Annotated in this window: 48 protein-coding genes and 1 pseudogene (1 of these 49 running past the window's edge); 18 read left to right on the top strand and 31 right to left on the bottom strand. The window is 73.0% G+C overall.

Annotated elements, in window-relative coordinates; translation table 11 throughout:
- The 3 genes in view from IF55_RS12645 to IF55_RS12635 are tightly spaced (at most 29 nt apart) and all read right to left on the bottom strand, a layout consistent with a single transcriptional unit that may run on beyond the window.
- Positions 1–68 carry the start of a CoA-transferase subunit beta gene (locus tag IF55_RS12645; RefSeq protein WP_030879897.1) on the bottom strand. It extends 709 nt beyond the left edge of the window, so the window shows 68 of its 777 coding nt (coding positions 1–68); the start codon lies at positions 66–68; its stop codon lies beyond the left edge, outside the window.
- A complete protein-coding gene (locus tag IF55_RS12640) occupies positions 65–913 on the bottom strand; it encodes a CoA transferase subunit A (RefSeq protein WP_030879895.1) in 849 nt (282 codons plus the stop codon). Before IF55_RS12640 ends, IF55_RS12645 begins: the two co-directional genes overlap by 4 nt.
- 29 nt (positions 914–942) lie before the next feature.
- Positions 943–1,686 (bottom strand): enoyl-CoA hydratase family protein, encoded by a 744-nt coding sequence (locus IF55_RS12635; RefSeq protein ID WP_030879894.1) that lies wholly within the window; start codon positions 1,684–1,686, stop codon positions 943–945.
- A gap of 79 nt (positions 1,687–1,765) precedes the next feature.
- Here IF55_RS12635 and IF55_RS12630 point away from each other — a divergent pair.
- The 3 genes and pseudogenes from IF55_RS12630 to IF55_RS12620 all read left to right on the top strand — a co-directional run.
- Positions 1,766–2,530: pseudogene (locus tag IF55_RS12630) on the top strand (SDR family oxidoreductase); the annotation flags it as partial.
- Between the two features lie 215 nt (positions 2,531–2,745).
- Positions 2,746–3,684 carry an SDR family oxidoreductase gene (locus tag IF55_RS12625; RefSeq protein WP_030879890.1) on the top strand — a complete coding sequence of 313 codons (939 nt, stop codon included), beginning with the start codon at positions 2,746–2,748 and terminating at the stop codon, positions 3,682–3,684.
- A gap of 97 nt (positions 3,685–3,781) precedes the next feature.
- Complete coding sequence (locus IF55_RS12620; protein ID WP_030879888.1) at positions 3,782–4,186, top strand: pyridoxamine 5'-phosphate oxidase family protein; 405 nt, start codon at positions 3,782–3,784, stop codon at positions 4,184–4,186.
- A gap of 799 nt (positions 4,187–4,985) precedes the next feature.
- On the opposite strand, the gene IF55_RS12615 is transcribed toward IF55_RS12620, so the two are convergent.
- From IF55_RS12615 to IF55_RS39320, 6 genes are all read right to left on the bottom strand, one after another.
- Complete coding sequence (locus IF55_RS12615) at positions 4,986–5,879, bottom strand: ABC transporter permease (RefSeq protein WP_030879884.1); 894 nt, start codon at positions 5,877–5,879, stop codon at positions 4,986–4,988.
- Complete coding sequence (locus IF55_RS12610) at positions 5,876–8,575, bottom strand: CocE/NonD family hydrolase (RefSeq protein ID WP_030879882.1); 2,700 nt, start codon at positions 8,573–8,575, stop codon at positions 5,876–5,878. Before IF55_RS12610 ends, IF55_RS12615 begins: the two co-directional genes overlap by 4 nt.
- Positions 8,576–9,472: 897 nt before the next feature.
- Positions 9,473–10,339, bottom strand: a complete 867-nt coding sequence (locus tag IF55_RS12605; RefSeq protein WP_030879879.1) for a 3-hydroxyacyl-CoA dehydrogenase family protein — start codon at positions 10,337–10,339, stop codon at positions 9,473–9,475.
- A gap of 101 nt (positions 10,340–10,440) precedes the next feature.
- A complete protein-coding gene (locus IF55_RS12600) occupies positions 10,441–11,397 on the bottom strand; it encodes an SMP-30/gluconolactonase/LRE family protein (RefSeq protein WP_048831909.1) in 957 nt (318 codons plus the stop codon).
- Positions 11,394–12,332, bottom strand: coding sequence for a 3-hydroxyacyl-CoA dehydrogenase NAD-binding domain-containing protein (locus IF55_RS12595; protein WP_078644284.1), 939 nt, complete (start codon positions 12,330–12,332; stop codon positions 11,394–11,396). The genes IF55_RS12600 and IF55_RS12595 overlap by 4 nt, the downstream gene beginning before the upstream one ends.
- Positions 12,333–12,351: 19 nt before the next feature.
- Positions 12,352–12,492, bottom strand: coding sequence for a hypothetical protein (locus IF55_RS39320; RefSeq protein ID WP_157854312.1), 141 nt, complete (start codon positions 12,490–12,492; stop codon positions 12,352–12,354).
- Positions 12,493–12,542: 50 nt separating this feature from the next.
- Between IF55_RS39320 and IF55_RS12590 the strand changes: the two genes are divergently transcribed.
- On the top strand, positions 12,543–13,466 hold the full coding sequence (locus IF55_RS12590) for a LysR family transcriptional regulator (protein WP_245661176.1): 924 nt from the start codon (positions 12,543–12,545) through the stop codon (positions 13,464–13,466).
- Positions 13,467–13,636: 170 nt separating this feature from the next.
- On the opposite strand, the gene IF55_RS12585 is transcribed toward IF55_RS12590, so the two are convergent.
- Together IF55_RS12585 and IF55_RS12580 are read right to left on the bottom strand one after the other, a co-directional pair.
- Positions 13,637–14,746 carry an MBL fold metallo-hydrolase gene (locus IF55_RS12585; protein ID WP_048831908.1) on the bottom strand — a complete coding sequence of 370 codons (1,110 nt, stop codon included), beginning with the start codon at positions 14,744–14,746 and terminating at the stop codon, positions 13,637–13,639.
- A gap of 106 nt (positions 14,747–14,852) precedes the next feature.
- Positions 14,853–15,434, bottom strand: a complete 582-nt coding sequence (locus tag IF55_RS12580; RefSeq protein ID WP_030879867.1) for a TetR/AcrR family transcriptional regulator — start codon at positions 15,432–15,434, stop codon at positions 14,853–14,855.
- A 173-nt stretch (positions 15,435–15,607) separates the two neighbouring features.
- On the opposite strand from IF55_RS12580, the gene IF55_RS12575 reads away from it, so the two are divergent.
- Entirely contained in the window at positions 15,608–16,054 is a 447-nt protein-coding gene (locus IF55_RS12575) for a nuclear transport factor 2 family protein (protein WP_030879864.1), read from the top strand.
- Between the two features lie 32 nt (positions 16,055–16,086).
- Positions 16,087–16,974 (top strand): SDR family oxidoreductase, encoded by an 888-nt coding sequence (locus tag IF55_RS12570; protein ID WP_030879860.1) that lies wholly within the window; start codon positions 16,087–16,089, stop codon positions 16,972–16,974.
- Between the two features lie 40 nt (positions 16,975–17,014).
- Here the strand turns inward: IF55_RS12570 and IF55_RS12565 are convergent, their stop codons facing one another.
- From IF55_RS12565 to IF55_RS12530, 8 genes are all read right to left on the bottom strand, one after another.
- Complete coding sequence (locus IF55_RS12565) at positions 17,015–17,566, bottom strand: DUF1697 domain-containing protein (protein ID WP_030879857.1); 552 nt, start codon at positions 17,564–17,566, stop codon at positions 17,015–17,017.
- 9 nt (positions 17,567–17,575) lie between these two features.
- Positions 17,576–19,696 (bottom strand): endo-beta-N-acetylglucosaminidase, encoded by a 2,121-nt coding sequence (locus tag IF55_RS12560; RefSeq protein WP_048831907.1) that lies wholly within the window; start codon positions 19,694–19,696, stop codon positions 17,576–17,578.
- Positions 19,697–19,704: 8 nt separating this feature from the next.
- Positions 19,705–22,722, bottom strand: coding sequence for an alpha-mannosidase (locus IF55_RS12555; protein ID WP_030879851.1), 3,018 nt, complete (start codon positions 22,720–22,722; stop codon positions 19,705–19,707).
- Positions 22,723–22,744: 22 nt separating this feature from the next.
- Positions 22,745–24,838 (bottom strand): endo-beta-N-acetylglucosaminidase, encoded by a 2,094-nt coding sequence (locus IF55_RS12550; protein ID WP_030879846.1) that lies wholly within the window; start codon positions 24,836–24,838, stop codon positions 22,745–22,747.
- A gap of 75 nt (positions 24,839–24,913) precedes the next feature.
- Positions 24,914–26,170, bottom strand: coding sequence for a glycoside hydrolase 5 family protein (locus IF55_RS12545; RefSeq protein WP_030879843.1), 1,257 nt, complete (start codon positions 26,168–26,170; stop codon positions 24,914–24,916).
- Between the two features lie 125 nt (positions 26,171–26,295).
- A complete protein-coding gene (locus IF55_RS12540) occupies positions 26,296–27,126 on the bottom strand; it encodes a carbohydrate ABC transporter permease (protein ID WP_030879840.1) in 831 nt (276 codons plus the stop codon).
- On the bottom strand, positions 27,123–28,016 hold the full coding sequence (locus tag IF55_RS38470) for a carbohydrate ABC transporter permease (protein WP_030879839.1): 894 nt from the start codon (positions 28,014–28,016) through the stop codon (positions 27,123–27,125). The genes IF55_RS12540 and IF55_RS38470 overlap by 4 nt, the downstream gene beginning before the upstream one ends.
- Positions 28,017–28,027: 11 nt before the next feature.
- Positions 28,028–29,326, bottom strand: a complete 1,299-nt coding sequence (locus tag IF55_RS12530) for an ABC transporter substrate-binding protein (RefSeq protein ID WP_030879836.1) — start codon at positions 29,324–29,326, stop codon at positions 28,028–28,030.
- Positions 29,327–29,504: 178 nt separating this feature from the next.
- On the opposite strand from IF55_RS12530, the gene IF55_RS12525 reads away from it, so the two are divergent.
- The 5 genes from IF55_RS12525 to IF55_RS12505 all read left to right on the top strand — a co-directional run bounded on the left by IF55_RS12525 (position 29,505) and on the right by IF55_RS12505 (position 35,691).
- Positions 29,505–30,545, top strand: a complete 1,041-nt coding sequence (locus tag IF55_RS12525) for a LacI family DNA-binding transcriptional regulator (RefSeq protein WP_030879835.1) — start codon at positions 29,505–29,507, stop codon at positions 30,543–30,545.
- Between the two features lie 377 nt (positions 30,546–30,922).
- The gene (locus tag IF55_RS12520; RefSeq protein ID WP_030879833.1) at positions 30,923–31,924 is read left to right on the top strand and encodes an NADPH:quinone oxidoreductase family protein; all 1,002 of its coding nucleotides are present in this window, start codon (positions 30,923–30,925) and stop codon (positions 31,922–31,924) included.
- Positions 31,921–33,108 (top strand): acyl-CoA dehydrogenase family protein, encoded by a 1,188-nt coding sequence (locus IF55_RS12515; protein WP_030879831.1) that lies wholly within the window; start codon positions 31,921–31,923, stop codon positions 33,106–33,108. Before IF55_RS12520 ends, IF55_RS12515 begins: the two co-directional genes overlap by 4 nt.
- A complete protein-coding gene (locus IF55_RS12510) occupies positions 33,105–34,229 on the top strand; it encodes an acyl-CoA dehydrogenase family protein (RefSeq protein WP_030879828.1) in 1,125 nt (374 codons plus the stop codon). The genes IF55_RS12515 and IF55_RS12510 overlap by 4 nt, the downstream gene beginning before the upstream one ends.
- A gap of 793 nt (positions 34,230–35,022) precedes the next feature.
- On the top strand, positions 35,023–35,691 hold the full coding sequence (locus tag IF55_RS12505; protein WP_169767206.1) for a LuxR C-terminal-related transcriptional regulator: 669 nt from the start codon (positions 35,023–35,025) through the stop codon (positions 35,689–35,691).
- Positions 35,692–35,772: 81 nt separating this feature from the next.
- Here IF55_RS12505 and otr(A) read toward each other — a convergent pair whose 3' ends face one another.
- From otr(A) to IF55_RS12490, 3 genes are all read right to left on the bottom strand, one after another.
- Complete coding sequence (gene otr(A), locus IF55_RS12500) at positions 35,773–37,752, bottom strand: tetracycline resistance ribosomal protection protein Otr(A) (protein WP_030879823.1); 1,980 nt, start codon at positions 37,750–37,752, stop codon at positions 35,773–35,775.
- 166 nt (positions 37,753–37,918) lie between these two features.
- Entirely contained in the window at positions 37,919–38,953 is a 1,035-nt protein-coding gene (locus tag IF55_RS12495; protein ID WP_030879820.1) for a methyltransferase, read from the bottom strand.
- Between the two features lie 104 nt (positions 38,954–39,057).
- Positions 39,058–40,575: an FAD-dependent monooxygenase gene (locus IF55_RS12490; RefSeq protein WP_030879818.1), complete on the bottom strand. Its 1,518-nt coding sequence runs from the start codon at positions 40,573–40,575 to the stop codon at positions 39,058–39,060.
- Between the two features lie 173 nt (positions 40,576–40,748).
- Here IF55_RS12490 and IF55_RS12485 point away from each other — a divergent pair, with 173 nt between their 5' ends.
- Genes IF55_RS12485 through IF55_RS12475 form a run of 3 tightly spaced genes read left to right on the top strand, consistent with a single transcriptional unit; the run spans position 40,749 to position 43,230 of the window.
- Positions 40,749–41,126 carry a PPOX class F420-dependent oxidoreductase gene (locus IF55_RS12485; RefSeq protein WP_030879815.1) on the top strand — a complete coding sequence of 126 codons (378 nt, stop codon included), beginning with the start codon at positions 40,749–40,751 and terminating at the stop codon, positions 41,124–41,126.
- Positions 41,123–42,202 carry a succinyldiaminopimelate transaminase gene (dapC, locus tag IF55_RS12480; RefSeq protein WP_030879812.1) on the top strand — a complete coding sequence of 360 codons (1,080 nt, stop codon included), beginning with the start codon at positions 41,123–41,125 and terminating at the stop codon, positions 42,200–42,202. The genes IF55_RS12485 and dapC overlap by 4 nt, the downstream gene beginning before the upstream one ends.
- Positions 42,199–43,230 carry an acyltransferase domain-containing protein gene (locus tag IF55_RS12475; RefSeq protein ID WP_030879807.1) on the top strand — a complete coding sequence of 344 codons (1,032 nt, stop codon included), beginning with the start codon at positions 42,199–42,201 and terminating at the stop codon, positions 43,228–43,230. Before dapC ends, IF55_RS12475 begins: the two co-directional genes overlap by 4 nt.
- 46 nt (positions 43,231–43,276) lie before the next feature.
- On the opposite strand, the gene IF55_RS12470 is transcribed toward IF55_RS12475, so the two are convergent.
- The 6 genes from IF55_RS12470 to IF55_RS12445 form a co-directional block, all read right to left on the bottom strand.
- The gene (locus IF55_RS12470) at positions 43,277–44,065 is read right to left on the bottom strand and encodes an HD domain-containing protein (protein ID WP_245661175.1); all 789 of its coding nucleotides are present in this window, start codon (positions 44,063–44,065) and stop codon (positions 43,277–43,279) included.
- 182 nt (positions 44,066–44,247) lie between these two features.
- Complete coding sequence (locus IF55_RS12465; protein ID WP_245661174.1) at positions 44,248–45,096, bottom strand: cyclase family protein; 849 nt, start codon at positions 45,094–45,096, stop codon at positions 44,248–44,250.
- Positions 45,093–45,866 (bottom strand): SDR family oxidoreductase, encoded by a 774-nt coding sequence (locus IF55_RS12460; protein ID WP_048831905.1) that lies wholly within the window; start codon positions 45,864–45,866, stop codon positions 45,093–45,095. The genes IF55_RS12465 and IF55_RS12460 overlap by 4 nt, the downstream gene beginning before the upstream one ends.
- A gap of 104 nt (positions 45,867–45,970) precedes the next feature.
- Entirely contained in the window at positions 45,971–47,677 is a 1,707-nt protein-coding gene (locus IF55_RS12455; RefSeq protein ID WP_078644243.1) for an FAD-dependent oxidoreductase, read from the bottom strand.
- Positions 47,667–48,617 (bottom strand): aromatase/cyclase, encoded by a 951-nt coding sequence (locus IF55_RS12450; protein WP_030879793.1) that lies wholly within the window; start codon positions 48,615–48,617, stop codon positions 47,667–47,669. Before IF55_RS12450 ends, IF55_RS12455 begins: the two co-directional genes overlap by 11 nt.
- A 49-nt stretch (positions 48,618–48,666) precedes the next feature.
- Positions 48,667–49,455, bottom strand: coding sequence for an SDR family NAD(P)-dependent oxidoreductase (locus tag IF55_RS12445; protein WP_030879790.1), 789 nt, complete (start codon positions 49,453–49,455; stop codon positions 48,667–48,669).
- 288 nt (positions 49,456–49,743) lie between these two features.
- Between IF55_RS12445 and IF55_RS12440 the strand changes: the two genes are divergently transcribed.
- The 4 genes from IF55_RS12440 to IF55_RS12425 all read left to right on the top strand — a co-directional run bounded on the left by IF55_RS12440 (position 49,744) and on the right by IF55_RS12425 (position 53,477).
- Positions 49,744–50,202 carry a nuclear transport factor 2 family protein gene (locus tag IF55_RS12440; RefSeq protein ID WP_030879787.1) on the top strand — a complete coding sequence of 153 codons (459 nt, stop codon included), beginning with the start codon at positions 49,744–49,746 and terminating at the stop codon, positions 50,200–50,202.
- A complete protein-coding gene (locus tag IF55_RS12435) occupies positions 50,199–51,968 on the top strand; it encodes a class I adenylate-forming enzyme family protein (protein WP_245661173.1) in 1,770 nt (589 codons plus the stop codon). The genes IF55_RS12440 and IF55_RS12435 overlap by 4 nt, the downstream gene beginning before the upstream one ends.
- Positions 51,969–52,053: 85 nt before the next feature.
- The gene (locus tag IF55_RS12430; RefSeq protein ID WP_030879783.1) at positions 52,054–52,353 is read left to right on the top strand and encodes an antibiotic biosynthesis monooxygenase family protein; all 300 of its coding nucleotides are present in this window, start codon (positions 52,054–52,056) and stop codon (positions 52,351–52,353) included.
- Between the two features lie 89 nt (positions 52,354–52,442).
- Positions 52,443–53,477 carry a methyltransferase gene (locus IF55_RS12425; RefSeq protein WP_030879781.1) on the top strand — a complete coding sequence of 345 codons (1,035 nt, stop codon included), beginning with the start codon at positions 52,443–52,445 and terminating at the stop codon, positions 53,475–53,477.
- Between the two features lie 89 nt (positions 53,478–53,566).
- On the opposite strand, the gene IF55_RS12420 is transcribed toward IF55_RS12425, so the two are convergent.
- From IF55_RS12420 to IF55_RS12410, 3 genes are read right to left on the bottom strand one after another with little or no spacing between them, the layout of a single operon-like run.
- Positions 53,567–54,838 (bottom strand): FAD-dependent monooxygenase, encoded by a 1,272-nt coding sequence (locus IF55_RS12420; protein WP_048831904.1) that lies wholly within the window; start codon positions 54,836–54,838, stop codon positions 53,567–53,569.
- A complete protein-coding gene (gene asnB / locus IF55_RS12415) occupies positions 54,835–56,685 on the bottom strand; it encodes an asparagine synthase (glutamine-hydrolyzing) (protein WP_030879773.1) in 1,851 nt (616 codons plus the stop codon). The genes IF55_RS12420 and asnB overlap by 4 nt, the downstream gene beginning before the upstream one ends.
- Before the next feature lie 10 nt (positions 56,686–56,695).
- Positions 56,696–56,974, bottom strand: a complete 279-nt coding sequence (locus IF55_RS12410; protein WP_030879769.1) for an acyl carrier protein — start codon at positions 56,972–56,974, stop codon at positions 56,696–56,698.
- Positions 56,975–57,077 lie beyond the last annotated feature (103 nt).

Below are 57,077 nucleotides of genomic sequence, written 5' to 3'. Positions count from 1 at the left end.
TCCGCGCAGGCGATCACGCAGTACTCGGCGCGCGTCGCCGCCGCCCCCGGTGCGGTCCCCTCGCTCATGCGCCCTCCTTCGCGAAGGCCGCGACCGCGGCCTGATAGGCGTCCTCGTCCCCGTCGAGGAAGCGCTCGGTGAACTCCCGCCAGGCGGCGGGATCGGCGGCGGCCTTGGCGTACGCGGCCTGGAACGGCTCGTCGCGGCCGTAGTCCGGGACGCAGGACGTGAAGTGCGCCCCGTTCGGCGCCTCGACGACGCCCGTCACCTCCTGACGCCCCACCAGCAGCGTCTGCGGGCCGCCCGCTTCGGCGAACTCGGCGGTCTCGACGACGCGCTCGCACGAGACGTACGCGTCCGTCGCCGCCTCGCAGAACAAGTCGTCGAAGTACGGGTCCGGGCCCAGGTACTGGGCGTTGCCGTACGCGTCCGCCCGGTTGAGGTGGACGAGCGCCGCGTCGAGCCGCAGCGCGGGCGCGGCGACGAACTCCTCGCCGTCCTCGTAGGGCGAAGTGACCGTGCGCAGCGACGGGTTGACCGTCATCACGTCGGAGCCGAGCCCGGATCGTACGGGCAGGAACGGCAGCCGGTGCGCGGCGGCCGTCAGCCCCCACATGAACATCGCCTCGTCCAGCTCCATCAGCTCGAAGCCGCCGCTCTGGCGCGCGGCGCGGAAGTGCGGTTCGAGGGGGATGGAGTCGAGCGTCACGAACGCCGCGACCAGCTTGCGGACGCGCCCGGCCGCCGCCAGCAGTCCCACGTCCGGGCCGCCGTACGAGACCACGGTCAGATCGGTCACGTCCGAGCGCAGCAGCGCCCGCACGAGGGCCATCGGCTTGCGCCGCGACCCCCAGCCGCCGATGCCGATCGTCATGCCGCTCTCGATGCGGCCGGCGACCTGATCGGCCGTCATGAGCTTCTGGTTCCTGGCACGGGCCACGGCTACTCCTCGCTGCCGAAGGTGGAACGGACGCGGTCGGCCGTGCCGTTGAGGTTGGCCTCGAAGGTGAAGCCCTGCTCGAAGCGGTAGCTGCGCCGTACGTCCACGGGGTCGATGCCGTTGATGGCGGCCTTGGCGAGCCGGATCAGCGTGCCGTCCTTGGCGGCGATCTCGCGGGCCAACGCCAGGGCCGCGTCCGGGAGTTCCGCTCTGCTGACGACCTGCCAGACGGAGCCGTGGCGGTGCAGCTCCTGGGCGGTGGCGGTCCGCGAGGTGTAGTACAGGGCGCGCATCAGGTGCTGCGGGACCAGCCGGGCGAGGTGGGTGGCCGCGCCGAGCGCCCCCCGGTCCAGCTCCGGGAGGCCGAAGACCGCGTCTTCGCTCGCCACGATGGCGTCGGCGTTGCCGACGAGCCCGATGCCGCCGCCGAGGCAGTGCCCGTGCACGGCCGCGACCACCGGCACCTCGCAGTCGTAGACCGCGGCGAACGCCTCGTAGCAGCCCCGGTTGGCGCCGATGAGCGCGTCGTGGCCGGCCGAGCGCTGGATCTCCTTGATGTCGACGCCCGCGTTGAAGCCGCGCCCGGCGGCGGTCAGCACGACGCAGCGGGCGCCGGGGTCGGCGCCCGCCGCCCGTACGGCCTCGGCCAGTTCATGCCAGCCGCGTACGGGGAGGGCGTTGACCGGTGGGAAGTCCACCGTGACGACGCGGACGCCGTCGTGCGGTGCGGAGGTGGAGACACCCATGACAGGATCAGCTACCTTTCCACCAAACGTTTGTTAGGTGTGAAGGTAGCAGCGGATCGCCCGTTGCGGGAGGTGCCACGTGACGGTCACCATCGATCTGTCCGGCCGCGTCGCCGTCGTCACCGGCGGCACCCGCGGCGTCGGCGCCGGCATCAGCCGCGCCCTGCTGGCCGCCGGCGCCGAGGTCGTCGCCTGCGCCCGCCGCCCGCCCGACCGGCCCGTCGAGGCCGCCGGCCGGACCGCCCGCTTCCACGCCGTGGACCTGCGCGACCCGGAGGCCGTCGGCCGGCTCTTCGAACGGGTCGAGGGCGCGTACGGGCGACTCGACGCCCTCGTCAACAACGCCGGCGGCAGCCCCTACCGGCTGCTCGCCGACAGCGACCCGCGGCGCGCCGCGCGCACCGTCGAACTCAACCTCATCGCCCCGATGACGGCCTCGCTCGCCGCGCACCGGGCACTGGCCGCCGCCGGCGGCTCCATCACCATGATCGGCAGCGTCAGCGGCACCAGGCCCTCGCCGGGCACGGCCGCGTACGGCGCCGCCAAGGCGGGCCTGGAGAACCTGGCCCGCACCATGGCCGTCGAATGGGCCCCGCGCGTCCGCGTCAACACCCTGATCCTCGGCATGGTCCGCACCGAACTCTCGCACCTCCACTACGGCGACGAGCGGGGCATCGCGGCCGTCGGCCGCACCGTGCCGCTCGGCAGACTCGCCGAACCCGCCGAGATCGGCGACGCCTGCGTCTTCCTCGCCTCCGACCTCGCCGCGTACGTCACCGGCGCGAGCCTGCTGGTGCACGGGGGAGGGGAGCGCCCGGCGTTCCTGGACGCCGCCACGGCCAACCGCGCCGCGGACGGCCACGGCGCGGTCGACCCTGCCGAGGACGGCTCGGACGCCCGTACCGCTGAGGGGCTGGACGCCCGTACCGCTGACGGCACTGACGCGCGTACCGCCGACGGCCCGTCCGTACGCGCCGGGGGCCGGGCAGCCGGACGTACCGCCGGACACGACGCCGGCGACCGCACCTCTGGAACCACCGACGAGCAAGGAGAGATGACATGAGCGGAATCTGTGCCGGACGCGTCGCCGTCGTCACCGGCGCGGGCCGCGGGCTCGGCCGCGCCCACGCGCTCGCCCTCGCCGCCGAAGGAGCCAAGGTGGTGGTCAACGACCTCGGCGTGGGCCTCGACGGCGGCGGCGACCCGGGGGACGGCACCGCCGACAGCACCACCGACGGGCCCGCCCAGCGCGTCGTGGACGAGATCCGCGCGGCGGGCGGCGAGGCCGTCGCGCACGGCGGCGACATCGCCACCGCCGAGGGCGCCCAGTCCCTGATCGCCACCGCGCTCGACGCGTACGGGCGGCTCGACGCCCTGGTCAACAACGCGGGCTTCCTGCGCGACCGGATGCTCGTCAACCTCGGCGAGGACGACTGGGACGCCGTCGTACGAGTCCATCTGCGGGGCCACTTCCTGCCCCTCAAGCACGCGGCGGCGCACTGGCGCGCCGAGTCGAGGGCGGGTCGCGCCCCCGAGGCGCGCGTCGTCAACACCAGTTCCGGGGCGGGGCTGCTGGGCAGCGTGGGGCAGGGCAACTACTCGGCCGCCAAGGCCGGAATCCTGGGGCTGACGCTTGTCGCCGCCGCCGAGATGGCCCGCTACGGGGTGCTCGTCAACGCCATCGCCCCTGCCGCCCGTACCCGGATGACGGAGCGGACCTTCGCCGAGACGATGGCCGCGCCCGGCGGCGACGCGTTCGACGCCATGGCCCCGGACAATGTCTCCCCGCTCGTCGTCTGGCTCGCCTCCGCCGCCAGCGCCGGGGTGACCGGCCGCGTCTTCGAGGCCGAGGCCGGGCGCATCACCGTGATGGAGGGCTGGCGCCCCGGCCCCACCGTCGACAAGGGCGCCCGCTGGACCCCGGCCGAGGCGGGGGAGGCGGCCCGGGAACTCCTGGCCCGCGCGGAGCCCCCGCAGGCCGTGTACGGGGCGGGGTGAGCGGGTGAACCGGCCCGGGCTGGGCACGGGGGAGTAGGACCATCGTCCGAGACGGCCGTCCGATGCGTCGGGCGCGCGGGCCGGGTGCAATGGGCGGATGAGTGATCTTGTGACCCCGCTCGGGCCCGCCGTCCGCGCCCGCCTGGCGCGGGAGAAGAACGTCTGGCTGTGCACGGTACGGCCCGACGGCTCCGCCCACGTCACCCCGGTCTGGTTCGTCTTCGAACGCGCCAGGTGGTGGATCGGCACGGACACCGGCTCGGTGAAGATCGCCAACATCGAGGCCGACCCCCGCGTCTCCCTCGCACTGGAGGACGGCCGCTCCCCAGTCGTCGCCGAAGGCGACGCCACGCTCCACCGCGCCGAGTTCCCCGCCGACATCGTGTCCGCCTTCGCGGCCAAATACGCCTGGGACGTCACCACCCCCGAAAAGCCCACCACCGGCCGCGTCCTCCTGGAGATCCCAGTACGCCGATGGCTGCTGACCGGCACAGCCCAATAACGCGGGGCGCCTGACGCTCCGCGGTGGGTTGGGCCCCGGATCGGGCTGCGCCGCGCGTTGGGTTGCGTCCTGCGTTGGGCTGGGCCCTGTGCCGGGCTGTGCCGCGGGTTGGGGCGGGCTCCGCCTTGGATTACGCCCCGTGTCGGGTCGAGCCCTGTGTCAGGTCGGGCCCGTGTCGGGCTGCGCCCCGCGTCGGGGCGGGCTCCGCGTTGGGCTGCGCCCCGCGTCGGGCTACGTCCCGTGTCGGTCGGGCATCGTGTCGGGCTGCGCCCCGCATTGAGCTGCGCCCCGCATTGGGACGGACTCCGTGTTGGGCGGGGCCCCGTATCGGGGCTGCGTCGGGTCGGGCCCCGCGTTGGGCTGCGCTCCCTGCGTTGGGCTGGGCCCGGGTCGGGGTGGGCTCCGCCTCGGGCCGCGTCGGGGCGGCCCTTGGCCTCGCGCCTGGTGAAGGGGCGTGCCTCCGCAGGCTTGGACGGATCGGCGGCGTCGTCCTGGGCCGGGGCATGCTGCTCGCTCCGGATCGCGCCGTCGCCGCGTGGTGGATCGGGACGAGCCGCCCGGGTCTGGGCCGCGTTCGCCCAGCATGGGGGCCATACCGGCCCCTTTGAGGTACCCGCGGGCGCGGGGTGGCGTGTCGCCGCCGTAGGGCTCGCAGGCGGTTTTGGGGCTACCTTGCCCCGCAGGGGGCCGGCATCCGGCCAGGCCGGCGCGGCCGGCCTGCGCTCCCCGCCGGCCCGGCCGGCTACGCCGGATCGTGGCATCGGCACGCGATCAGGCGGCCGGCCCGCCGCACAGTCCGTCAGGACACCACGTCCTTGGCCCGGAAGTGGCGGAAGGCCAGGGCGAAGAGCACCAGCGCGTACGCCACCGACACCGCCGCGCCCTTGATCATGCCGCCCCATTCGAGCTGTGGCTGGAGCGCGTCCGCCCACGCGAACTGCCAGTGCGCGGGCAGGAAGTCGCGCCAGTGGCCGAGCGCGGTGACCGCGTCCAGGACGTTGCCGACGATCGTCAGGCCGACCGCGCCGCCGACCGCGCCGAGCGGCGCGTCGGTGACCGTGGAGAGCCAGAAGGCGAGGGCGGCCGTGACGAGCTGGCCGACGAAGATGTACGCGACGACGAGCAGCAGCCGCGGCACGGCGTCGCCCGCGGGGAGCGCGCCGCCCGTCGGCAGCCGCAGGTCGCCCCAGCCGTACGCGGCCGTGCCCGCCGCCAGCGCCACCACCGGCAGCAGCAGCATCGCCGCCGCGCTGAACCCCAGCGCCACCGCCAGTTTGCTCAGCAGCAGCCGGGCCCGCGGCACCGGCGCCGCCAGCAGATAGCGCAGCGAGGACCAGCTCGCCTCGGACGCCACCGTGTCGCCGCAGAACAGCGCCACCGGCACCACCAGCAGGAAGCCGGCCGAGACGAAGAGGGCCGTCGCGGTGAAGTTCGCGCCGGAGGCGGTGGCGGAGTCGATGAGCGACACCCGGCCGTCCCGGCCGCTGGGCTGCCCGCCGATCGCGAACGCCGCGATCAGCACGAACGGCAGCACCGCCAGCACGGCTCCGACCACCAGCGTGCGCCGCCGCCGTAGCTGCCGCGCCGCCTCCACGCGCAGCGGCAGGGTGTGCCGGGCCCGGTAGCCGGGCGCCGACGGCCCCGGCGTCCTCTCGCGCGCCGTACTCGTGGCCGTACTCGTGGACGTACTCACGCGGAGCCTCCGATCAGGGTCAGGAACGCGTCCTCCAGGCGGCGGTGCGGGCCGACGCTCGCCACCGGGACCTCCAGGCGCACCAACTCGACGACGAGTGCGGCGGCGTCGGCCCCCGCCAGCCGCACCAGCAGCCCCTCGTCGGCGGGGACGGCCGAGGCGACGCCCGGCAGCGCGGCCACCTTCTCGCACACCGCCTCGGCCTCGGACTCCGAGAGCCCGCCCGCCACGCCGACGAGCAGCGTGTCGCCCGAGCCGATGATCTCCGCGACCGGACCGGCCTGCACCAGCCGCCCGCGGTCCATCACCACCAGGTGCGTACAGCTCTGCTCCACCTCGGACAGCAGATGGCTGGAGACGATGACGGTGCGCCCGGCCGCCGCGTAACGGATCATCACCTCGCGCATCTCACGGATCTGCGGCGGGTCGAGGCCGTTCGTCGGCTCGTCGAGGATCAGCAGGTCCGGCAGGCCGAGCATGGCCTGCGCGATGGCCAGCCGCTGCCGCATGCCCTGGCTGTACGTACGGACCGCGCGGTCCAGCGCCGAGCCGAGCCCGGCGATCTCCAGGGCCTCCTCGATGTGCGCGTCCTCGGCGGGCCGGCCGGTCGCCCGCCAGTACAGGTCGAGGTTGGCCCGGCCGCTCAGGTGCGGCAGGAACCCCGCGCCCTCGACGAACGCGCCGACCCGCGACAGCACCGGCGCGCCCGGCCGGATCGCGTGCCCGAAGACCCGGATGTCCCCGCCGTCCGGCCGGATGAGGCCCATCAGCATCCGCAGCGTGGTGGTCTTGCCCGCGCCGTTGGGCCCGAGCAGCCCCAGCACCTGCCCGCGCTCCACCCGGAAGGACAGCTCCCGCACCGCGTACCGGTCGGCGGACTTCGCGTACCGCTTGCTCAACCCCGTGATCTGCAACGGCACATCGGCGAGCGCCGGATCGGGCGCGGCCGGCGCGGTGCGGCGGCGGCCGACGAGCAGCAGCGCCACGGCGAGGACCGCGCCCGCCGCCGGCAGCCCCCAGGTCCACCACGGCAGCCCGGCGGAGGCGGTCCGCACCGCCGGCGCCGTCGGCGCCCGCAGCCCCTCCCCGGCGAGCGAGACGGTGTACGAGGCGGGCTCGACCGGCGACGCGTAGCCCATGTCCGTGGCGGCGAGGACCAGCCGCATCCGGTGCCCGGCGGCGAAGTTGTGGTCGACGGCGGGCAGCCGCACCTCGACCGTACGGCCGTCCTTGGCGCCGGTGACCCGGACCGGGGACACGAGCTGGGACGGCAACTGCTGCCGGCCGTTCGGCCCGACGTCGTAGACCTTGGCGAACAGCACGGCCTCGCCGCCGTCCGCCTTCACACGCAGCTTCACGCTCGGCGACCCGGTGACGCGCACCCCGGTCGACAGGGGCGCCGAGTCGAACCGCGCGTACTGGCCGGGGAAATCGAGGGAGACCCCGGCGCCGAGGCCGGAGAGCTGGGAGATGGCGCCGATGCCGGGCACCGAGGAGATCGCGGCCGGGCCCGCGCCTGCCGGGTTGGCGAAGGTCTGCTCGCCGCCCGTGAACTTCACCGTCCGCTCGTCGTTGGCGAGCCCCGGGTAGCGGTCGCCGCTCGCGCCGCGCAGCCGCGCGGCCCCGTCGGTGGAGTCGACGCCGCCGGTCCGTGTGACACGGAAGGCGGGGCCGGTGTTCGCGCCTTCGTCGCCCTTGAGGTAGCGGTCGAACCACGCCTCGGTGCGCCGCGCCACCCGGCCCGTCTCGCGCTCGCCGCCGTCATGGCCGCCCGCGATCCAGTCCACCGCCACGGGCGCGTCGTTGGCCCTGATGGCCCGGGCCATGGCGTCGGCCTGGCCGAGCGGGAAAAGGGAGTCGCTCTGGCCCTGGGTGATGAGGGTGGGCACCTTGATCCGGTCGGCGACCTCGGACGGGCTGCGTCGCTGGAGCAGTTCGCGCGCCCGCGCGTCCGGCTTCCCGGCGACGGCCACCCGCTCGTACATCTCGCACAGCGCCTTCTCGAACCGTCCGCACCCCGAGGTCTGCGACGGGGCCGCCTTCTCGTCGCCGATCCCGGTCGTGGTCGAGCCGGTGGTGAAGAAGATCCCGGCCCACAGCTTCTTGAAGACGTCGTCGGGGAAGAGGGAGTCGGCGAGGTTCCAGTAGGTGATCTGCGGGGCGATCGCGTCGACGCGCCGGTCGTACCCGGCCGCGAGGAGGGACAGCGCGCCGCCGTAGGAGGCGCCCGCGACGCCGACGCGCGGATCGCCGGGCTTGTCGAGCCGCACCTCCGGGCGCTTCGCCAGCCAGTCGATGAGGCGGCTCGCGTCGGCGACCTCGTGCCGCGGGTCGTTGAGTCCGATACGGCCCGTGGAACCGCCGAAGCCGCGCGCCGACCAGGTCAGCACGGCGTAGCCGTCGCGCGCCAAGTCCTCCGCCTGGCCGCGCAGATCGTCCTTGCTGCCGCCGAAGCCGTGCGCCAGCAGGACGGCCGGTCTGCGCTCCGTACCGCCGGAGGTGAAGAACGACGTGTCGATGCGGACCGTGTCCCGGGACCCCGGCGACTCGGGCAGCGACAGCACGTGGTCCTCGCGGTGGACGGGGGCCTCGCCGCCGGAGGCGGCCGCCGTCCAGGTGCCGGCCCCGGCGAGCACGGCGACGGCGGCTATGGCGGCGAACAACCGCCCGCGCCGTCGGGGCAAACGCAGCTTCATGCCCGAATGCTAAACGGAGACCCCATCCACCTGCCCCGCCACCAGCACGAAGCCGCGCCCCTGGCCCTGCGGCCGGCGTGCGGCGCAACGGCGCCTTGCCGCCGCGTGAACGCATCGGCACGCCGCCGCTGCGTGAACGCATCGGCACGCCGCCGCTGCGTGAAGGCGCACGGATGCCTCGTCATCAGTACGAAGGCGCCCGCCGCCCTGCGGCCGACGCGCAGCGCCCCGAAGCCTCGCTGTCGCGTGAACGCACCGGCACCCTGCTGCCGCGTGAAGGCGCATCGGTGTCGCGTCATCAGCGTGAAGATGCCTCGGTCCCCTCGCGGTCGGTGCGCAGTCCCCGGCGCCCGGCCGTCGGCCTGAACGCCCCGGCGCCTCGCCGTCAGCGTGAAGGTGCACCGGGCCTTCGGCGCCAGCGCGAAGACGCCCCGGCGCCGAGTGGCTGGCGTGCAGCGCATCGGCGCCTCGCTGACGCGCGAAGACGTCCTGGGCCCTCGTCATCCGCGCGAGGGTACGCGGGTGTCTTACCATCAGCGCGCAGGCGTCCCGGCGCCCCGCCGCCGTGTGAAGGCGCGTCGGTGTCGCGTCATCAGAGCGAAGGCACCCCGCCGCGCCGCGGCCGACGTGCAGCGTCCCGGCGCCTCGCCGCCGGGCGAAGACATCCCGCGTGAAGGCACACGGGTGTCTCACCATCAGCACGAAGGCGTCCTGGCGCCCCGCTGCCGACGTGCAGCGACTGGGCTCCCGCGGCGGGCGTGCAACGCCCCGGTACCCTGCGGCCGACGCGCAGCGTCCCGGCACCCCCGCCGCCGCGCGAAGCGCACCGCGGAGCGGGCCGCGGCCCCGGACCGTACGGCGGGTCCGGGGCGCAGGCGTTCGGGTGGCGGCCGGTCGTCAGGCCGGGTAGTCGGCGTAGAAGCCGCGGCCGGTCTTGACGCCGAGGTGGCCGGCGTCGACGTAGCGCCTCAGCAGCTCCCGGGGGGCGGCGGGGAGGCCGGGGAGTTCGGCGGCGTAGTGCTCCTCGATGTCGAGGACGACGTCCAGGCCGACGTGGTCCATCATCCGGAACGGACCGGCGGGCGTGCCCATGTTGATCTCCCACATGCGGTCGACGTCCTGCGGGGTGGAGACGCCCTCCGCGACCACTTCCAGGGACTCGCGCTTGATGGCGGCCCAGATGCGGTTGAAGATGAAGCCGGTCGACTCCTTGTGCGCCTCGAACGGGAAGACGCCGTACCGGGGCAGCTCCTCCTTGAGGAAGGCGAGCACCGCCGGGTCGGTCCGCCCGTCCGACATCAGGTCGACCGCGTTCTGCACCGGAGGCATGTAGAAGTGCATGTTCACCACCCGCTCGGGGTGCGCGACGCGGTCGATGAACTGACTGGTCGGGTACGAGGAGGAGTTGCTGGCCAGGATCGCGTCGGGCTCGGCGCCGGCGTCCAGGTCGGCGAAAACGCTCTTCTTCAGGTCGAGCCGCTCCGGGACCGCCTCGACCGTCAGCCAGGCCCCGGCGAGCGCCTCGGCGAGGTCGTCGGTCACCTCGACCCGCCCCGGCCCGCCGCCCTCGACGCGGGCGGCGACCTCGTCGACGTGCTGTTCGACGTAGGTCTTCGCCGCCTCGCCCGCGGGCCCCGACTTGTCGTAGATACGGACCACGCCGCCGCGGGTGGCGAACATCAGCGCGATCCGGCGTCCCAGGGTGCCCGCGCCGATGACGGCCACCGGCCGCCGTTCGACCTCGGTGGGAAGGGTGAAGCCCATCTGCCGTTCATCTCCTTTGCCACACCGCGCCTCGGCGGTGCTTCGTACGGTTTGTGCTCGCAGGATCGGTACGTCGGTACGGTGCGGCCGCGCCGGTCGCGTCACGCGGGGGGCAGCAGGCACAGCCCGGTCAGCGCGGTGCCGAGCGCCGCGACCTCGCGCTGCGGCCGGCCCGCGGCGGGGCCGTCGGGCAGCGGTACCTCGCGGATGTGCCCGCCCAGGTCGGCGACGTAGGCGAGGCCGGCCGCGTGGTCGACGGCGAGGCCGATCGCCTCGGTGAACCCGTCGGACAGGATCTCGGGGGCGCCGCCCGCGGCGCCGGGCGCGGGTACGGGCGCCCGGTTGAGGGTGTTGCCGAGCGGCGCGGCCCCGCGGTCGGTCCAGTAGAGCCATCCGCCGCTCAGGTGCAGGTCGATGGGTTCGGGCAGGCCGCTCCACAGCACCTCGACGTCGGTGCGGTGTCCGGCGCTCGTACCGGCGGGGAGGTCGAGGCCGGCGCGGAGGATGCGGCCCTTGCCGCCCTTCGCCGGGCCCTTCTGCGTCCAGTACAGGTAGCGGTGGACCGGGTCGACGGCGACGCCGACGCACTCGCCCATGATCCCGTCCCCGGCGGGGTTGACGATCAGGTCGCCCAGGCCGCCGCCGTCCACACGGGCCCGGCTGACCCGGCGGCCCTCCCGGTCGCCCCAGTACAGCGTGCCGGCGCCGTCCGAGGTCAGTTGCTTGCCGGTCGTTATCATCCCGTCGGGCACGATGTCGCGCCGCGGCCCGCCGTCGCCCAGGTGCCAGGCGTGGACGCCGCCGTTGCGCGGGGAGTAGTCGTAGCCGGTGCCGTCCGGTGTGCCGGGGTCCGCCTCGGGGACGCCCATCGTGGTCCAGTACACGGTGCCGGAGTCCACGACGACGCCGTCCGGCGAGGCGCCGGCGTCCTCGATCAGAGTTCGCACCCGGCCGTCCGCGATGCTCACTTCCAGTACGCGCCCCGGGTGGAGTTGTAGCGCGAGCAGACGCTGGTGCGTGGACGCCGTCGGGGCGTCCGTCGGTACGGGCGTGTTCACTTCCGCTCTCCGTTCGCGACGCTGTCCGCGGAGCCGTCTGCCGTGCTGTCCCCACTGCCGGGTTCCGGCCCGGGCTCCGGCCAGTCCAGCGGCGCCAGGGCGCCGCGGGTGCGCCGGTCACGCAGCTCGGCCAGGTGCTCGTAGGCCTCCTGGCCGGTGCCGTAGGCCCGCTCGACGGCGTCCAGGACCTCGCCCATCCGGGCCTGGTCGGCCCTGCCGATCTCGAAGCGCATCTGCGAGCCCACGTGTTCCACCAGGTGGCGCATGCCGGCCGGGCCGCCGCCGAGGGCGCCGCTCTGGAACGGGCCGATCGTGGCCCAGCGCAGTCCGAGCGAGGCGCGCACCAGGTCGTCGAGGTCCCGTACGTCGATGACGCCCTGCTGGACCAGATAGTTCGCCTGGTCGTTGAACACCTTCTGAAGGCGGTTGCCGACGAACCCGGGGATCTCCTTCTTGAGCCGGATCGGCAGCTTGCCGAGCCCCCGGTACACCTCCATCGCGTGGTCGACCGTCGCGGCCGAGGTCCGCTCCCCGGGCACCACCTCCACCAGCGGCATCAGCTCCGGCGGATTGAACGGATGGCCGATGACGACGCGGTCGGCCGCCGGGTTGCCCTGCGCGATCTTCGACGGCAGCAGGGACGAGGAGGACGAGGCCAGCACCACGCCGTCGCGCGTGTGCGCGGCCAGGGTGGCGAACATCTGCTCCTTGACCTCGATCCGCTCCGGCCCGGCCTCCTGCACGAAGTCCGCGCCGTCCGCCGCCGCGGCCAGGTCGTGGGTCGCCGTCACCGGCAGGCCGGCGAGCTCGCGCGCCACCACCTCGTCCAGGTCGGGTCGCGGGTCGCTGACCCGGACCTCCCAGCCCGCGCCGCCGAACAGGCGCGCCCACGAGATGCCGATGACACCGGCGCCGACGATCGTCACGACCGCCATGAAGATCACCCCAGAGGAATCAGGAGAAATAGGCCGCCGGCCTGGAACGGGGGCTGTTGACCGCTTCCAGCGAACGGCGCGGGCGGCGGTGGAACAAATCCACCACGCCGAACGACGCCGAACGAGGCCGGACAGTCACCCGAACCTCCAGGTCGTGCATGACTCACTCCACACCCACCGGGGAAGGTGTGTCCAATATATGATTTCGGCATGAATGATATGGCTGAGGATATCGCCCTGTCCCGACGGCTCCTGGTGCAATTCCTCGCGGTGGTCGGTGAGGGCCACTTCGGGCGGGCCGCCGAACAGCTCGGCATGAGCCAGCCCCCGCTCAGCCAGTCCATCCAGCGGCTGGAACGGATGCTCGGCGTCCGCCTACTGGAGCGCGGCCCCACCGGCGCGCGGCCCACCGCCGCCGGCGAGGTCTTCGCCGCCGACGCGCGGCGGCTGCTCGACCTCCAGACGGCCGCGGTCGCCCGGGCCCGCCGGGTGGCCGACGGAGTCGAGGGCGACATCCGGATCGGCTACGTCAGCCTCCTCAGCCACCTCCACCTCCCCACGATGCTGCGCGCCATGGCCGACCAACTCCCCGGCCTGCGCGTGCAACTGCACCACGGGTCCGCGGCCGCCGTGGCCGAGCAGGTCCACACCGGGGCGCTCGACCTCGGCTTCCTGCGCGACCCGGCCCGGCTGCCCGACGAGCTCGTCAGTACGGTCGTGGCCACCGAACGCATCCAGGCGGCCGTACCCGACGGGCACCGCCTCGCCGGCGCCGACGAGATCGCCCTCTCCGCGCTGCGCGACGAGGACTTCGCGATGCCCGACCCCACCGCCTTGCCGGTACTCGCCGAGCAGGTCCACCTCGCCTGCCACCGCGCGGGCTTCACCCCCCGGGGCCTCGTACTCGCCGACGAGCTGAGCGGCCTGTTCAGCTACGTCGCCGCCGGCCTGTGCGTGAGCCTGCTGCCCGAGGGCGCCCGGCACTTCTCCACCGGCGGCGTGAGCTTCCTGCCGCTGCGCGGCGACGCCGGCTACCTGGACACCACCATCCAGGCCGTCCACCGCCCCGACGCCGACCCGACGGTGGCCCGCCTGCTCCAGGTGGTCACCGGCCCGCGGTCCCCCTGGGCCTGACTCCGGGAGACCGGGAGACCGCGAGCCCGCGAGAGCCGTTCGCGGGTGAGACGGGCCGGCGGGATCTACGACGACGGGCCGGCGGATCCACCGGCCTGCTCGACGACGATGAGCCGGTCGGCCCCACACCGACGGGCCAGGTCAGGGGCTGCTCCGCCGCTCCCCGGCAGCTACTCCGCCGTGTCCCCGCGCGCCGCGCCGGGCTCCCGGGCGTCCTCGTGGGTCGCTCGGCCCTGGTGGGGGAGGCGGCCGGAGCCGGATGGCCTGGCGCCGCGTTCGGCGGCGATCTCCGCCATCATCGTCAGCAGTTCCAGGGGCGCCGCCGGGGCCGGTGCGCCCACCTCGCGGTAGACGGCGGCGACGGTCGCGACCACGCGCTCGGACAGCGGCCAGTCGGCGTAGGCGTCGAGCGGGATGGCGCGGGCCGCGGTCGCCAGCGGCACGCCCGCCGCCGCGGCGCGCGCGGCCTCCTCGTGGACGTGGCGCAGGTAGTCGCGGAAGCGGGCCAGGTCGGCGGGGCCCGCGAGCCGCCCGTGGCCGGGCACGAAGGTCCGCGCGCCGGTCGCTATCAGCCGGTCGCACGCGTCGGCCCACGCGAGGACCGGGCCCGCCCACACCACCGGGTGGTCGTCCTGGAAGAGGATGTCCCCGAGGAAGACCGTGGACGCCTCCGGGACGTGGACGACCACGTCGCCGCCGGTGTGCGCGGGGCCGACGTTCAGCAGCTCGACGTCGAGGTCCCCGACGCGCAGGTCCAGCCGGTCGCGGAAGGTACGGGTGGGCGGCGTGAACTCGATGCCGGAGAAGTCGAAGTGGCCGAAGTGGTGCGTGAAGTACTCGCCGGCCGGCCCGGCCGGCGGGTTCTGCTGGAGCTGCGGGTAGAGGGCGGGCGGTACCTCATGGTCGATGCCGGCCGCGTTGGCGTCCGAGGTGATGATCTCGGCGTCCGGGAAGAGCTGGTTGCCGTGGCAGTGGTCGCCGTTGAGGTGGGTGTTGACGACGGTGGTGACGCGCGCGTCGGGGGCGGCCTCGGCGACCGCCGCCCGCAGCCGCCGCGTCAGGGGGAGCGTGTAGAAGGTGTCGACGAGCAGCGCCTCGCCGCGGCTCGCGACGAGCCCCGCGTTGGACCAGCCCCAGGAGCCGTCGCCCTGGATGAAGGCGAAGACGCCCGGGGCGATGGTCTCGGTCCGCAGCGGCTGCCCGGGGCCGGTGGGGCCGGTGGGGCCGTCGTGTGTCGTGTCGTTCGTCCCTGGGGCGGGTGAGCCTTGTATGTCTGCCATGCCCTGATCATGGTCGACGGTGCGCCGCGAACGCCAACCCGCCCGCCGCACTGTGCGTCAACCCCGGCCATGGCAGGCGTGGTTGAAGCTGGTGGGCCCGGAGGGCTCAGGGCGTGGGGGAGAGAACGGCGCGGGCGAGCGCGGCCAGCCCTGAGTGGATGTCGGCCGGGGACGTGCCCGTCGCGGTGAGGTGTTCGATGAGGTCGCTCCGTACGGCCGCCAGCAGGGCGTGGGCGAGGAAGTCGGCGTCCCGCTCGCCACGGGCCTCGGCCAGCAGCCCGGCGAGCTGGGCGTGCCACGGGCCGTACGTCTCGCTCAGGTACGGGCTGCCGCTGCCCGCGTTCTCCAGGGCGAGCATCAGGGGCCGGTTGGCCAGCTTGAAGCCGAGCAGGGCGGCGAGGAGGGCGAGGGCGCGTTCGTCGGCCGGGGCGCCGGGGGCGAGCGGCGTGGAGCCCGCCTCGATGTCGGCCCGCAGGGCCTCGGCGCGCCGTGCGACGAGCGCCTGGATCAGGCCGACGCGGTCTCCGAACCGGCGGAAGAGGGTGCCCTTGCCGACGCCCGCCGCCGCCGCGATGTCGTCCATGGACACCTCGCAGTCGCCGCGCTCGGCGAACAGGCGGTCGGCGGCGGCGAGCACCGCCTCGCGGTTGCGGGCGGCGTCGGCCCGCTCCTTGCGTACGGGGGGCATGGCTGGCTCCTCCTGGTGGCGGCGCACGGGATTGCGTATACGGACTATCGGTCCGTATAGTGATTCGGACCGACGGTCCGTATCTTAGCGCGGACCGTGCGGCGGCCGATCCGCGGACCGGCCGCCGCGGACGCTCCACCGCCCCCGCGGCGCCCTACCGAAAGGAACACACCATGTCGGACACCACCACCCCCTCCGCCGTCTTCCGTCACGGACTCGACCTCCTGGTCGCGGGCGACATCGACGCGTGGGTCGGCCTCTGGGACGAGGACGGCGTCTGCGAGTTCCCCTTCGCCCCGCCCGGCGCCCCGCGCCGCCTGGACGGCAAGGAAGCCGTCCGCGCCTACATGGCCGGCTACCCGGACATGGTGGACATCGCCGGCTTCCCGTACGTCGAGGTCCACCAGACCGAGAACCCCGAGGTGATCATCGTCGAGATGCGCGCCGAGGGGCGCGTCGTGTCGACCGGCCGCCCGTACGAGATGAGCTACATCGTGGTCGCCACCGTGAAGAACGGCCTCTTCACCCACTACCGCGACTACTGGAACCCCCTCGCCGCCGGCGAACTGGCCGCCGGTCCCGACGCGCCCTGGAGCGGCGCCCCGTCCTCGGCCGCGTAGCAGCAGTGACCCACATCTCCCAGGAGCACACCATGCAGACGACCGACGACACCTTCCTGGTGACCGGCGGCACCGGCAACACCGGCCGCCGCGTCGCCGCCCGGCTGGCCGAACTCGGCCACCGCGTACGCGCCGGAAGCAGGCGCGCCGGCAGCGGGCGGGCCGCGACAGGGCCGGGCGGCGGCCCCGGCGTCGTACCCACGCGCTTCGACTGGGACGACGCGTCGACCCACGCCCCGGCCCTCGCCGGGGTGCGCGGCCTCTACCTCGTCCCGCCCACCGCCGCCTCGGACCCCGCGGTGCCCATGCTCCCGTTCCTGCGCGCGGCGCGGAGCCAGGGCGTGCGCCGCGTCGTCCTCCTCAGCTCCTCCGCGATCCCCGAGGATGCCGACGGCCTCGGCGTGGTGCACCGGGCCCTGCGCGCGGAGTTCCCGGAGTGGGCCGTGCTCCGGCCCTCCTGGTTCATGCAGAACTTCACCGGCGACCACCTCCACGCCCAGAGCATCCGCGCCCACGACGAGATCGTGACGGCCACCGGCGACGGCCGCGTCGGTTTCGTCGACGCCGACGACATCGCCGAGGTCGGCGTACGAGCGCTGACCGACGCGCGCCCGCACAACACCGCGCACCTCATCACCGGCCCCGAGGCGCTGAGTTACGCGGACATCGCCGCCACCGTCTCCGCCCACGCCGGGCGGCCGGTCCGCCACCGCGCCATCGGCTACGAGGCCATGCGCGACCGGCTGACCGCCTCCGGCGTCCCGGAGCGGTTCGCCGACCTGCTCGCGGACATGGACCGGGCCATCGCCGAGGGCGCGGAGGACCGTACGACTCCCACCGTGGAGCAGGTCACGGGCCGTCCGCCGCGCTCATTCGCCGAGCACGCGGCGGCCAACGCCGCTGCCTGGGAAAGTAACTGACGGCCCGCCACGCCCTGACGAGCCAACAGGTGACAAACCGTCACACGCCGGCCAGCTCCGCGAGCTTGACCACCGTGTTCCAGTTGCGCGCCGTGGCCGTCGTGCCGAGGCGGCGGTCGGTCAGGAGCGGTGCCAGCTTCGCCTGCCGCAGGCCGTCGGGATAGTGGCTGTATACCTCGCGCTTCCCCGCGGCGAACTCCTCGGGGGCGTACGCCGCCGGGTCGATCCCCTCCAGCCGGGCCGCGTCCAGCGGCCCGGCCAGGAAGGTCACCAGGAAGCGCGACGGGTCGAGCCCCGTCATGTCGAAGGGGTTCTCGTCGATGACGCGCCGCAGGTCGCCGCCCTCCCGCAGCACGCAGGGGACGGCGAACCCCAGTTCACCGGCGATGGCCGCCTCCAACTCGGCCGCGAGCCGCCGCTCGCCGTCCGCGCCGGAGGCGGCCGGGTGCGTGAAGACGGCGTTGCCGCTGTTGAGGTGCGTGCGCACCGCCACGCACCCCATCCCCGTCAGCAGGTCCCGCAGCGTCGCCATCGGGACCCGGTTGTGCTTGCCCACATTGATGCCGCGCAGCAGGCCCACGTAAGTCGTCATCCGCTCACGCTAACCCGCTGCCCACACCACCTGGGCAGTCGCCGGAGCCGACCGCGTACCGTCCGGGGCGACCGCCACGAGCTGGAGCGTCGTGGACCGTTCGCGGCCCGCGCGCTGCAGCGCCTTGACGTAGAAGACCTCGTCGTAGATCCGGCCGATCGCCTCGTGGCCGCCGTCACCCCCGAGCCGGGAGATGTCGTAGTACCAGACCCCCGACCCGGCCATCCGCCAGGACAGGAACACCTCGGCCGAGCCGCCCGCGATGTGCGCGGCGTCGACCTGGAACCCGCCCGGCCGCTCGACCCGCAGGGGCCGGCCGCCCGGGAGCAGCGCCAGTTCGCCGATGTTCACGGCGTACGAGCCGCGGTGGCCGGCGGAGACCCGGAGCCCGATCGCGGCGATCGTGCGGCCCCGGAAGCGGCCGAGGGGGAGGGAGTGGGTGTGCCAGCCGTGCGGGCCTGCCTTGGGGAGCCGCAGCCATACGAACTCCTCGGGGGAGTCCTCGAAGATCAGCCCGGCCTCCAGGTCGCTCGCCGGCCCGGACCGCCCCACCGTGTACGTCAGGCGCAGCGACTCGCCGCCCCGCACCGCCAGCCGCGTCTTGAACAGGCGGACGGTCGTCGGGTTGCCGGGGCCCAGCTCGCCCGAGACCTTCAGCGAGCAGCCGCCGTCGTACGCCGTGGTGTAGTCGTAGTCGACGCTCAGCGGCGTCCCCGGGCTGGTCGCCCAGAACTGCCAGGTGGGCAGGATGTCCTGCACGCTCGCGTTGTTCCACTGCGCGCCGCTCACCCGCTTGCCGCCGATGTGGAAGGCGCGCCCGTGCCCGGTGTTGAAGCGGGTCACGAAGGGGAACGAGCCGATGACGGACCGCTCGGTGATGTAGTGCGCGACGCCGTCCCACTTCTTCGGGTTGTTCTCGTCGCGCCCCTTGCCGTCGTCCTCGTCCGGCCACGGCACGTACTCCGTCCGGCCGGTGCGCGTCGGGTCCTCGTTCGGGCCGGACCAGTACTGCCGCTCGCGCCGGAAGACGCCCGCCTGCGCGTCGGGGTTCTCCCGGTCCGGGAACCGGTCCCACGCGAAGTGCGAGCCGAACAGCGCCCAGCTCGTCCGGGCCGGCTGCCCCTCCGGGAAGATCAGCCGGGTGTCGTACGGCGGGTTGAAGCCGTACTTCTCGTTCTCCGTGCCGAGGAACGCGACCTTGTACGGGTCCAGGCCCAGCTTCTTCGCCGTCTCCCGGGACGTTACGACCCGCGCCTCGTTCCACGCGTAATTGGCGAAGAGGCTGTTCATCACCGGGGTGCCGCCGTCCTGAATCCACGGCGCGTTCCGGTCGTTGAGCTGATTCTGGTAGGACAGCCGGCCATTGACCATGATCGTGTCGTACCACTGGAGATGGAATCCGGCCGGGGCCTTCGACCGCAGATATTTGAGCATCTTCATCAGCCCGGCCGCGTCCTGCTCCGAAATGGACGCTTCCTGGTTGATGAAATAACCGTCGAAGCCGAAATACGCGGCCATCTCGATCAGCTTGTCCGCCACCGGGAACGACCCGTCCGCGCGCTGCTCCAGATAGTCCGAGAAGGCGCCGTCGCGCGGCCAGAACCAGCACCCCAGGGACCGTACGCCATTGCGGTGCGCCGCGTCCGTATAAGCGGGGTTGGGCAGATTGATCAGGCCGTGCACCGGCTTGTCGACGGGGGAGCCCTCGATGGGCATGCCGTGCCACGAACCGTACAGATCGCTGTACTGCCAGAAACGCAGCAGCCGGCGCGCGAAGGTGTCGTTGTATTTGAACGCGGTGAAAAAGGAATTGTCGTAGTCGAACGACAGGTTCATGAGCTGCGGGGCCGTCGCCAGCTTCGGGTTCGCCTGGGTCGCGGCGAACGGCGCGATGCGCTCGGCCAGCGGCACCCGCGAGCGCAGATACCGCGCGTGCGGGTCGCTCTCGGGGGTCCACCGCTTGAGGGCCGCCGCGTCGTAGCCGTGCATGTACGGCTGGTGCGGGGCCCGGTCCGGGGCCGGCGGCCCGTCCGCCGCGGCAGCCGCCGCGGCGAACGGGCCCGCCTGCCCGGCGAGGCCGACGCTGACGCCGGCCGCACCGAGCATGGCGATGAACGCTCTGCGTTCCATCGAGGGGGTCACTCCTTCACGAGGCGCAGCGTCACGATCTCGAACGGACGCAGGGACAGGGAGATCTCGCCGTCCGCCGCCCCGGCGTCGGCGGTGGGCCGCTCCAGCAGGTCGCAGTACGCGGCCGAGGCCAGGGCGAAACCGGCGGTCACCTTCGTACGGACACGGCCGCCGCGCGACTCGTACAGCCGGACCACGACATCGCCGCTGCCGTCGTCCGCGAGCTTCACGGCCGTCACCACCACCGCGTCGTCGCCCGCCGTCACCAGCGGCGCCACCTGGGCGTCACCGGCGACGCGGCGCTCCGGCAGGTTCACGCGGTAGCCCTCTCGGACCGCGTCGCCGATCGTCGCGCCGGGCACCAGCGCGTACCGGAAGCGGTGCACGCCCTGGTCGGTGCGCGGGTCCGGGAAGCGCGGGGCGCGCAGCAGGGACAGCCGCACCGTCGTGGTCGTGCCCGTGTCGCTCTCGCGCACGGCGCGCGTCACGTCGTAGCCGTACGTCGAGTCGTTGACGACGGCCACGCCCCAGCCCGGCTCCTCCACGTGCACGAACCGGTGCTGGCACGCCTCGAACTTCGCGGCGTCCCAGCTCGTGTTGGTGTGTGTCGCCCGGTACAGGTGGCCGAACTGCGTCTCCGCCGCCGTCCGGTCCGCGTGCACGTCCAGCGGGAAGGCCGTCTTGAGGAACTTCTCCGTCTCGTGCCAGTCCACCTCGGTGTCGATGTCCAGGCGCCGCTCGCCGGCCGGGAGGGTCAGCGTCTGCTCGACGCGGGACGCGCCGAACGCCCGGACGACCCGCACGGAGCCGGCCTCCGCCAGCAGCTCCACGGACTCGGCGTCCGTGAGGTCGGTGACGGTGTTGCGGTAGAAGTGGTCGACGTCCCAGGCGTCCCACATGTTCGGGAAGTCCGGGTGGAGCTGGAGCAGGTTGGCGGCCTCGCCCGGCGCGATCGTCTCGCGCTCCGCCACCAGGTCGTACGCGGAGACGACGAGTCCGCGGCCGTCGACGACGACCCGCAGCAGCCCGTTCTCCAGCACGAAGGAGCCGTCCTCGCGCGTCTCGGCCGTCACCGGCCGGCCGCTGTCGGCGGCCACCGCCGCGCCGCCCGCCGCGATGCCGGCCCGGGCGTGCGGGGCCGCGTTGAAGACCACGGACGTATCGGCCGCGGCGTCGCCGGCCAGGGCCCGCTGCGCCGCCTCGATGATCTCCGTCAGCTCCGCGCCGATCGCCGCGTACCGCTCGGCCGCCTCGCGGTGCACCCAGGCGATCGAGGTGCCGGGCAGGATGTCGTGGAACTGGAGCAGCAGCACGGCCTTCCACAGCCGGTCGAACCGCTCGTACGGGTAGGCGAACCCGGCCCGTACCGCGGCCGTCGCCGCCCACAGCTCCGCCTCGCGCAGCAGGTGCTCGGAGCGCCGGTTGCCCTGCTTGGTCTTGGCCTGGCTGGTCAGCGTCGCCCGGTGCAGCTCCAGGTACAGCTCACCGACCCACACCGGCGCGTGCTCGTACTCCGCCTGCGCCTTCTCGAAGAACTCCGACGGCTTCTCGAAGACGACCTTCGCCGAGCCCTCAAGGTCCTTCAGCCGCTTGGCGCGCGCCACCATCTCGCGGGTCGTGCCGCCGCCGCCGTCGCCCCAGCCGGTCGGCGCGATCGACCGCGTCGCGCTGCCCTTCTCCTGGAAGTTGGCGACCGCGTGCGCGACCTCCTTGCCGGAGAGCTGCGCGTTGTACGTGTCCATCGGCGGGAAGTGGGTGAAGACGCGGGTGCCGTCCAGCCCCTCCCACCAGAAGGTGTGGTGCGGGAACTTGTTGGTCTGGCTCCACGAGATCTTCTGCGTCAGGAACCACTTGGCGCCCGCCTGCTTGACGATCTGCGGCAGCGACGCCGAGTAGCCGAAGGTGTCCGGCAGCCAGACCTCCCGCGGCTCGATCCCGAACTCCTCCATGAAGAACCGCTTGCCGTGCACGAACTGCCGGGCCAGCGCCTCCGAGCCGGGCATGTTGGTGTCCGACTCCACCCACATGCCGCCGACCGGCACGAACCGGCCGTCGGCCACGGCCTTCTTGACCTTGGCGTAGACCTCCGGCCGGTGCTCCTTGATCCACGCGAACTGCTGCGCCTGCGACATCGCGTAGACGAACTCCGGCTCGTCCTCCAGCAGCGCCGTCATGTTCGACGTCGTACGCGCCACCTTGCGGACCGTCTCGCGCAGCGGCCACAGCCACGCCGAGTCGATGTGCGCGTGACCGATCGCGCTGATGCGGTGCGCCGAGGCGTGCGCCGGGGCGGACAGCACCTCCGTCAGCTCCGCCCGGGCGCGCGCGGCGGTGCCGCCCACGTCCTGGAGGTCGACGGCGTCCAGCGCCCGCTCCACGGCCCGCAGGATCTCCCAGCGGCGCGGCGAGTCCGTGGACAGCTCGGCCATCAGCTCGCCCAGCACCTCCAGGTCCTGGACCAGCTCCCACACGGTCTCGTCGAAGACCGCGAGGTCCATCCGGGCCAGCTTGTACTGCGGCTCGCTGCCCGCGGTCTCCTTGTCGCCCAGCTCGGTGGGGAGGAAGGGGTGGTAGTCGAGGAGCACCGGGTTGGAGGCCGCCTCGATGTGCAGCTCCACCTTCTCCCCGCCCTCGGCCGGCGACCCGATCCGCACCCACTGGTTGCGCGGGTTGAGGCCCTTGACCGGGGTGCCGTCGGGCCGGTAGATGAGGCCCTCGCACTGGAAGCCGGGCATGTTCTCGTCGAAGCCGAGGTCGAGCACGGCCTCCACGGTCCGCCCCGCCCACGCGGCGGGCACGGTCCCGGTGACGGTGAACCAGCTCGTGCCCCACGGCGGGCCCCAGGGGGAGCCCACCTCGATCGGCGTACGGGCGGCGGCGATGCCCTCCTCGACGGGTACGGGCTCGCCGGGCGCGTTCCACACGCCGACGGTCAGCGGCACCGACTCGGGGTAGAGGGCGGGGCGGATGCGCTCGTCGAGAACCCGCTTGAGGCGGGCTTCGGTGATGGAACGGTCGTTGTGCATGGAAGGAATTCCTTAGCGAGAGCTACCAGTGGAAGGTGGTGGAAACAGGGTCGGAGGAAGCGAACAGCTCGTCCACGGTACGGAGCTCGACCCGGGTGGCCGCCTCCTGGGACGCGCGCCGCAGCGACGGCACGTAGAACGCCGTGCCGCAGGTGCCGCCGAGGAAGCGGCGCGCGCCCCCGGGCAGGATCTGGTGCAGTTCGTAATGGCGTACGGGGCCGCTCGCCCGGCCCCAGGACAGCCGCAGCGCCGCCGTGCCGTCCGCGCCGGGGCGTGACGCGGTGACCTTGAGGGCTCCCGGCCTGCGCGGCCCGGACGCGTGCGCGTCGCGGATCGCGAGGGAGCCCAGCCGCCAGCGGACCGCGCTCCCGTCGAGGGTGGTGAGGCGGACGCCGACGGCGCGCAGCGTACGGGCCTTCGCGCCGCGCAGCGCCCGGCCGAGGCGGAGCGTGGCGGTGGACCAGCCCCGGCCGCCCGCGCGCAGGGTGCCCGCGTCGAGGTAGGTGAAGCGGTAGGGCTCCTCCGTGGACACGGCGAGCTCCACGCGCACGCCGCCCGAACCGGCGTCGGTGCGGTGGGCCAGCTCGACCACGGTGGCGGCCGAGACGGGCAGCCGCGCGGTGAACAGCTCGACGGTCGCGGGCGATCCGAGCGCGCCCGCGACGAGCAGGCTGCTGCCGCCGCGCCAGGCGTCCGCGAAGTCGAAGGAGACGTCCGGCCGGGCGCCGTCGGTGTGGATCACCCAGCGGCGGCCGGGCAGCCGGTCCTGGAGCCCGAGATGGTTCCAGGGGGCGTCGCCGGTGCGCTCGCCCCGCTCGTACCAGCCGGTGCCGTGGCCGGTGTTGAAGGCCGTGGCGAACGGCAGCGCGGTCAGGGTGGAGCGGTCCGCGACCGACGCGGCGGCCGGCCGCCAGGCGCCGCCCGCCGGGGCCGACGGGTCCAGTGAGGGGCCCGTCCAGAAGCGGTCGTCGCGCGCGTGGAACTCGGCGGGGGAGCGCTTGTCCTTCGGCAGGCTGGTCCAGGTCCACTCGGGGCGGTAGAAGCCGAACGAGGTGACGTGCCCACCGGCCGCGGGGACGACGGAGTCCCAGTCCACCCGCGTGTCCCAGCCGTTGGACTCGACGTCCACGCCCGCCCACAGCTCGTACCGGTCCCGGCCCAGGCGCTCGGCGAGCTTCCCGGACGCGGCGAGCCCGGAACGGGTCCAGTTGAAATTCAGGAACATCGAGTCCGAGGCGCGGAAGAAGGCCGCGTTGCGGTCGTTGAGCGCGTTCTGCCAGTCCACGGAGCCGGCCTCGGTCATCGCGTCGTACCAGGTGACGCGCAGCCCCTCGCCGTGCTTCCGCAGATACCCCACGAAATCGCGCATGGCCGCGCCGAGCGCCGCGTCCCCGCCGCCGGTCTCGGCGTTCAGGAACCAGCCGTCGAAGCCGTACGCGCGGGCCACCGCGATCAGCTTGTCCGCGATCGGGAAGCTCCCGTCGGCGGCCCGGCGCACCAGGTCGCGGGTCCACGCGAGCTGCCCGCCGTACGCGGCGGGCGGCAGGAAGACCGTGCCGAGCACCGGCACGCCGTTGCGGTGCGCGGCGTCCACGACGGGCGCGTTCGGCGCGAGGATCAGCCCCTCGGCCGACGAGCCGCCCCAGAAGACCAGCTCGTCCAGGTACGCCCACTGGGTCAGGGCGTAGTAGTCGGCGGTCGCCGACCCCTGGGCGGGGTTGCCGGCGGTGTGGTCGAAGGCGGCCAGCGCCGAGACGCGCGCCTGCCCGGCGCGGGCCGTGCCGTTCGCGGGCGGCGGCGTGAACCGCTTCGCCAGCGGCACCGTCGATTTGTTGAACGCCAGGTCCGGGTCCGAGGCGGGCGTCCACGAGCCGAGGGAGCGCCAGACGACGCCCTCGCCGGGGCTGCCGCTGGGCAGGGAGTCGGGGAACCAGTACGCGGCGTACGGCTGGAGGCCGCCGTCCGCCGCGGCCCCGGCCCGCCCCGTAGGACGGGCCCCGGCCGCGCTCGCGCGCCCGGCGGGCAGGGCGAGGGCGGCGGCCGTCGCGGCCCCCGCCCCCAGCAGCAGACGGCGGCCGGGGCCGGCCGGTACGGGCTGTGCGGGTCTCTCGATCATGGTGCGCTCCTTTGCGCGGGGGTGACGAGGACTCGAAGGTGCTGCGATCGGTCGCCGAAGCTCGAAGCTCGAAGCTCAGGCGACCTGGTCGATGGTGAGGAGCTCCGTGATGCCGCGCGCCGCCAGGTACGCGGCGTCGTTCGCGGACTCGGCGAGCACCGCGGCCGGGCGCACGCCCCGCGCGGCGAGCCGCGTCCACGCCTCGAAGTACGCGCCGCCCGGCCCGCACTGCGCGCGCACCGGCGCCGTCTCGGAAGCGTCCAGGCCGCTCGCGTCCAGGACGAGGGCGGTGGTCCGCGGCGCGGGCCGGTACTCCCGGCCCCGCCACTCCCGTACGGCCCGGGCGATGGCCTCGCCCGCGGGCTTGACGCGGCGGTCGTTGGTGAGCAGCCCGAGGTTGTACTCCAGCTCCGGGAAGTCGCCCAGGGCGCGGTCCACGTCGTGGGAGCACCACCACGTCACGCCCCACACGTCCGCGCAGTCCAGCGCGTTCGCGACGGTCGCCTCGGTGAAGGCGGCGGCGTGCTCGGCCGGGATGTGCGGGGCGGGCGCGCCGACCTCCTGGAGCCACACCGGGTGGTGCGCGTCGGGCGCCCACGCCTTGGACAGCTCGATGAGATAGGCGGCGTGCTGCTCGGTCGCCACGCCGTCGCGGCCGTGGCGCTGCGCGGTGCCGTTGAAGACCCAGGAGTGCACGGCGGTCGCGGCGCCGATCCGGGCCGAGTGCGCGGGGGTGAACGGGTGGCCGTCGAGGTACCAGGCGGCGTCGTACGAGGCGTGCAGGTGCATCTTGCCCGGCGCGCCCTCCTCGCAGGCGCCGACCATCCGGCGCAGCCACGTCCCGGCCTGCTCGGCGTCGATCCGGTCGGGGTCGGGGTGCGGGTCGCCGGAGAACTGGTTGATCTCGTTGCCGACGGTCATGCCGAGGAAGTTGGGCCGGTCCGCCAGGGCCGCGGCGAGGGTGCGCAGATACGCGGCCTCGGCCTCGACGACGTCCGGGTCGGTGAACATGTTGCGGCGGTGCCAGGTGGCGGTCCAGGACGGGATGAAGTCGAAGCTGGACAGGTGGCCCTGGAGGCCGTCCACGTTCACATCGAGGCCGCGCTCGCCGGCCGCGTCGACGAGCTGGACGAGCTGCTCGACGGCGCGCGGCCGGATCAGGGTGCGGTTGGGCTGGAAGACGGGCCACAGCGGGAAGACCCGGATGTGGTCGAGACCGAGCTCCGCGATGGAGTCGAGGTCGGCCCGCACCTCGTCGAGGTCGAAGTCGAGCCAGTGGTGGAACCAGCCCCGGGTGGGGGTGTAGTTGACGCCGAAGCGGGGTGCGGTCATGCGGGGGAGATCCTGTTCGGAGTCGTACGGGGTGGGGTGCGTGCGGGGCGCGGGGCCGGGGCCGAGCCTGTGTCATATCCCTGGCCAGGCGTCGGGCGCCCGGCCCGGGATATGACACAGGCTCTTCAGCCCTTGACGGCGCCCTCGCCCACGCCGCGGAAGAAGAACCGCTGGAGGCAGGCGAACATCACGATGAGCGGCGCCACCGCGATGATCGTGCCGGCGGCGACGAGGCGCGGGTTCTGCTGGAACGTGCCGTGCAGGAAGTTCAGGCCGACGGTCAGCGTGAAGTTCGAGGAGTCGGACAGCACGATCAGCGGCCACAGGAAGTCGTCCCAGGCGCCCATGAAGGCGAAGATCGCGACGACCGCGATGGTCCCCTTGACCGAGGGGAGCGCGATCCGCACGAACCGCTGCCAGACGTTGGCGCCGTCGATGACGGCGGCCTCCTCGATCTCGTACGGCAGGTTGGAGAACGCGTTGCGCATCAGCATCACGTTCAGGGCGCTGACCGCGCCCGGCAGCACCACGGCGACGAGCGTGTTGTTGAGGCTGAGGTCCCGCATCATCGTGAACTGCGCGATGATGATGGCCTCCAGCGGCACGAGCAGCGCCATCGCGACGGCCAGCCCCGCGATCTTGCGGCCCTTGAAGCGGAGCCGGGCCAGCGCGTAGCCGGCCATGGACGCGCCGATCACGTTGGTCACCACGTTGGTGAGGGCGACCTTCAGCGAGTTCAGCGCGTAGTCCCAGACCGGGATGATGTCGGCGACGCCGGAGTAGTTCTTGAGCGTCGGGTGCTCGGGCAGCAGCTTCGGAGGATAGGTGTAGATGTCCTCGGTGGTGCCCTTGAGCGAGGTCGAGAGCTGCCACAGGAACGGGCCGACGGTGATGGCGAGGACGACGAGGAGCAGGACGTAGCGGAGGGTCTTCTCCCACCCGGAAAGGCGCTTCACCGGGGCTCCTCCTTGCGGTCGGCGCGCAGCACCAGAAGCATCAGCAGCAGTGCGATGACGAAAACGATCAGCGAGATGGCCGAGGCGTAGCCCACCCGGCCGTTGAGGCCGGTGCCCACCCGCTGGACGAGCATGACGAGCGTGGTGTCCTCGCCCGCCGGGCCGCCGGCCGGACCGGCCAGCAGGAAGACCTCCGAGAAGACCTTGAAGGCGTTCACCGAGGAGAGCGCGCCGACCAGCACCATCGTGGGGCGGACGGAGGGCATGGTGACGGAGACGAACCGGCGGATGGGCCCGGCCCCGTCGACGGCCGCCGCCTCGTGCAGCTCCTGCGGCACATTGGCGAGCGCCGCCAGGTAAATGATCATGTAGTACCCGAGGCCCTTCCAGATGGTCAGGGCCATCGCGCTCAGCAGCAGCAGCCACTGATCGCCCAGGAACTTGACGGGGCCCGCCCCGAGGACATTGAGAATGCCGTTGACCAGGCCCCGGTCGTCCAGAATCCACACCCAGATCAGGCCGACGACCACGACGGACGCCACGACCGGGGTGTAGAACGCGGAGCGGAAGAAGGCGATACCGGGCATCTGCTTCTGCACCAGCATGGCCAGCAGCAGGGGGAGCAGAACGGTGAAGGGCACCACCAGGAGCACGTACAGCCCGCTGTTGCGCAGCGCGGTCCAGAACTGATCATCGTGGATCATCGTCTGGAAATTCTGGAGACCGACCCAGTTGCCCGAGGTCAGTGTGCGGGCGTCGGTGAACGCCTTGTAGATGGTGGTGAAGAAGGGATACAGGTTGAAGGCGGCGATGACTCCGACGCCGGGCAGCAGAAAGAGCCAGGGACTGATCGCCCTATGGGTGCGGATGCGCTTGGCGGGCCGTTCCATGTTCTTTACCGTCAGTTCTGCTTGAGCAGCTTGTTGCTCTGTGCGACGGCCTCGTCGAGCGCCTGCTTCGGCGACTTCTTGCCTTGCAGGGCCTTGGCGACCTCGTTCTTCAGAATCGTCTTCATCTCGTCACTGAGGACGACCGGCGTGTAATTCACCGCGCCCTTGAGCATCTTGGCCGAGGCGACTCGGACGCGCCCCTCGTCGGTGCCGTCCTCCTTCGTCCAGTACGGCTCCTCCAGCGACCCCTTGGTGCTGGGGAAGACGGCGACCTTGTGCCCGAAGGACTCCTGGTTCTGCTTGTTGGTGACGAAGTGCGCGAAGGCGATGGCGGCTGCCTTGTGCTTGCTCTGGTTGTTCACGGCCAGACCCATCACGTACATGTTGGGCTTGCCGTTGTTGTTGGGCGCGTCCGTGATGCCCAGGTTCTTGTAGAGCGAGGGCGCGTTCTTCTTGAAGTTCGACAGGTCCAGGGCGCTGCCCGGATTCATGGCGACCTTCTGCTCCAGGAACTTCTGGCCCGACTTCTCGGGGGTGTTGGTGAGCGCCTGCGCGTCCAGCCCGCCGCTGTCGTAGAGCTCCTTGTACTTGGTGAGGAACTCCACGCCCTTCGGCTCGTTGTACGTGAACTCCGTGGAATCCGCGTTCATCAGCTTGACGCCGTAGCGGCCCATGTCCTCGATGGCCGGCGTGGACGCCAGGGTGGCTATCTTGCCGCCGGACTCCTTCGCCATCTTGTTGGCGTCGGTGAACAGGTCGTCGAACGTCTTCGGCGGCTTCTCCGGGTCGAGCCCGGCCTTCTTGAACAGGTCCTTGTTGTAGAACAGCGGGCCGGTGTTCAGATACCAGGGGAAGGCGTACGAGCCGTCGAGGCCGGGCATCGCGGTGCCCTTCCACCCCTCGGGCGTGTACTCGCCCTTGAACTTCGAGGTGGCCGGCTCCTTGTCCATGTTCATCAGCACGCCGGCCTTGGCGAGCGGATAGGCCAGGTCCGGTGAGAGGTTCACCACATCGGGCAGCGTGCCCGCGCCGGCGTCCGCGCTCAGCTTGTCGGCGTAGTTCTCGGCCGGCTGGTCCAGCCACTTCACCTTGACGCCGGGGTTCTGCTTCTCGAACTCCTTGACCAGACCTTCGAAGTAGTCCTTGAAGCCGGCGCGCAGATTCCAGGTCTGGAAGCTGATGTCGCCCTCGATCTTGCCGGAGGCGCTGCTGCCGCCACCGCTGTCACCGCCCGAACCGCAGGCGGTGAGCGTCAGGGCACAGGCGAGCGCCGGTGCGGCGAGGGCAAGGGTTCTACGGGATATGGGCATGGCCGACGAGCTCCTTCGATCGGGCCAGGAGGGGGCGGACAAAACTTTCGCCCCGAAGAAGGATTAAGTCAATACTTCCGCGGAAGACTAATGCGCTTTAGTGTGTTGTCACTCAAGCGCTTTAGTGGAACGGACCCGCCGGAGCTGCCCCGGCGGGCGGGGGAGCAGGGAGAGACACATGCGCCGCACGCCGGCCAGACGACCTACGATGAAGGACATCGCGCGCCGGGCCGGCGTCTCGGAGAGCGCGGTGTCCTTCGCGCTCAACGACCGCCCCGGCGTCTCCGAGACCACCCGCGACCGCATCCGCCGCGTCGCCGAACAGCTCGGCTGGCAGCCCAGCACCGCCGCCCGGGCGCTCTCCGGCGAGGGCTCCGCCACCATCGGGCTGGTCCTCGCGCGCCCGGCCCGCACCCTCGGCGTCGAGTCGTTCTTCCTCCAGCTCGTCTCCGGCGTCCAGGAAGTCCTCTCGCACCGCCGGCTCGGCCTGCTCTTCCAGGTCGTCGAGGACATCGACGCCGAGTGCGAGGTCTACCGCCGCTGGTGGGCCGAGCACCGCGTGGACGGCCTGCTCGTCGTCGACCCCCGCGACGACGACCCGCGCCCCGCGCTCCTCGACGAACTGGGACTGCCCGCCGTGGTCGTCGGCTCCACGGGCGCCGCCCGCGCCGGCGGCCACGCCATATCCAACATCTGGGCCGACGACGCGGGCGCGATGGCCTCGATCGTCGACCACCTGTACGGCCTCGGCCACCGCCGCATCGTGCACATCGCCGGCCTGCCCGAACTCGCCCACACCCAGGCCCGGATGGCCTCCCTGCGCGCCGAGGCCGACCGGCGGGGCCTGCCCGAGGCGCGCTCGGTGACCACCGACTACTCCGACACGGGCGGCGCCGAGGCCACCCGGCGGGTGCTGGCCGGCGACCCGCCGCCCACCGCGCTCGTCTACGACAACGACGTGATGGCGGTCGCGGGCCTGGCCGTCGCCTCCGAGCGCGGCGTCGCCGTGCCGGACCGGCTCTCCATCGTCGCCTGGGACGACTCCGTCCTCTGCCGCGCCACCCACCCCGCCCTCACCGCCCTCACCCGCGACACCGCCACCTTCGGCCGCCACGCCGCCGAACAGCTCATAGCCCTCCTCGACGGCGGCACGGCGGTCCGCATCCAGGACGACCTGCCGACCCTGGAGCCGCGCGGCTCCAGCGGCCCGGCGGCCTGACAGGCCGCTGACGCGCGTACGGCCGGTGACGCGGGTACGGTCGCTGACGCGCGTACGGCCGGCACACGCACGCCCCGGCCTCCGTACCCCCGCCCCGGCGCGGGCCCCAGGCGCCGGCGAGCCGCTGTTCTGGGCGGCCCCGGCGCCCCGCCGTCGGACGTGACGGACGTCGGGGCGGTTCGCCCGGCCCGCTGCCCGGCGGCCGTACACGTGGTGCGGTCGGGCCGTGCGCACGGCCGCCCCCAGCCTCCGCGCACCCGGCGGACGCGTGCCGGGTGCGCCCGGCGACCCCTGTCCCTCTCAAATACCGACTGGTTAGTATGCGGCCAGCGCGGGACGCGCGCGTAGGCGAGACGGTTCTGTGGGAGGCCACGCAAATGCTGGCATGGCGAGTGCACGAGAACGGCGAACCCCGCGACGTGATGCGGCTGGAGGAGGTGGCCGAGCCGGCGCCCGGAGCCGGGGAGCTGCTGCTCGGCGTGCGGGCCGCGAACGTCAACTTCCCCGACGCGCTGCTGTGCCGGGGCCAGTACCAGGTCCGGCCGCCGCTGCCGTTCACCCCCGGCGTCGAACTGTGCGCCGAGATCCTCGCGCTCGGCGACGGCGCGGAAGGGGAGATCGGCGCGCGCGTCCTCGCGCAGCCCGCGCTCCCCGCGGGGGCCTTCGCCGAGCGCGCGGTCGTCGGCGCGCACACCGTGCTCCCCGCCCCCGAGGCGCTGGACGACGCCGAGGCCGCCGCCCTGCACATCGGCTACCAGACCGGCTGGTTCGGCCTGCACCGCCGGGCGCGCCTGGCGGCCGGCGAGACCCTTCTCGTGCACGCCGCGGCCGGCGGCGTCGGCAGCGCGGCCGTACAGCTCGGCAAGGCCGCCGGCGCCACCGTCATCGGCGTCGTCGGCGGCCCCCGCAAGGCTGCCGCCGCCCGCGAGCTGGGCTGCGACCTCGTCGTCGACCGCCGCGTGGAGGACGTCGTCACGGTCGTCAAGGAGGCCACCGGCGGTCGCGGCGCCGACGTCGTCTACGACCCCGTCGGCGGCGACGCCTTCACCCAGTCCACCAAGTGCGTCGCCTTCGAGGGCCGTATCCTCGTCGTCGGCTTCGCGAGCGGCACGATCCCCAAGGCCGCCCTCAACCACGCGCTCATCAAGAACTACTCCATCGTCGGCCTCCACTGGGGCCTCTACAACGCCAAGGACCCCGACGCGGTACGCGCCTGCCACGACGAGCTGACCAAGCTCGCCGCCGACGGCAAGGTCAAGCCGCTCATCGGCGACCGCGTACCGCTCGCCGGCGCGGCCGACGCCGTGCAGCGCGTCGCCGACGGCACCACCACCGGCCGCGTCGTGGTCGAGCCCGGCGCGCCCGAGGAGCGCCGATGAGCACCATCGACGCCGACGGGCTGCGCCGCCGCACAGCCGCCCTGCTCGCCGCGCACGACCCCGCCACCACCGACCGGCTCGACTTCCTGCGCGCTCGCTTCGACGCCGGACTCGCCTGGGTGCACTTCCCCGCGGGCCTCGGCGGGCTCGACGCGCCGCGCTCCCTCCAACCGGTCGTGGAGGCCGAACTGGCGGCGGCGGGCGCCCCCGACAACGACCCGCGCCGCATCGGCATCGGCCTCGGCATGGCAGCTCCCACCATCCTCCGGTACGGCACCGACGAGCAGAAGCAGCGCTTCCTGCGCCCCCTGTGGACCGGCGAGGAGGTGTGGTGCCAGCTCTTCAGCGAGCCCGGCGCCGGTTCCGACCTCGCGGCGCTCGCCACCCGCGCCGTACGCGACGGCGACACCTGGACCGTCGACGGCCAGAAGGTCTGGACGTCCGGCGCGCACCTGGCCCGCTGGGCGATCCTCATCGCCCGCACCGACCCCGGCCTCCCCAAGCACCAGGGCATCACCTACTTCGTCTGCGACATGAGCGACCCCGGCGTCGAGGTGCGGCCGCTGCGCCAGATCACCGGGGAGGCCGAGTTCAACGAGGTCTTCCTCACCGGCGTGCGCATCCCCGACGCGCACCGCCTCGGCGGCGTCGGCGAGGGCTGGCGGGTGGCGAGCACGACCCTGATGAACGAGCGGGTCGCCATCGGCGGCGCCCGCGTACCCCGCGAGGGCGGCATGATCGGCGTCGTCGCCGAGACCTGGCGCGCCCGCCCCGAACTGCGCACCCACGATCTGCACCAGCGGCTGCTGACCCTGTGGGTGGAGGCCGAGGTCGCCCGGCTCACCGGCGAACGGCTGCGCCAGCAACTCGCCGTCGGCCAGCCCGGACCCGAGGGCTCCGGCCTCAAGCTGTCCTTCGCCCGCCTCAACCAGGAGATCAGCGGCCTGGAGGTCGAACTGCTCGGCGCCGACGGCCTCGCCTACGACGACTGGACCATGCGCCGCCCCGAGGGCGTCGACTTCACCGGCCGCGACGCCGGATACCGCTATCTGCGCGCCAAGGGCAACTCCATCGAGGGCGGCACCTCCGAGGTGCTGCTCAACATCGTCGCCGAACGCGTCCTGGGCCTGCCGCCCGAGCCGCGCACCGACAAGGACGTCGCCTGGAAGGACCTGCCCCGATGACCGAGCCGGACCTGCTCTACTCGGAGGCCGAGACCGATCTCCGGTCCGCCGTACGGTCGTTGCTCGCCGACCGTGCCCAGCCGGCCGCCGTCCTCGCCCGCGGTGAGACCGCGGACCCGTACGACGCCGGCCTCTGGCGCGTGCTCGCCGCCGACATGGGCACGGCCGGGCTGCTCGTCCCCGAGAAGCTCGGCGGCCAGGGCGCCGGGCCCCGCGAAACCGCCGTCGTACTGGAGGAGTTGGGCCGATCCGTCGCCCCCGTGCCGTATCTGACCAGCGCCGTCCTCGCCGCCTCCGCCCTGCTGGCCTGCGACACCGCGCGGGACGAGGTGGCCGGGCCGCTGCGTGCCCTCGCCGAGGGCCGCCGCGTCGCGGCGCTCGCGATCCCGCTGCCCGCCGCGCCCGGCGCGCCGCCGCCGGTCACCGTACGGGCGGACGCCGCCGGGACCCTCAGCGGCGAGGTCTCCGCGGTCGCCGGCGCGGCCGGCGCGGAGCTGCTGCTCGTACGGGCCGACGGCGGCCTCTACACCGTTGACGCGGCGTCAGAGGGCGTACGGGTCACCGGTATCACCGCGCTCGACCGCACCCGCCCGCTCGCGCGCGTCACCCTCGCCGGGGCGCCCGCCCGCCGCGTGGCGGGGGAGGAACGCGCCACCGCCGCCGTCGACGCGGCGCTCCTCGCCGGGGCCGGGCTGCTCGCCTCCGAACAGCTCGGCATCGCCGAGTGGTGCCTCGCCGAGACCGTCCGCTACGCGGGGGAGCGCTATCAGTTCGGCCGCCCCATCGGTTCGTTCCAGGCGGTCAAGCACCGGCTCGCCGAACTCTGGCTCCAGGTCGCCTCGGCCCGCGCGGCGGCCCGCAGCGCCGCCGACGCCCTGGCCGCCGACGGCGCGGGCGGTGTCGAGGCCGCGCTCGCCGTGGCCGTCGCGCAGTCCTACTGCGGGCAGGTGGCGGTGCGGGCCGCCGAGGAGTGCGTACAGCTCCACGGCGGTATCGGCATGACCTGGGAGCACCCCGCGCACCTCTACCTCAAACGCGCCAAGGCCGACCAGATCGCCCTCGGCGCCCCCGGCCGGCACCGCGAGACCGTGGCCGCCCTGGCGGATCTGCCCGCGCCGTGACGGTCCGGCGCGCCGTACGGGCGAGTGGTCCGGCGCGCCGCACCGAAGGAACAGCACCCGGCCGATCACGGCCGGGTGCTGTAGTGCGTGGTGGCCGCACATAATTCGTCGAATGGGCCGTTCGCCGCAATGGATTTTCGTAACAGCTCCGGTGTCCACGAGATATGGCCTCCCGAGTGAGTGTCGGAGTGGTACGGACCTGCCCTTCGGGGGAACGCTCCCGCCACGCTCCCATGGCGTCTTCGCGCCCGCTTGGAGCCGTATTGGAGGCGGCGTCTCCACCCTCGGGGGCTTATACACCAGTTCCGTTCGGAACGGAATAACAAAATGCGTCAAATCGGACAGGGTATTCATGGGTGCGCGGTCGGGCGGTGAGCGTTCGCGCGATCCCGAGCGCCCCGGCTCCCGGGCCCGGCCCCCGGTGTGAGCAGGGACTTCTCGATAGAGCATTCCGGCCGTGGGGCTTGACTCGCGCGTCGCGGTTGGGATCTCCTTGGGGACGTTCGGAGCGCGGCGAATATGCCGCACCGGGCGGGGTATGGATGCCCTTACCGCTGCTCGGTGTGCGTTTGGTGGGGGGCCGCACTTCGTAATTGATTTCGACTGACTTTTCTTTCTCGGGGACCGGGCCACCGGTGGCCCAAGGCATTCTCGGTAGTTGAAAGTGGTCCTTCGCTTGACGCCCGGAGTGCTGTTCGAACAAGATGCTCGCGCTGGTGCTGCGCGGGGACGGACCGGGAAGATGGGTGGCGGGGAGTACGTGGCGATCAATAGCGCGATTACGGTCCTGGTCGTGGACGACCAGGGGCTACTCCGGGAAACGCTGTGCGAGGTGCTCGCGAAGGAGCTCGATATCGAGGTCGTCGGCGGCACCGCCGACAGCGAGACGGCGGTACGCATTGCCACGGAGAAGCGGCCGGATGTCATTCTCCTGGACGGCCCGGACGCGGGCGGAATTGTGTCGCTGCTGGCCGAGATGAAAAGAGTCTCGCCCATTTCGCGATGCATCGTGCTGACCTCCTGCACCCATCCGGCCCTCGTCCGCGAGGCCCTGCGGCTGCGCGTGAGCGCCTTCCTCGCCAAGAACGTCATGCGGGAAGAGGTGATCACCGCGATTCGCAGCGTGGTCGTCCACCCCGATCAGATCGTCCTCTCCCTGCCCACCGAAAGCCTGGTGGCCGCCCGCGACCAGGACGGGCCGCGGCTTTCGGCGCGGGAATTACAGATCATCGAGAATGTGGCGCAGGGAATGAGCAATGGGCAGATCGCGTCCCGGCTGGAGATCACCGAAGCAACGGTGAAGCGCCATCTCCGCAATATCTTCGACAAACTGGGCGCCGTATCCAGAATCGACGCCGTGAACAAGGCCAAGTCCGTGCTCATCGTCCCGCCGCCCCGCGGCAGGCCCGGACGGACGGCCGCGCCCCGCGCCGGCGCCTTCAGCGTCCCCTCCTGGTCCTGAACCGGCCCCGGTAACGAGCCCAACCCGGTACCGAGCCCAACCCGGTACCGGGGCCGGCGTCACGCCGGTCGGGTGCGCCGGTCAGAGGCGCTTGACCGTGTGCAGGATGTACTCGTCACGGTTCAGCGGGTTCGCGCCCTCGGGCCGCGGCCGCGACGGGAAGCGCCCCTGCACCGCCTGATAGCCCTGGAACTCGGAGAGGAAGACCCCTTCCCCCTGCGTGAGACCGGGCACCTGCTGCTCGAACTCGTGCACCTTGCTGGACTCCATGGACCCCGTCAGCCGGTACCCGTCCTCCCGCGCCGTGGGCGGCTGCGGACGCGCCCCCAGCTCCGCCAGTTTCGCCAGCACCGGACTCAGGCTGTCCGGCGGCAGCTCCATCTCGAAGCCGCTCACCGGCTCGTACACCTGCGTCCCGGCCTCCTTGAGCGCCGTCATCAGCACCAGCGGAGTGACCTTGCGGAAGTCGTCCGCCGCGCTCACCGGACTCGCGAAACCGGAGTGCGTGAGCGTCACGGCGATGTCCGTCACCTGCCAGCCGTACAGCCCGTGGTCCAGCGTCGTGTGCACCGTCTCCTCGATGGCCGTGTGGAAGGCGCGCGGCAGCGAGCCGAGCTCCACGCCGAGCCGGAAGACCACCCCGGCGCCGGGCGCCGCCGGCTCCACCCGCAGCCCCACCGTCGCCCAGAAGTAGTTCCGCGTCCGGGTGTCGAGCTCCTCCAGCCACGCGCCGACCCCGACGGGCTTCTCGATATGCACGGTCCGGGTCTGCTCGAAGTACGCCCGGACGCCGTACACCTCCTCCAGGGTGGTCCGGATGATCTCCTTCTGCACCTCCCCGTAGAGCCGCAGCACGGCGCCGTCGGCGTACTGGTCCTGCCGCAGTTCGATGTGCGGGTCCTGCTCGCTCAGGGCCTGCAGCGCGGCGTGCAGCCGCCCCGCCTCCCCGGGCCGCTCGGACCGGACGACCGTCTCCAGGCTGGGCGGCGCGAAGAAGTTGCGCGGCGCCTGCTCGTCGTCGAGCCCGAGCCGGTCGCCCACCCGCGCCTCCTTGAACCCCCGGACCTTCGCGATGTCCCCGGCCGTCGCCCGCGCCTCCGCGGTCGTCGAGCCGTGCTCGAAGACCTGGAGCGAGGTGATCCGCACCGGGTGCTCCGTGGTGAGACCGGAGTGGTCCGTGCGATGGAACGTCACCTGGTCGCGGGCGCCGACGGAACCGGACCGCAGCCGCAGATACGCCACCTTCTCGCCCCGCGTCCCCCGGTCCACCTTGAAGACCGTGCCACCGAGCGGCGCGTCCGCGTCGGCGTGCACGGACGGCAGGAAGACCTGCACCCCGTGCAGCAGTTCATCGATGCCCTCGCCGGTCACGGCGGAGCCGAAGAACACCGGGTGGAGTCGGCCGCGCCCGGTCTGCAGGGCCAGCTCCGCGTCGTACTCCTTCTGCGTCAGCCGGCGGTCGTCGTCGAGATAGGCCGCGAGGAACGCGTCGCTCTCCTCGGCCAGCGCCTCCGCCAGATACACGGCGAATCCCTCGTCCTCCACCGTGCGGGCATGGGAGCGCGCCCCGCGGGTCCCGATGTCCTCGACCGAGGACATCGCGACGGCGTGCGGGGTCAGCTTCTTGCCGATGTCGTCGAGGAGTCCTTCATAACGCGCGCCGGCGCGGTCGACCTTGTTGACGAACAGCAGGGTGGGGATCGCCAGCCGCTGCAGCGTCCGCATCAGGATGCGGGTCTGCGGCTGCACCCCTTCCACCGCCGATACCACCAGCACGGCGCCGTCGAGCACCCGGAGCGCGCGCTCCACCTCGGAGATGAAGTCGGAGTGGCCCGGAGTGTCGATCAGATTGACTTTGAGGTCGTCGAGGACGAAGGAGGCGACGGCCGAGCGGATCGTGATGCCCCGCTGCCGCTCCAGCTCCATGGAGTCGGTCTGTGTGGTTCCCTTGTCGACGCTGCCCACCGAGTCGATGACGCCGGTCCGGTACAGGAGGCGCTCGGTGAGGCTGGTCTTGCCGGCGTCAACGTGGGCGAGAATCCCCAGGTTCAGCTTCTTCATGAATGCTCTTCGCTGTCTGATATGTGGCCATTCGGTCTTCTTCCGTCGAAATCTCGGTCGCCTGCCGCATGATGCTCTTGCTCTCCATTCGCCGAACTGGTCCCGGATGGCCCGAACGCGCCCGTTCCGGTGGTCGCGTCACGGTAGCAAGCGGGGTTATCCCTCGTCAGCGCTTTGTGGCGACAATCAGCCAGTCTCCGAGCAGATTGTCGAGCTGCTCCGTCCGGGTCACCTCGAACCCCGCCTCCTCGACGGACGCGTGGCACTCGGCCAGCGTGCACGAGGAGCTGTCGCCGCGGATCAGCCCGTGGTTCAGCCGCTGGAGCACATCGTGCACGGACTCCGACTCCGGGTCCGCCATCAGGTCGTAGATCATCAGCGCCCCGCCCGGCCGCAGCGCGCCGTGGATGCGGCGCAGCAGCTCCCGCCGCTGCGCGTCCGGCCAGTCCGGCAGCACGTGCCCGGTGACCACCACGTCCGCCTCGGGCAGCGGGTCGGCGAGGAAGTCGCCGCCGTAGAACCGCAGCCGGTCGGCCACCCCGCGCGCCGCCGCCAGCTCGTCGAAGAGCGGCTCCAGCGGCGGCAGGTCGAAGACCGCCCCGGACAGATGCGGATGCGCCAGCGCGATCCGTGACGCGAGCTGGCCCCGGGCGCCGCCGATGTCGACGAAGGACGTGTACGGCCGCCAGTCGACGCGCCGGGCCAGCTCATCGGCGGTGAAGGAGCTGAACGTGTCGAAATGCGCCATCGCCTGCCGCGCCTTGTCCGGATCGGCGTAGTGCTTCGGGTACGCCTCGGGACCGTGCGCCTCCGCGCCGGACCCGGCCCGGCCCTCGCGCAGCGCCGTCGTCAGCTCGCCCCACACCCGGTAGTGCTTACGGGCGTGCTGGAGGACGCTGCCGCCCAGGTAGGAGGGGGAGCCGGGGACCAGGAACGCGGTCGCGGCCCCGCTGTTGGCGAACCGGTCGCCGACCGCCTCCAGCAGCCCTAGGGCGGCGAGGGCGTCAAGGAACTCCTGGGCCAGGGGGTGGGCGATGCCCAGCCCCTTCTTCACCTCCTCGACGGTCGCGGGGCCGGACGCCAGCAGTTCGAACAGGCCGAGTTCGACGGCCGTGTGCAACACCTTCGCCTGGTGGTAGGCGGTGTTGAGCTGAAGGATCGTGCGGGCCTGGGCGACCGGCGCGAGCGGTGACGCGGACATGGCTCTCCTTGATCATCTTGGCTGGGAGTGAACGTTCGGATGAGAACAGGGGGAGGGGAGGCGGGGCAGGAGAAGGTCGGGAACCGCCCGCGACCGAGGGCCGGCTACGCCGCCGGCGCGCCGAACCAGGTGTGCAGGGCCTCCGTCAGCCCCTCCTGGCCCCCTGCCGCCGGGCCGGCCCAGCAGACATAGCCGTCCGGGCGCATCAGCAGCGCCGACACCTCGGGCTCCGGGGCGTACGGCTCCCGCACCTCCGACGCGGCCACCACGTCCACCCGGCCCTTCCAGCCCGTGGCGAGATCGGCCACGTCCGGCGCCGAAGGGAGCGTCAGCAGCACGCCGCGCGCGCCGTGGAAGTACTCGCTCAGCCGCCGCTCGCCCTCCGCGGTGGCCAGCGACAGATCCGGTACGCGCCGCCCGACCAGCGGGTGTTCGCCCGGAATGTCGTAACGCAGATCCAGCGCGGAGACGAGCCCCGCCAGATACCGGTTGGTCTCCGGCAGATGCAGCAGCTCGATCATCAGCTCCCGCAGCCCCTCGTACCGCGGGTCCGGGTCGATGAGCACCGCCTGCGCCCGCGTGTTGCGCAGCACCCCCTGCGCCACCGGGTAGCGCTCCGCCTCGTACGTGTCGAGCAGCCCGTCCGGCGCCGTGCCCGCGACCACCGCGCCCAGCTTCCAGCCCAGGTTGAACGCGTCCTGGAACCCCAGGTTCAGGCCCTGCCCGCCGGCCGGCAGATGGATGTGGCAGGCGTCCCCGGCCAGCAGCACCCGGCCCGAGCGGTACCGCTCGGCCTGCCGGGAGGTGTCCGTCAACCGCGACAGCCACTGCACGTCATGCATCCCCAGATCGCTGCCGGCGACCTCGCGCAGCGCCGCCCGCACGTCCTCCTCGGTGATCGGGGCCCGCCGGTCCGCGTACGGCCGGTCGAAGAACGCGATGGTCGCGCGGTACACATCGGGCTCCAGCGGGAACGCCGCGAACCAGGCCCGCAGGTCGTGCCGCATCACCCCGTACGGGCGCATCGGCCCCATGCCCTCGCCCCGCGGCAGCTCCTCGCTGAACTTCGCGTCCGCGATGACCGCGAACATGTGCGGCTCCTGGCCCGGGAAATCGACGTCGAGGAGCTTGCGCACCGTGCTGCCGCCGCCGTCGCACCCCACCAGATAGCGGCTGCGGACCTCGTACGGCCCGTCAGGACCGGTGATCTGGACGGTGACCGACTCCTCGTCCTGCGCCAGCGCGGACAGCGCGTGCCCGCGGCGCAGCTCGGCGCCCAGCTCCAGAACGCGCCGGGTCAGCAACTGCTCCGTACGGACCTGCGGGATGAACAGGACGTACGGGTGCCGGGTGTCGAAGTCCTGGAACTGCAGCGGCACGCCCAGGCTCGCGAAGTTGCCGCCCTTCAGTGTCGAGGCGCCGTCCAGGAAGTCCTGGGCCTGGCCGCGCATTTCCAGGATCTCGACGCTGCGCGAGTGCATGCCGAGGGCCTTGGAGAATTCGACCGGCTCCGACAGGCGCTCCACCACCAGAGTGCGGGCGCCCGCCAGCCGCAGTTCCGCGGCGAGCATCAGACCGGTGGGCCCGGCGCCGGCCACCACCACATCCACGTCGTATCGCATCCGTGCCTCTTTCGAGTTCCGAGAACGAGTGATCGTGCGGAGCATGCTGGCAGCGCGGCTTAGAGCCGATGTCCAGGCACTTTCCCCCGCTTTCCGCCGTCCCCGCGCCTCGAAGGGCCCTCTAGGAACGCTGTCTACCGTGTCGGCGTCCCCTACGGATGAGAGGGCGTGACATGCCGTTCAACGCACAGCAGATCGCCTACCTGCGCGAACAGGGATACGGTCGGCTCGCGACGGTCGGGGCGAGCGGCGAGCCGCACAACGTCCCCGTCTCGTTCGAGATCGACGCGGACCACGGCACCATCGAGATCACCGGCCGCGGCATGGGACAGAGCCGGAAGTTCAAGAATGTCCGGGCCGACGCCCGGGTCTCCTTCGTCGTCGACGACATTCCCAGCCGCGACCCCGAAGTCGTACGGGGCATCGTCATCCACGGAATCGCCGAGGCGCTGCCGACCGGCGGCCGGGCACGCCGCCCGCACTGCGCGGACGAAATGATCCGCATCCACCCCCGCCGCGTCATCGCCTGGGGAATAGAGGAGCAGAAATGAAGGACATGCCCGAATTCCCCTGGGAGGTGATTCTGCCGCACCGCAGGCGTGCCGCCGAACACCCCGACGGGATCGTCAACCTGGCCATGGGCGAACCCGTCGACCCCACCCCCGGCCCCATCCGCGACGCCCTGGCCCGCGCCGCCGACGCCCCCGGCTACCCGCCCACCGAAGGCACCCCCGAACTGCGCGCGGCCGCCGCCGGCTGGCTGAGCCGCAGGCACGGCGTGCGGGTGGACCCCGCCGCCGTGCTGCCCGCCGTCGGCACCAAGGAACTCATCGCCTGGCTCCCGGCGATGCTCGGCACCCGCCCCGGCGACCTCGTCGCCTTCCCCCGGCTGGCCTTCCCCACCTTCGACGTCAGCGCCCGGCTCGCCGGCGCCGACTCCCGGCCCGTCGACTCGCCCCTCGACCTCGCCGGGGAGCGCCCCAAGGTCGTCTGGCTCAACTCGCCCGCCAACCCCGACGGCAGCATCCTCTCCGTCGCCGAACTGCGGGAACTCGTGGCCTGGGCCAGGGAGCGGGGCGTCGTCCTGGCCAATGACGAGTGCTACATCGAGTACGGCTGGGAGCAGCGGCCCCCGTCCCTCCTCGACCCGCGCGTGTGCGGCGACAGTCACGACGGACTGCTGGCCGTGTACTCGCTCTCCAAACGCTCCAACCTGGCCGGCTACCGCGCCGGGTTCTGCGCCGGCGACCCCCACCTCGTACGGCGCCTGCTGTCGGTCCGCAAGCACGCCGGCCACGCCGTCCCCGGCCCCGTACAGGCCGCCATGACCGCCGCCCTCGACGACGACACGCACGTCACCGAGCAGCGCGCCCGCTACGCGCGCCGCCGCGAGACGCTGAGCCGGGCCCTGCGCTCCGCCGGCTTCCGCATCGAGCGCTCCGAGGGCGGCCTGTTCCTGTGGGCGACCCGCGACGAACCCTGCTGGACCACGGTCAAGGACCTGGCCGAGCACGGCATCCTCGTCGCCCCCGGGACCTTCTACGGCACCGCCGGCGAGCGGCACGTCCGTATCGCCTTCACCGCGACCGACGAGCGGATCGCAGCGGCCGCCGGCCGGCTCTCATGACCACGACCGCGGCGGCGCCCACCGGCCCGCGCGCCGAGCCCGGCGCCCCGCGGCCGGTGGCGCTGCTGCTGCCCGGCCAGGGCTCCCAGCACCGGGCGATGGCCGCCGGCCTCCACCCGTACGAGCCGGTCTTCGCCGAGGCGTTCGACGAGGTGCTCGACGCGATGGGCCGGCACGGCGCGATGATCCGCGCGGACTGGTGGGCGGCGGAACGCCCCGAGGTGCCCCTGGACCACGTGCTGCGCTCCCAGCCGCTGCTCTTCGCCGTCGACTACGCCCTCGGCCGCCTCGTGCTGAGCTGGGGCATCCGCCCGGTGGCCCTCCTCGGGCACAGCATCGGCGAGCTGGCCGCCGCCACGCTCGCCGGGGTCTTCCCGGTGCGCGATGCGGCCCGCGTGGTCCTCGACCGCGTACTGCGGCTGGCCGACGCGCCGCCGGGCGGCATGCTCGCGGTGGCGGCGAACCCCGACCGGCTGGCGCCGTACCTCGGCGGACAGGTGGCGGTCGGCGCGGTCAACGCCCCCGGCCAGACCGTGCTCTCCGGCCCCGGCGACCAACTGCGCGCCGTCGGCGAGCGGTTGCGCGCCGACGGGCTCGTCTTCCGGCCGGTCCCCGCCCTGTCCGCGTTCCACAGCCCCGCGCTCGCGCCGTACGCGAAGGGCGCCGAACGCCTCCTCGGCGAGGTCCGCCGGAACCCGCCCGGCACCCCCGTCTACTCCGGGTACACGGCGGCCCCGCTCACCGCCGAACAGGCCCGAAGCCCCGAGTTCTGGGCGCGCCAGCCCGTGGACCCGGTGTGGTTCTGGTCCGCCCTGGACGCCCTGCTGGAGACCGGCGGCCGGGTGCTCGTGGAGGCGGGCCCCGGGCAGGGGCTCGCCGCCGTGGCCCGCCGGCACACCGCCGTACGCCGCGGCCACAGCCGGGTCGTCGCACTGCTCCCCGCCCGGCCGGGCGGCCCCGACGCGGACCGGGCGGCCCTGGCGGCGGCCAAGGAGCACCTACGGGATGAGGGCTACGACATCCCGTGACAGTCGTGCGGGGCGGGTCCGCGGCTGCGGCGGACCCGCCCCGCGCTCATTCCTCGAAGGGCGCGGCCAGCAGCAGGTCCTCCACCGTGGGCACCTTGAAGTCCGGGATGTGGCGGCGGCCGACCTCGGCGAAGGGGTGCATGACCACCGACATGGGCTTGGTGCGGCACAGCCCCAGGATGTTGTCCACCGCCTCCCGCTTGAACCCTTCCCTGGGGTAGGCGCGGAGGATCTCGGCGAGCATGTCGGACGGGATCTGCTGAAGGTCGTTCCCGGTGAAATCGAGCCCCGACCCCACGGAGACCATGGCGATCTCCGGCCGCTTCCGCGTCGCGACGCCGACCGTGGTGTGCAGCGCGATCGCGTCCCAGACGATGTCGATCCGGTCGGCCGGCACGCGCTGCGCGCGCAGGAACCGCTGCGCGGCGTCGGCGCCGTCGACCTCGAACCGCTCGGCCGGGGTCTGGTACTCCTTGATCAGCCCCAGGTCGTGCAGGGCCGCGGCGACGAAAGCGAGTTCACGGTCGTAGCGCACACCGCGCCGGTCGAATATCGCGGCGCTGAAAAGATAGGTGCGCATCACGTGGTTGTAGAGCGTGGCGGAGGACGCGGAGCGGACGAACGCCGCGGTCTTATGGGCCAAATCGGTGTCGGGAACGCGAATTCCCGCGACCTTCGCCGGCAGCCGATGGGCGGCCCCGGCCGAGGCGTTCGCCGACGACGCCGAATTCGAGGCCGCGGCGGCCTCCGGGGCGGACACCGCGGTGGCGAACACGGAGGCCGCCCCTATCGCGGCGACACCGGCGCCGCGCCCCAGCGCCGTGCGCCGGGTCATGCCATTCGTCTCATCGCTCTTGTCAGGCATAGCAGTTGCTCTCTCGTAGGCGGCTGATATCGGGAGCCTATGGAGAGCACCGCCGGGCCGACAGCGGCGAAAATGCCGATATGCCTTGGATTCTCGCCAGGGTATGGGGGCCGTGGTCAGTTACTCATTCACTCATTCACTCATGCGCTCGCTCACTCGCTCACTCCATCGACTCCCTCCTCGACGACGGCGACCGCCCGCGTCCAGCCGGCCCCTGCCCCCGCGATCTTCACCGGGAAGCACGACACCGTGAACCCCGTGGGGCCCGGCAGGGCACCGAGGTTGGCCAGCCGCTCGATCTGGCAGTACTCGCGCTCGCGCCCCACGAAGTGCGCCGGCCACAGCACCCCCCGGTCCCCGGTGCGCTGATACTCCTTGATCATGTGGCCGAACGGCGCGTCCAGGCTGAACGCGTCCGTGCCGATCACCCGGACCCCGAGGTCGAGCAGCAGATGCGTGGCCGCCGCGTCGAGCCCGGCGAAGTCCGTGAAGAACTCCGGGGTGCCCGCCAGCTCGTCCGCCCCCGTGTGCAGCAGCACGATGTCCAGCGGGCGGGGCACGCTCCCGGCCTCGTCCAGGGCGCGCCGCACCCGGTCCGCGCCGATCGCCCCGACGGGCTCGCCGCGCAGATCCAGCCGGAACCCCGGCCGCTGGAACCAGTCCAGCGGCATCCGGTCGATATGGCGCGGTGTGCCGTACGCGGCGCGCGACCCGTAGTGCGAGGGCGCGTCGACGTGCGTGCCGGTGTGCGTGGTGAGCGTCAGTGTGTCCAGCGACAGCAGCTCGCCGTCCGGGAGCTCGGCCGGGTCGAACTCCACGCCGTGGTGGCGCCGCATCCCCTCCGCCATGTGCCTGCCGCCCTCGGCCGGGCTCATGACCTCGTGCCGGACCGGATCGACCTCCCACTGCCCGGCGTCCACCGCCTGGGACAGATCGATGAACCGCGCCGTCGGGCCGGGGCCGTCGCCGATCGCCTTCTCCCGCCGCGCCGTCTCCGTCACAGCAGCCCGGCCCCGCCGTCGACGGTGAGCACCTGGCCGTGCAGCGCCGCCGCCTCCGGCCGGCACAGCAGCGCCACCACGCCGGCCACCTCGTCGGCGCTGGTCAGCCGGCCCGCGGGGGTACGCGCCACGATGCGCGCCAGCGCCTCGGCGGGCAGCCGGTCCGGGCCGTCGGGGGCGAGCTTCCCCGCGGCCACCGCGTTGACGGCGACGCCGCGCCCGGCCAGCTCCACGGCGAGGTAGCGCACCATCGACTCCAGGGCCGCCTTCGCCATGCCCAGGCCCGCGTAGCCCGGCACCACGGAACGGGCGCCCGCGCCGGAGACCGCGACGAGCCGCCCGGCGCCCGGCGTCAGCAGCTCACCGAGCCGCCCGGCCCCGTACACCAGCGGCCCGAGCGCGATCGCGCCGTCCCGCAGGCACCCCTCGACGCGGGGCGCGGTGGTGGACATCGGATGGAACGAACCGGCGCTGTGCACCAGCACGTCCAGCCGCCCGTACGCGCCCCGGACCTCCTCCAGCAGCCGTACGACCCCCAGCGGCGTACCGACGTCCGCGCGCAGCAGCCGCACCCTGCCCCCGGCCTCGGCCAGCTCCTTCTCGGCCGTCAGCGCCCGCTCCTCGTCGTGGGCGTAGTTCATCAGCACCTCGTGCCCCGTGGCGGCCAGCCGCCGGGCGACGGCCAGCCCGACGCCGCTCGTCGCGCCGGTCACCAGCGCCAATGACCCGGTGGTCGCACCCGCGGCGGGGTTCTCGACTGGTCCCGTCATGTCTGCTTGTCCCGTCATGTCCGTGGCCCTCTCTGTGTCTTCTGCGTCTTCTGTGTCTGCTTCGTCTTCTTCTCCGTACGGGGCCGGCGCCCGGCCCGCGGCTGTCACGCGCCGGCGCTCCCGCCGCCGGGCAGCAGATGGAAGCCGTCGAACACGGCGGCGAGACCCGCGAAACCCGTCACCGGGCCCCGGTCCGCGAGATAGCCGTCCGGCCTGATCAGCGCGTACGCGCCGGGGCCCGGGCCCAGCGCCCGGCCCAGCGCGCCGTCCGGGTCGGCCAGCGCGTACGGCCCCTCGCCGCCCGCGGTGCCGGGTGCCACGACGCGTACGGACACGGCCCGGCCGTACGCCTCGTCCACCGACGCGGCACACCGCTCCCCGTCCCCGAAGAGCAGCAGCGTCCAGCGCGGATCGGTCAGCTCCGCGCACAGCGCCCGCCAGCCGGGGTGGCGCTTCTCGTCGTCGGCCGAGCAGCCCACCCGGCGCCCCGGCCGGATGCCGTCCACGGCGTCCGCCGTCGGCCCCGGGGTCAGCGGCCCGCCCTCGTAGTGCAGGGCCAGGCCGGACATGCCGGCCATCATCCGGTGCTCCACCCGCCGCTTCGCGGGCCGCAGCGCCTTGAGCGCGGTCAGGGCCACCGGCATCAGCACGGGGGCGGCGGCGTTGCGCAGCGCGACGAGCGCCGTGGCCTTCTTGGTCGAGCCCAGCAACCGGCCGCCCACCGGCAGCCGCTCCGCCGGATAGGTGTCGAGCAGCGCGTCGCGGGCGTGCCCCCGGACCACGTCGGCCAGCTTCCAGGCCAGGTTGTAGGCGTCCTGGATGCCGGTGTTCATGCCCTGGCCGGACGCCGGGCTGTGCACGTGCGCGGCGTCCCCGGCGACGAAGCAGCGCCCGGAGCGCATGGCCGTGATCATGCGCTGCTGGACCCGGAACACCGAGATCCAGGTGGGCGCAGCCACCGCCACGGGCCGTCCGAGCGCCTTCTCCAGCTTGCGGCTCAGCGCGGCCCGTACCGCCTCCGGGTCGTCCGCGTCCATCGTGTCCCTGGTGTACTCCGTGTCCACGATCCGCCACTTGCCGGGCGCGGGGAACGGGACCAGCAGCAGGGTGCCGTTCCCGGTGTGCAGCAGGTGGTTGGAGTCGCGGGGGAGCGGGGCGTCGAGCACCACGTCGGCGTTGAGCCAGACGCGGGCCGCGCCGCCGTGCAGCCGCAGCCCGAGCTGTTCGCGTACGGTGCTGCGCGAGCCGTCCGCGCCGACCAGCCACCCCGCGGTGAGCTCCGTCGCCGCCTCCGTGCCCGTGCTCCGCAGCCGGGCCGTGACCTGCCGCGGCCCCGGCGTGAAGTCCACCAGCTCGGTGCCCCACGCGACCTCGACGCCCAGTCGCCGCAGGCCGTCCCGGAGCACTTCCTCCATCAGCACCTGATCGACCATCAGCGTGTACGGGTATCTGGTGGGCAGCCGCGCGTAGTTGGTGTCGAAGCGGATGAGCGGCCGGCCCCGCATGTGCAGCGTGAAGTGCTCGACCCGCTGCCCCCGCGCGAGCAGTTCGTCCGCCAGCCCCATCTGGTGGCAGACCTCCATGGTGCGCGGGTGCGTGGCCAGCGCCCGGCTGGTGGTGGCGGGGCCGGACGCCCGGTCCACCACGCGCAGCCGCACGCCGCGCCGGGCGAGTTCGTGCGCCACGGTCAGCCCCGCCGGACCGCCGCCGACGACCAGCACCTCGACGTCCGTACCCGCCGGCCCCGGCCGGCCGCCGGCGCCCCGGCCTGGGGCGCCCGAGGCCGCCGGGCCCGGCCCGTCACCGCGCATGCGCCGACTCCGTGAACCGCTTGGCGTGCGCGAGGGTCGCGGCGCTGTTCCCGCCGACGGCGGCGCGTACGTACGCCCGCGCGGACGCCGGGGTAGCCTCCTCGCCCAGCACCGCCGGGATCGCCGACGCGTTGAGCGCGATGGTGTGATGGGACGTCACCTTGATGCCGTCGGCGGTCTTCTCCAGCCGCCAGACACCGGTATGAGTGGTCATCAGGGGCGGGGTGACGAGCTGCTTGTAGACGATCCGGTCGGCGGGGAAGCAGACGCGCACCGACTCGGTGGTGTGCTCCGACCCGTTCCCGGCGCGCGTGACCATCGTCATCGCCTGGACGTTCGGCGCGGGCTCGGTCAGCTCCATCCGGGAGACGTGCGGCAGCCGGTCCGGCCACTTCGCGGCCTGCTGGAGGAAGTCGTACGCGACATCGGCCGGGCCGTCGATCAGCTCCGAGTCGGAGAAGGAGAACACCAGCTCCGAACGGTCCTCCCAACCCTCCGCCAGCGCCTTGATGTTGTCCAGCTCGGTCCGGCTGTTGCGGTCGGTCGCCGTGCCGATCCACGCCACCTGGTCCGCGTGGTCGTCGACGGCCTCGAAGTCGTGGTGCAGCACCAGCCGGGTGGCGCCGCCGGGCCGCTCCTCGACCACCCACTCGCCGCCCATCGCGGCGACCGGCGGCGAGCACACCTCCTGCCGGAACCGGACCCGGCGGGCCGCCGCGTCCAGATCGCGGCGCGAAGTCCAGTGCTTCACCTCGCCGTTGGCGGTCGCCCAGATCCGCAGCCGCTCGGCTGCGGCGCCGAGCGGTTCGCGCTCGACATGGACGGTGGGCGTGAACCGCTCCGGCCATGCCGTGGCGTCCGCGATGATCGCGTACACCGTGTCGGCCGGAGCGTCGATCTCGGTCTCGTGCACGGTGCGGTGGCGTCCGTACGAGGTCATGGAGCAGCCTTCCTTCTCATCGAGTCGAAACGTGCCAAGAGAGGGTGGATCAGTAACTGCCCAGCCCACCGCAGACGTTGAGGGCCTGCGCGGTGATCGACGCGGCCTCCTCGGTCACCAGATAGCCGACCAGCCCCGCCACCTCCCGCGGAGTGGAGTAGCGCCCCATCGGGATCTTGTCGTTGAAGCGGCCCAGCACGTCGTCCTCGGTGGTCTCCCAGGTCGCCGCGTACGCCTGCCGCACCCGCACCGCCATCGGCGTCTCGACATACCCCGGGCACACCGCGTTGACGGTGACGCCCGTCTGGGCCAGCTCCTTGGCCAGCGCCTTGGTGAAGCCGATCACGCCGCTCTTGGACGCCGAGTACGGCGCGCCCAGCGGCACGCCCTGCTTGCCGCCCGTCGAGGCGATGGAGATGATCCGCCCGCCTTCCCGGCCCTCCAGCCCGCCGGTCGTCAGCGCCTCGCGCGTCATGTAGAAGACGCTGTTGAGGTTGGTGTCGATCACGTCGTTCCACAGCTCGTCGGTGATGCGCGCCGTCGGGCCGCCGCCGTTCCGCCCGGCGTTGTTGACCAGCACGGTCAGCGGCCCGTACCGGTCGACGGCCGCGCGCACCACCTGCCGTACGGAATCCGGCGACCGTACGTCCCCCTCGCGGCCGTCGACGTCGAACCCCTCGGCGCGCAGCTCCTTGACCACCGCCGCCACGTTCTCGGCGCTCCGCGCGCAGAGGAACACCCGTAGGCCGCGCTCGGCGAGCGTCCTCACCACGGCGAGGCCGATACCGCTGGTTCCGCCCGTGACCAGGGCGGTTCGGGGCACACCCGTGCTGCTCATGACCGTTCCTCCATCGTGTCGCGCGTTGCCTGTGCGCCTCAGGGTGCAGGGCGATCTTCGAGGCTCGGCCGACTGCCGTTCGTGCCGACGCCGCCGCCCGCCGCCCGACCGCGCCTCGAAAACCTTTCGAAGACCGGCTGCCACGCTCGCCGAACGGCTGCGGCCCAGCGCCGGACACGGCCACAGCCACGGCCATAACCGCAGCCGCAGCCACAGCCACAGCCACAGCCACTGCCACTGCCGACGGACGCCGCCGGCAGCCGAGCCGAGAGAAACAGGGGAGAGAGCATGTCGCCTTCGCAGCGGCCGGCCGACGCCGGCCCGGAATCGGCGCTCTACCAGGAGGTCCAGCACTTCTACGGGCGCCAGATGCGGTACCTCGACGAGGCGCGGGCCGTGGAGTGGTCCCGGACCTTCACCGAGGACGGCGTGTTCACCGCCAACGCGCATCCCCAGCCGTCCACCGGCCGCGCCGAGATCGCCGCCGCCGCCCGCAAGGCCGCGGACCAGCTCGCCGAACAGGGCATCCAACGCCGCCACTGGCTCGGCATGCTCCAGGTCGACGAGCAGGCCGACGGCACCGTACGGGCCCGGACCTACGCCCTCATCGTGAGCACCCCGCGCGGCGGCAAGGCGGCCGTCCACCTGAGCTGCTCCTGCGACGACCTGCTGGTGCGCCAGGCCGACGGGAACCTGCTGGTCAAGCACCGTACGGTCGAGCGGGACGACCTGCGGACGGGCCAGTGACCACGGCGACCGGCGACCACACCGCCGCGGGGAAAGGCCCCGGAGCCGGCGCCGGGGATGCCACCGCGACCGGGGATGCCACCGCGACCGGGGGTGCCCCCGCGACCGGGGATGCCGCCGCGACCCGGGATGCCGCCGCGACCCGGGATGCCGCCGCGACCGGGGACAGCACGACCGGGGACAGCACCGCCGTCGGCGCTCCGCTGGAGACGCTCGGCGCGCTGCTCGGCGGCCCGCGCATCGACGACCTGCTGCGGCGCGCCGCGGCCCGCGCCCCCGAACGGCTCGCGCTGAGCGGCCCGTCCGGGGAGCTGACCTACGCCGCCCTCGACGAGCGCGTCAGCCGCTGCGCCGCCGCCCTCCGCGCCGCGTTCGGCGGCCCGGACACCGTGGTGGGCATCGCGGCGGCGCTCGATCTGCCGTTCGCCGTCTCCTACTTCGGCCTCGCCCGGGCCCAGAACGTCAGCGCCATCTTCAATCCGCTGCTGCGCGAGGAGCGCCTGGAACACGTCCTCGCCTCCGCCGGAGCGCGGGCGGTGATCGTCCCGCCCGCGATGTACCCGCTGATCGAGGCGGTACGGCCGCGCCTGCCCGCCCTGCGGAGCGTGGTGCTCACCCACCGGGACGAGCGGGGCGGTCTCGCGGGGGTGCCGACGCTCGACGAGCTGATCCGCGACGCCCCGGCGGACCCGCCCGCGGCCGAGCACGACGCCGACTCCGTGGCGAACCTCCAGTTCACCAGCGGCACCACCGGCGCCCCGAAGACGGTCATGCTCACCCACCGCAATCTGACGGTCAACGCCGCGCAGACCGCGCACGTCCACCGGCTGACCCCGGACTCCGTGCTGCTCAACAACCTGCCGTCGTTCCACCTGATGCACCTGAACATCGCCGTGGTCGTCGGAACCACCCATGTGCTGTGCCCCGAGGACGACAGCGAACACGCCGTCCGCACCGCGGTCCGGCACGGCGCCACCCACTACTACAGCCTGCCCGTCCGGCTCGCCCGGCTCGCCGCCCACCCGCGGCTGCCGGAACTGGCCGTACCGACCCTGCGGGCCGTGCTCTCCGGCGGCTCGGCGCTGCCCGGCCGTACGGGCGCGGTGCTGAGCGCGCACCTCGGGGTTCCGGTCGGTCAGGGGTACGGGCTCGCCGAGACCTCGCCGTCCACGCACTTCGACACCCTGGACCGCCCCGTCGCCGGGTCCTGCGGGCCGCCCGTACCCGGCACCGAGTGCCGCATCGTCGACCCGGAGACCCGGGCCGTGCTCCCCGCGGACACCCGCGGCGAGATCCAGGTCCGCGGCCCGCAGCTCATGAAGGGCTACCTCGCCCCGGCGGCCGGCGCGCCCGACGCCGTCGACGCCGACGGCTGGTTCTCCACCGGGGACATCGGCTACGCGGACGCCGAGGGGCGGCTGTTCGTCGTCGACCGCATCAAGGACGTCTTCAAGTGCGACAACTGGCTGGTGTCGCCGCTGGAGATCGAGAACGAGGTGCTGCGCAGCCCCGAGATCGCGGAGTGCGTGGTCTTCGACCACCCTGAGGAGACCAGCGGTGCCGTCGCGCACGCCTGGATCGTGCCCCGCGACGAGGCCGCGGCGGGCGCCGGCGTCGACGCGGCCGTACGGGAGGCCAACGGCCGGCTGCCCTACTACGCGCACATCCGGTACCTGGACGTGGTGCGGCGGATACCGCGCTCGCCCACCGGCAAGGTCCAACGCCGCGACCTGCGCGAAGAAGCCCTGGCGGGCCGCCTGCCGTAGTGACGCCCCATCAGTTCCCGTACCACCCAGTCCATTTGCCACACACCACAGCCCGGCACGCGGGCACGGAGAGGACCCATCCGCCATGTTCACCTTCATCAACCGCTTCACCGTCAGCGGCGACACCGCCGCGTTCGAGGCCGGAATCGCCGAGATCACCGAGCACATGACCCAGCAGCCGGGCTTCCACTCGCACCGGCTCTACCGCTCCGCCAAGGACGCCGCGGTCTACGTGGAGGTGGCGGAGTGGGACGACGCCGAGTCCCACCAGCGCGCCGTGCGCACCGAGGGGTTCCAGCGGGCCGTACGCCCGGTCATGTCGCTGGCCACCGCCGACCCGGCGCCGTTCGCCACGGTCACCGCGCACACGGCGGCGGCGCACTAGGTCCCGCCCGCCCCACCGCCCCCCTTCCACCGCTCCACCGCCCGACCGCCCCACCCCCGCACACCCACACCGAACCGAAGGGACCCCCCGTGACCGACGCATCGCCCACGGCCATACCGCCCGCAGTGCGGCAGCTCCGCGAACTCGCCCTCAGCGCCGCCTGCGCCGCCGCCGTCCGCGCGGCGGCCCGCCTGGGCGTCATGGACGAGCTGGGCGACGAGCCCGCCACCGCCGAGCGGCTCGCCGAGGCCGTGAACGCCCAGCCCGAGCCGCTGGCCAGGCTGTTGCGCGCCCTGTCCACCCACGGCATCGGCGTCGAGCTCCCCGACGGGCGGTTCGCGCACACCGACACCTCGCGGCTGCTGCGCGAGGACGCCCCGCGCAGCCTGCGCTACACCTGCCTGTGGGCCACCGAGCCCTGGACCTGGGAGCTGTGGCCGCACCTCGACGAGGCGGTCCGTACGGGCAAGAGCGCCTTCGCCGACCTGTTCGGCACCGAGTTCTTCGACTACCTGCACACCGCCGAGGCGCGCGAGTCCTCCGAGGTGTTCGACAAGGCGATGACGCAGTCCAGCATCCTCTCGGCGCGGGCCATCGCCGACGTCCTGAATGTCGACGGCGCCGAGCGGATCGTGGACATCGCCGGCGGGCAGGGCCGGGTGCTGGCCACCCTCCTGGAGCGCCACCCGGCGCTGCGCGGCACGCTCTTCGACCTGCCGGACGTCGTCGTCGGCGCCGACCCCCGGCTGCTGCCCGGCGGCGCGCTCGCCGACCGCGCGGCGCTGGTGGGCGGCGACTGCCGGGGGGAGATCCCGGTCTCCGCCGACGTCTACCTCCTGAAGAACATCCTGGAGTGGGACGACGAGAGCACCGTGCGCACCCTGCGCAACGCCGCCGCGGCGGCCCGCCCCGGCGCCCGCGTCGTGGTCATCGAGAACCTGGTGGACGGCAGCCCCGAGGCCCGCTTCACCACGGCCATGGACCTGATGCTGCTGCTGAACGTCGGTGGGAAGAAGCACACCGAGGACGGGCTGAGGGCGCTCATCCAGCAGGCCGGCCTGCGGCTCGACGCCGTCACCCCCGTCAACTCCTACCTCCATATGTTCGAGAGCACCGTGGTCTGACGGGCGGCGGCCCGGACCGTACGGCGAAACCCCACCGCTTTGGGGAGCGGTGGGGTTTCGCCGTACGGGTGCGCCGGGCGGCCGGCGCGTCACGCCGCCGCGGCCGCGCCCTCGCCGAACAGGTCGGAGCGGACCTCGATGGCCTCGTTGCCGAACGCGATCCGCCGCAGCAGCGCCCGGTAGGCCGGGGTGCGCGACATCAGCGCGGCGGCCCGCGGCCGTACCACCGAGGACACGCGCCCGCGCGAGAGCATCATCCGACTCTGCATCACCTGAATGCGTGTCATGGCCGTGACGTCGCGCGCCCGTTGGGACGTGACGGGCGCGAGCAGCGCCTCGCTCACCGTTCCCCGCCGGATGCCCTCGCACAGCACCGGGTGCGCGGCCACCGCGTCCTGGACGGCGAGGTTGATGCCCTGCGCGCCGATGGGGCTGTGGGTGTGCGCGCTGTCGCCGATCAGCAGCAGCCCGTCCCGCGCCCACCGCCGTACGCTCCCGGCGAAGACGTCCAGCAGCGACAGGTCGCCGAAGCCGCGCACCTGCGCGTCGATGGCGTCCGCGTAGTGCGGCGCTGCCCGCCGGAGCTGGTCCTTGACGTGCGCGAACCCCTGGCTCGCCAGCGCCGGGTAGCCGCCGTGCGGCAGCGTCCAGCCGAGCTGCACGCTGTCGGGGAAGGAGGTGTAGGCGAGCAGCGGGCTCCCGCCGGCCCGGAAGATACGGACGTTCCCCAGCGCCGGCTGGGCGAGCCGGAACCACAGCACGTCCTGGTCGAAGAGGTCGAGGCGGTCGTGGTCGATGCCCGCCAGCCGCCGCACGGTCGAGAAGCGGCCGTCCGCGCCCACCACGCACAGCGCCCGGACCTCCAGCGGCGGCCGGTCCCCGGCCGCCCGGCAGGTCACGCCGCGCACCGCGCCGCCCTCCTCCAGCAGCCCGGTGACCTTGGCCCCCTCGATGTACTCGAAGCCCGCATACGCGCGGCAGTGCTCCAGCAGCTCCGCCAGGAGGTGGCGCTGCGGCAGGCTCAGCAGGCAGTTGTACGGGCCCGGCAGCCGCCGGTAGTCCCCGTCGATGAGGACCTTGCCGCGCTCCTCCAGCCGGAACCCGTCGTGCTCGTGGCAGCCGCGCCGCCGGGCCCCCGCCAGTACCCCGAGGGAGTCCAGCAGCCGCTGCCCGCCGGGCTGGAGGATCTCCCCGCGGTAGGCCCGGTCCAGCGACGGGCTGCGCTCCAGGACGGTGACCCGAGCGCCGGACCGGACCATGAGCAGCGCCAGGGTCAGCCCGGCCGGACCCGCGCCCACGACGCACACGTCGGCCCGGCGGACGCCGTCGCGTCCGCCGGGCCCGTTCTCCCGCGGGCTCACAGTTCGAGGGTGATGCCGTAGGAGGTCAGCCACGCGTTGAGCCACAGCACCAGCTCCAGGCTGCCGCGGTCGTACGGGCGGCTGACCGCCCCCACCGGCCGGCCGGCCGTGGCCCGCGCCCGGTCCAGGTCCAGCAGGTCCCGTACGGGCGCGTCCCGGTCGGCCAGCACCTCGGCCAGCTCGCGCCGCAGCAGCAGCTCGTACCCCGGGTCCTGGGTGGCCGGGTAGGGCGTCTTGACCCGTTCGAGCACGGGCTTCGGCAGCAGGTCCCGGACCGCGGCCCGCAGCAGGCTCTTCTCCCGGCCGTCGAAACTCTTCATCGCCCACGGCACGTTGAAGACGTACTCCACCAGCCGGTGGTCGCAGAACGGCACCCGGACCTCCAGCCCGGTCGCCATGCTCATCCGGTCCTTGCGGTCCAGCAGCGTCTGGACGAACCGCGTCAGGTTCAGATACGTCACCTCGCGCATCCGCCGCTCCCCGAGGTCCTCGCCGGGCAGCTCCGGCACCTCGTCCAGCGCCTCCTGGTAGCGCGCCCGCCGGTACCCGGGCAGGTCGAGCTTCTCCAGCAGCCGCGGATCGAGCAGCGACGTGCCGCCGAAGTACCGGGACGAACCCGACGTCAGCCAGGGGAAGGTGTCGGCGTTCACGGCCGCCGGGCGGTGGAACCACCGGTAGCCGCCGAACAGTTCGTCCGCCGACTCCCCGGACAGCGCCACCGTGCAGTGCCGGCGCACCCGCTGGAAGAAGAGATACAGGGACGGCCACATGTCGCCCCAGTACACCGGCGGCAGATCGGTCGCCGCCAGCACGGCCGCCCGTACGGACGGGCTGCTCAACTCGTCGCTGTCGAGCAGTATTTCGGTGTGCTCGCCCGCCACGTGCCGGACCATCTCCCGGATGAACGGGGCGTCCGGCGAGGCCCGTACGGCGTCGGGCTCGAACGCGGCGTCCGCGCCGACGAAGTCGACGGAGAAGCTGCGCATCGGCCGGCCGCCGGACGCGGCGCGGGAGCGCGCCGCGAGCGCGGTGACGGCCGAGGAGTCCAGGCCGCCGGAGAGCAGCCCGCACAGCGGCACGTCGGACACCATCTGGCGGGTGACGATGTCCTCCAGCAGTTCGCGCACCGTGGCGATGGTGGCCGGCAGGTCGTCGGTGTGCTCCCGGGCCCGCAGCGACCAGTACCGCTTGGCCGCCGTGCCGGCCCGGGTGACCCGCACCAGTTCGCCGGGGCGCACCTCCCGCAGCCCGGCGAAGACCGCCTCGCCGGGCGTCTTGACCATGTCCAGGACCTCGCACAGCCCGGTGGCCGTCACCCGGCGCGGCATCAGCGGATTGGCCAGCACCGCCTTGGGCTCCGAGCCGAACAGCACCCCGTGGGCGGTGGGGTGGTAGTAGAGCGGCTTGACGCCCATCCGGTCCCGTACGAGCAGCAGTTCCTGTCGCCCGTCGTCCCAGACGCCGAACGCGTACATGCCATTGAGCCGGTCGACGAGCGCCGTGCCCCACTGGAGGTAGCCGCGCAGCACGACCTCGGTGTCGCAGCGGGTACGGAAGCGGTGCCCGTACGCGACCAGCTCGGCGCGCAGCTCCCGGAAGTTGTAGATCTCACCGCTGAACGTGATCGCCACGGTCGAGCCGTCGTCGGCCGCGGCGGTCATCGGCTGGGCGCCGCCCGCCGGATCGATGACGGCGAGCCGGCGATGGCCGAGCGCCGCGTGCGCGCCGAGCCACAGCCCCTCGGCGTCCGGGCCCCGGCAGGCCATCGTGTCGGTCATCGCCTGGGCCGTGGCGCGCTCCCGAGTGAGGTCCTTGCCGAAATCGATCCAGCCCGTGATTCCGCACATGTCGGGCCCCTCAGAGCGTGTCGTCGGCGGCGGTGGCGGCGCCGAGCGCCGTATTGGTCATGTCGATCAGGTCGCGGGGCGTCAGCGCCTTCTCCACGGTGTCGTCCCCGAGCTGGATCGAGCAGTCGCGTTCGATGCGCCCCACGGTGTTGAGCAGGGCCAGCGAGTCGTAGCCGAGGTCCTCGAACGGGACATCGAGGATGTCGCCGTCCAGATCGACCGACTCCTCCTCGCCGGCGCACTCGCGCAGCAGAACGAGAAGGTCACTGACCGTGAGCATGGTGGGCATGGGGGAGTCCTACCTTTCAAGCGTGGGTCTGCTTCGGTCATTCGTAAGATCGAGGGGCCCAGGGGTTCTGGGTATGGCTGTCATGGGTGAGCCCGTCGGATGG

The sequence above is a fragment of the Streptomyces varsoviensis genome, assembly GCF_000718635.1.
Taxonomy (GTDB): Bacteria; Actinomycetota; Actinomycetes; order Streptomycetales; family Streptomycetaceae; genus Streptomyces; species Streptomyces varsoviensis.
Note: the sequence above shows the minus strand (reverse complement) of the source record. Positions and strands in the feature narration are given on the sequence as shown.

Coding starts and splice junctions, on each gene's coding strand:
- IF55_RS12635 (WP_030879894.1), bottom strand. CDS start 1,686: ATGGGTGTCTCCACCTCCGCACCGCACGACGGCGTCCGCGTCGTCACG.
- IF55_RS12475 (WP_030879807.1), top strand. CDS start 42,199: ATGACCACGACCGCGGCGGCGCCCACCGGCCCGCGCGCCGAGCCCGGC.
- IF55_RS12515 (WP_030879831.1), top strand. CDS start 31,921: ATGAGCACCATCGACGCCGACGGGCTGCGCCGCCGCACAGCCGCCCTG.
- IF55_RS12575 (WP_030879864.1), top strand. CDS start 15,608: ATGTCGGACACCACCACCCCCTCCGCCGTCTTCCGTCACGGACTCGAC.
- IF55_RS12625 (WP_030879890.1), top strand. CDS start 2,746: ATGAGCGGAATCTGTGCCGGACGCGTCGCCGTCGTCACCGGCGCGGGC.
- IF55_RS12595 (WP_078644284.1), bottom strand. CDS start 12,332: ATGGCGGTCGTGACGATCGTCGGCGCCGGTGTCATCGGCATCTCGTGG.
- IF55_RS12580 (WP_030879867.1), bottom strand. CDS start 15,434: ATGCCCCCCGTACGCAAGGAGCGGGCCGACGCCGCCCGCAACCGCGAG.
- asnB (WP_030879773.1), bottom strand. CDS start 56,685: ATGTGCGGAATCACGGGCTGGATCGATTTCGGCAAGGACCTCACTCGG.
- IF55_RS12605 (WP_030879879.1), bottom strand. CDS start 10,339: ATGGGCTTCACCCTTCCCACCGAGGTCGAACGGCGGCCGGTGGCCGTC.
- IF55_RS12510 (WP_030879828.1), top strand. CDS start 33,105: ATGACCGAGCCGGACCTGCTCTACTCGGAGGCCGAGACCGATCTCCGG.
- IF55_RS12460 (WP_048831905.1), bottom strand. CDS start 45,866: ATGACGGGACCAGTCGAGAACCCCGCCGCGGGTGCGACCACCGGGTCA.
- IF55_RS12610 (WP_030879882.1), bottom strand. CDS start 8,575: ATGAAGCTGCGTTTGCCCCGACGGCGCGGGCGGTTGTTCGCCGCCATA.
- IF55_RS12530 (WP_030879836.1), bottom strand. CDS start 29,326: ATGCCCATATCCCGTAGAACCCTTGCCCTCGCCGCACCGGCGCTCGCC.
- IF55_RS12450 (WP_030879793.1), bottom strand. CDS start 48,617: ATGACCTCGTACGGACGCCACCGCACCGTGCACGAGACCGAGATCGAC.
- IF55_RS12570 (WP_030879860.1), top strand. CDS start 16,087: ATGCAGACGACCGACGACACCTTCCTGGTGACCGGCGGCACCGGCAAC.
- IF55_RS12485 (WP_030879815.1), top strand. CDS start 40,749: ATGCCGTTCAACGCACAGCAGATCGCCTACCTGCGCGAACAGGGATAC.
- IF55_RS12470 (WP_245661175.1), bottom strand. CDS start 44,065: ATGACCCGGCGCACGGCGCTGGGGCGCGGCGCCGGTGTCGCCGCGATA.
- IF55_RS12590 (WP_245661176.1), top strand. CDS start 12,543: ATGAATGATATGGCTGAGGATATCGCCCTGTCCCGACGGCTCCTGGTG.
- IF55_RS12545 (WP_030879843.1), bottom strand. CDS start 26,170: ATGACCGCACCCCGCTTCGGCGTCAACTACACCCCCACCCGGGGCTGG.
- IF55_RS12495 (WP_030879820.1), bottom strand. CDS start 38,953: ATGTCCGCGTCACCGCTCGCGCCGGTCGCCCAGGCCCGCACGATCCTT.
- IF55_RS12440 (WP_030879787.1), top strand. CDS start 49,744: ATGTCGCCTTCGCAGCGGCCGGCCGACGCCGGCCCGGAATCGGCGCTC.
- IF55_RS12430 (WP_030879783.1), top strand. CDS start 52,054: ATGTTCACCTTCATCAACCGCTTCACCGTCAGCGGCGACACCGCCGCG.
- IF55_RS12585 (WP_048831908.1), bottom strand. CDS start 14,746: ATGGCAGACATACAAGGCTCACCCGCCCCAGGGACGAACGACACGACA.
- IF55_RS12520 (WP_030879833.1), top strand. CDS start 30,923: ATGCTGGCATGGCGAGTGCACGAGAACGGCGAACCCCGCGACGTGATG.
- dapC (WP_030879812.1), top strand. CDS start 41,123: ATGAAGGACATGCCCGAATTCCCCTGGGAGGTGATTCTGCCGCACCGC.
- IF55_RS12560 (WP_048831907.1), bottom strand. CDS start 19,696: ATGGAACGCAGAGCGTTCATCGCCATGCTCGGTGCGGCCGGCGTCAGC.
- IF55_RS12525 (WP_030879835.1), top strand. CDS start 29,505: ATGCGCCGCACGCCGGCCAGACGACCTACGATGAAGGACATCGCGCGC.
- IF55_RS12410 (WP_030879769.1), bottom strand. CDS start 56,974: ATGCCCACCATGCTCACGGTCAGTGACCTTCTCGTTCTGCTGCGCGAG.
- IF55_RS39320 (WP_157854312.1), bottom strand. CDS start 12,492: ATGCACGACCTGGAGGTTCGGGTGACTGTCCGGCCTCGTTCGGCGTCG.
- IF55_RS38470 (WP_030879839.1), bottom strand. CDS start 28,016: ATGGAACGGCCCGCCAAGCGCATCCGCACCCATAGGGCGATCAGTCCC.
- IF55_RS12455 (WP_078644243.1), bottom strand. CDS start 47,677: ATGCGCGGTGACGGGCCGGGCCCGGCGGCCTCGGGCGCCCCAGGCCGG.
- IF55_RS12550 (WP_030879846.1), bottom strand. CDS start 24,838: ATGATCGAGAGACCCGCACAGCCCGTACCGGCCGGCCCCGGCCGCCGT.
- IF55_RS12640 (WP_030879895.1), bottom strand. CDS start 913: ATGACGGCCGATCAGGTCGCCGGCCGCATCGAGAGCGGCATGACGATC.
- IF55_RS12565 (WP_030879857.1), bottom strand. CDS start 17,566: ATGACGACTTACGTGGGCCTGCTGCGCGGCATCAATGTGGGCAAGCAC.
- IF55_RS12445 (WP_030879790.1), bottom strand. CDS start 49,455: ATGAGCAGCACGGGTGTGCCCCGAACCGCCCTGGTCACGGGCGGAACC.
- IF55_RS12555 (WP_030879851.1), bottom strand. CDS start 22,722: ATGCACAACGACCGTTCCATCACCGAAGCCCGCCTCAAGCGGGTTCTC.
- IF55_RS12490 (WP_030879818.1), bottom strand. CDS start 40,575: ATGCGATACGACGTGGATGTGGTGGTGGCCGGCGCCGGGCCCACCGGT.
- IF55_RS12620 (WP_030879888.1), top strand. CDS start 3,782: ATGAGTGATCTTGTGACCCCGCTCGGGCCCGCCGTCCGCGCCCGCCTG.